The organism is Microbacterium sp. 22215 (assembly GCF_052045655.1).
In the GTDB taxonomy this organism is placed as follows: Bacteria; Actinomycetota; Actinomycetes; order Actinomycetales; family Microbacteriaceae; genus Microbacterium; species Microbacterium phyllosphaerae.
This window is the reverse complement of sequence record NZ_JBQEPC010000005.1, coordinates 112,629-167,898: the sequence shown is the minus strand read 5'-3', so window position 1 is coordinate 167,898 and position 55,270 is coordinate 112,629. Positions and strand designations below refer to the sequence as shown.

The following is a 55,270-nucleotide window of genomic DNA, read 5'->3' as shown; positions in this document are numbered from 1 at the left end:
TCGTCGAAGACCGTGCCGGTCTTCATCGCCACCCAGCTCGGGCAGACCCTGCCGATGCTGCAACAGGCGGGCGCCGCATCCATGCTGCTCACGATCCCGGTGTTCGTGATCGCGTTCATCGCGCAGAAGTACCTCGTCGCCGGTCTCAGCGACGGCGCTGTGAAGGGCTGACGTGTCGGTCGCGGCCGCGCCCCTCGTGCTGCTCGCGGGTATGAACTGCACGGCCGACCTGTGGGCGGATGCGCGATTCGACGGGGCAGGGTTCGAGGGTGCGATCCGGCCCATGCTGGATCGCCCCTCGATCGCCGAGCAGGTCGCGGCGCTGCTCGACGCGCTTCCCGAGAACTTCGTGCTCGTCGGTCACTCGCTCGGCGGCATCGTCGGCATGGCACTCGCCCTCGCCGCGCCCGAGCGTGTGGCGGGGCTCGTGCTCGTCTCCACGAACGCGAAGGCGCCGACGGAGGCGCAGCGATCGGGATGGGGCGACTGGCTGACCCGACTGGACGCCGGCACTGACGCCCGAGCGCTGCAGCAGAGCATCCTGTCCCCGCTTCTCGGGGAGCGCCTCGTGCGAGACCGACCCGATGTGGTGCAGCGGACTCTGCGTATGGGGGAGGAGACGGGCGCTGAACGGCTGAGGGCTCAACTCGCGATGCAGCTCACCCGCACCGACCTGCTCGCCCGCCTGCCCGAGCTGACGATGCCGACGCTCGTCGTGTCGGGGCTCGACGACGTGATCTGCCCACCGCACTTCCACACCGAGATCGTGTCGGCGATGGCCGACGCGCGGCTCGTGAGTCTGGATGCCGGGCACCTTCTGCCGCTCGAGCGGCCGCGGGAGTTCGGGCGTCTCGTGCGGTCGTGGATGTCGCAGCAGCGATTGGCGGGTGCCGTCGCCTGACGGCGCGCGCGCGTGGACGGCGCGCCCAGTTGAGCGGCGTCTCCTCCTGAGGAGACGTGCGGGTCAGCGCTCGGGGGTTGCCAGCCCGCGCAGATGTGCCATGAGCGACGAGGCGAGGTTGTAGACGACGAGGTCGGCGCCGTCGGAGAACGCCGCGCTCGCCGCATCCCGTGTGCCGACGATGTCCATGCGCAGTGAGCCGGCGCGCGCGAGCGCCGAATGCACGGCCGCGATCGCCTCCGGCACCGGCTGATCGTCGGGACCGGAGCTGGCCGCGAGATCGGCGGGCCCCACCATGATGCCGTCGAGCCTCGTCGTCGAGACGATCGAGTCGACGCTCGCGACCCCTCCCGGCGACTCGATCATGCCGAGCACGAGCGTGTTCTCGAGCCACCAGTCGCGGTGGTCTCGCGGCGCGACGAGGCCGAATCGCCCCGCCCGGCTGTAGGTCGCGAAGCCCCGGTTGCCGACGGGCGGGTACATCGCCGCGTCGACCAGCGCCGCTGCATCCGCCGCCGTGTCGAGGTGGGGAGCGAGGATGCCCTCCGCGCCCTGGTCGAGCACCCGAAGGATCTGCCCGCGATCGCCCTCGCCGACCCGCACGATCACCGGCACTCCGTGCACCTGGGCCAGCGTGATGTGCTGGCGCAGGGCGACGAGGTCGGCCGGTCCGTGCTCGCAGTCGATCAGCACGAAGTCGAACTCGGCGACCGCGAGCATCTCGACGAGCTCCTCCGACGGCATCCGCAGCAAGGCGCCGATCAGTTTCTCGCCGGCGAGCGCGCGAGCACGCAGAGAGGGCATCACGCCACCATGCCCGCCGAGAGATCGACGTCGGCTCCGCACATGCCCGGCATCGCCAGCATCGCGATGACCGCGGCGCCGACCTCGTCCTCCGTCACCATGCGCCCGAGCGCCGCGCGAGAGACGAACGCCTGCTCGGCATCGTCGATGCTCGTGCCCGATCTCGCGGCCTCGAGGCGGAAGTTGCGCTCCATGCGCGGACCCTGCACCGGCCCCGGCGAGAGCGAGTTCACCCGGACCCCGGCCGCCCCGACCTCGAACGCGAGGGTCGAGGTGAGCCCGATCACGGCCATCTTCGACGCGCAGTACGGTGTGCGGTGCGCGAGGGGACGCTTGCCCGAGACGGATGCGACGTTGATCACGTCACCGTCGCCACGCTCGACCATGCCCGGCAGCAGCGCCTTGCAGAGCAGGTAGGTGCCTCGCACGTTCACGGCGAACACCTCGTCCCAGTCGGCGACGTCGATGTCGGTGAGGGCCGCGACGGGGCCGGGGATGCCGGCGTTGTTCACGAGGATCGACACCTCGGTGCCGGCGAGCTGCTCGCGCAGCGCATCGACGGATGCCGCGTCAGACACGTCGCACGTGAGCGCGCGGGCCCGTGCACCGAGCTCATCGACGACGCGACCGAGCTTCTCGGCATCCCTCCCGACGACGACCACCTGCGCACCGGCGGCGTGCAGCGCCCGGGCGATGGCCGCCCCGAGTCCGCTGCCGCCGCCGGTGACCACCGCCGTGCGACCGGTGAGGTCGGTCATCGCGCGTCCGCGCCGACCGCCGCGTGGCTCTCGTCGATCCAGGCGAACTCGGTGCCGGCATGCCGCCAGGCGCGGGCGTCACCCGAGCGGGCGTGGCCCTCGAACAGCTCGACACGGGCGGCGCGACCGCACACCGCGCCGAGCTCGGCCGACGACTGGGTGTTCTGCACCTCCTGGTAGGTGACGGTGCGCAGGTACTTGCCCACCCAGAGTCCGCCCGTGTAGCGAGCGGCGCCGAGGGTCGGAAGCACGTGGTTGGTGCCGATGACCTTGTCGCCGTAGGAGACGCAGGTGTTCTCACCGAGGAACAGGGCGCCGTAGTCGTGCATCCGCGTCAGGGCCTCGCGCGGGTTCTGCGTGAAGATCTGCACGTGCTCGAAGGCGAAGTCGTCGGCGATCCGGTAGGCCTCGTCGAGGTCGTCGGCGACGATCACCTGACCCCAGTCGCGCCAGGCGGGCCCGGCGTAGTCGCGCGTGGGCATACCGGGAAGGATCTTCTCGATCCAGTCCATGACCTCCTCGGCGAGAGCCTGCGACGTGGTCACCAGCACCGCGGGGGAGTCGGGACCGTGCTCGGCCTGCGAGAGCAGATCGACCGCGGTGAAGAACGGATCGGCGTGCTCGTCGGCGACGATGAGGATCTCGGTGGGGCCGGCGAAAAGATCGATGCCGACCTCTCCGAACAGCTGGCGCTTGGCCTCGGCGACGTAGGCGTTGCCGGGGCCGGCGATCATGTTGACGGGGTCGATCGAATCGGTGCCGACGGCCATCGCCGCGACGGCCTGCACGCCACCGAGGATGTAGATCTCGTCGGCGCCGGCCATCTTCATCGCCGCGACCGTCGCGGCGGGGATCTCTCCGCGGATGGGAGGGGTGCACGCGACGACGCGGGGCACGCCCGCGACCTTCGCGGTGATGATCGTCATGTGGGCCGAGGCGGTCAGCGGGTACTTGCCGCCGGGGATGTAGGCCCCGGCCGCCTGCACGGGAACGTGCTTCTGTCCGAGGAAGACCCCGGGCAGCGTCTCGACCTCGATGTCGACGAGCGAATCCCGCTGCGCCTGCGCGAAGCGGCGCACCTGGCTCTGCACGAACTCGATGTCGGTGATCACCTGCGGGTCGAGGGTGGCGATGATCTCGCTGATCTCGTCATCGGACAGTCGATAGGAGTCGCGGCTCCAGTTGTCGAACTGTTCCGCGTACCGCCGCACTGCGGTGTCGCCGTTCTCCCGGATGTCGCCGATGATCCCCCTCACGCGCTCGGCGACATCCTGCTGAGCGGTGTCCGCGAACGTCTTCGTCGGCGCGGTCTTCAGATGCAGGGGCATGGCCCTTCCTTTCATTGCATACGTATGTGCTGATTATGACCGCGTATGCATCGGGGCGTCAAGGGCGGTAGAATCCGTGAGATCGAGGGGGAGGCGCCAGATGGTGGTCACAAGTCGCGATGTGGCTCGCTTGGCGGGTGTCTCGCAGCCGACGGTCTCTCGGGCACTGCGCGACGATGCGCGGGTGTCCGAGGCGACCAAGCTCCGGGTGCGAGAGGCCGCGCAGCTGCTGGGCTACGTGCCGAGCGAGGCGGGCAGGGCTCTGTCATCCGGTCGTACCCGCCGCATCGGCCTGCTGCTCACCGATCTCGACAACCAGTTCTATTCGCACATCATCGCCCCGGTGCACCGGGAGCTCGAGGCGCTCGGGTATCAGCTGATGCTGCACACCGAGTCGGCCGACAACGACACGATCGTCGAACGTCTGCTGGCGAACGGCCTCGACGGCGTCATCCTGGCGACCACCACGGTCGAGTCCGTCGCTCCCCTGCGTCTCAAGGATCGCGGCCTGCCGTTCGTCTACTTCAACCGCACCGGATCCTTCGTCGAGGCGGATGCCACGGTGGTCGACCCCGCTCCCGGGTACCGCGAGGTGGTCAGACGTGCGGTCGAGCTGGGGCACGCGAGAGCCGGTGCCGTGCTCGGGCCGAGCAACACCAGCACCGCGCAGAGCCGCGAGGCCGCGCTGCGCGAGGCGCTCGTGGCGGAGGGTGTGGTGCTGCACGAGGCGGATGTCCGGCGCGTCCCGTACGGTGCCGCCGAAGGAGAGGCCGCCGCGACCGAGATCCTCGCGGTGCCGGATCGGCCGACGCTGCTGTTCTGCGGCAACGATGTCGTCGCCTACGGAGCCCTGAACGCCGCGCACCGAGCCGGGCTCCGCGTGCCCGAAGACCTCTCGATCGTGGGCTTCGACGACCTGCCCGAAGCGGCGTGGCCGATCATCGACCTGGCGACCATCGGCTACGACATCGCCGGAATGGCGCGTGCCGCGGCTGGCCTGATCGTGCGCCGCATCGAGGATCCGGACGCCCCCCTCGAGAACACGCGCTTCGAATCCGCCTTCGTGCCGCGGCGCACCCTGGCTGCCGCGCACACCGCCTGACGCCTCCACCGCGGAATGATCACCGTGTGCGCAGGATCTTCTCTTGCGCTGGTTTGTGCATACGCATACACTGACGAAGACGGAGCCAGCGATCACCGATGAACCGCAGCTTCGCATCCTGAAGGAGTGAAAAGCGTGTCTCTCGACCCGGTTGCCTATCTGCCGTACCAAGACCCCGACGACTTCATCCGCGAGGTCACCGATCTGATCTGGGTCGATCGGTCGATCAGCTTCATCCGCGAAAACTACGAACCCGACTCGATCGTGCACGGCGCCTACGGCACCTCCACGACGCGTCAGGAGGTCATCGAGGGCACGCTCATGCGCATCTCGGCGACTCCCGATCGCACCGGCCAGGCCGAGGACGTGATCTGGGAAGCCCGTGGAGACGACGCGTTCCTCAGCTCGCACCTCGTGCTCTCCGGACACCTGCAGACCTCCTCCCACAGCCGTACGATCGCCAACTGCCTCTACCGCAAGGGCCGCATGGTCGAGGAGTGGGTGGTGCGCGACTCGCTCGCCGGTGCGCTCGAGAGCGGCCTCGACCTCGACGAGCTGGCCCGTGCGCAGGCGTTCCGCGGGTACACGGGCTCGTGGACCGAGCCGGCGCCGTCCGATCCGATCGCGAAGGGCGACTCGGGCGTCCGCCCCGACGACTACCGCTCCGAGGTCGAGACCGTGATCGACATGATCCAGACGGTGTGGAACGAGCGCGATCTGCAGAAGGTCGAGAAGTTCTTCCACCGCGACCTCGTGCTGCTGACGGTCGGCAACCGCGTCGTCATCCGACCCGAGGGCTACCGCCGCGCGCTGCTGCGGTTCCTCGAGTCGTTCCCCGGTGGGCAGTTCGAGATCCGCGACATCCAGACCAACTACGACGTGCGGTACGCGGGCCTCCGGGTCGCCGTCACGTGGAAGTTCGTCGGCGACTACAACGGCGTCCCCAACTACGGCAGCCTCACCGGCAAGCCCGTCGACGTGCTCGGCATCTCGCAGTTCACGTTCCACCAGGGAGCGCTCGTCAAAGAGGTGCGGCTGTGGGACGACATCGCCCTGCGCGCCCAGATCGCGGGTCTCCGCGGCGACGAGCCCGCGGCCTTCAGCAACATCTACTGATCAGCGACTGATCGACAGGAGAAGAAGAAATGAGCAACGCCATCGTCGACCAGGTCGACGTCATCGTCGATGCAGACGAGATCGCACGCCGCACCATCCGCCGTTCCGACTGGGTGCCGTGCAACTCGGCCTTCATCGACTGCCGGACCCCGGGTTCTGACCGCAAGGAGAACTACTCCTTCATCGGGGCGGGTGTCTCGCAGAACGCGAGCCAGTACGTGAACCTGGAGATGAACCACGGCTTCAACACCGGCGCCGCCGGCATGCCGAACGGCATCTCGAACAACCTGCACCTGCACTTCACCGCCGAGGTCTTCATCAACCTCGGTGGCGAGTTCCGGCTCCGCTGGGGTGTCGACGGCAAGCAGGGCGAGTACATCAGCCATGACGGCGACATCGTCACGATCCCCACGTGGATCTTCCGCGGCTTCACCAACGAGGGTCCGGATGACGGCATCCTCTACACGGTGCTCGGTCGCGACGACAACGGCGGCATCATCTGGGGTCCTTCGGTGCTGCGTGAGGCGGAGTCGTACGGGCTGCACCTCACGGCCGACAACAAGCTCATCGACACGGTCGCGGGCGATGTGCTGCCCGACGATGTGCCGCTGATCACGCCGATGAAGCAGCACTACATCGACGAGCTGACGACCTACACGGTCGAGGACATGCGTTCGCGCGTGATCCAGCCGGGCGACCGGAAGTACTCGGCGGCGGCGCTGCTGTGCGCCGCGGTCGACGGGGGCCGCGTCGAGCTCGCCACCGCCATCGGCTACGGCATGAGCGAGAACCGTCGCCAGGTGCCGAACGTCACCGAGCCCCACTCGTTCAACCTCGCATGGGTGCGTGCCGAGGCCGGCCAGGGTGTGCTGCGCCACCGCCACGACAAGACGCAGGCGCTGCTGTTCAAGACCGGACGCTGGGAGGTCACCCTCAACGGCGACCCGTCGACCGCGGTCACGCTCGGCGCGGGCGACACGTTCTCGGTGCCCGAGGGCAGCTGGCGCTCGTACGTGTGCGTCGAAGGCGACGAGACCGGCACCGGAACCGTGCTCGTGATCAACGGCGGCGACGACCGCGTCTACCTCGAGTGGGCTCCGGAGGTCATCGAGGCCGCCGCGGTCGCCGACTGGACCATCGACCCCAACGGCTACCTGGCCCCGCTCGGGGTGATGGTCACCGCCACCGAAGATGACTGAGACTGACGGGGCGCGAGGAGCTTCCNTCGCGCCCCGGCGTCTCCGCCGGACAGCCGGATGCTGCGGGGCTGCGCGTCGCGGCGGTGTCGCCCGAGATCGTCATCGGCGATCTCGACGGCAACCTCGACCGCATCCGCTCGGCGATCTCGGCGGCCGCTCGTCGCGGGGCGCAGCTGATCGTGCTGCCGGAGCTCGCCACGAGCGGGTACGTGTTCGCGGATCGAGACGAGGCGCGGGGCGCGGCGATGAGCGCCGATGATCCGCGCTGGGCATCGGTGCAGGGTGCGATTCCCGCGGATGCCGTCGTCGTGGTCGGGTACGCGGAGACCGCCGGCGACCTGCTGTTCAACACGGCCGCTGTGCTCACCCGCGACGCGCGCCTGGCCGACTACCGCAAGGCTCACCTGTGGGGATCCGAGAAGCTGGTCTTCGACAGTGGGGCGGAGGCGGGCCTCGTGATCGATGCGCCGTTCGGCCGACTCGGCGTGGCGCTCTGCTACGACAACGAGTTCCCCGAGGTGCCCCGCCGTCTCGCGCTCGCGGGCGCCGACGTGCTCGCGCTTCCGGTCAACTGGCCGCTCGTGTCTCGTCCTGAGGGCGAGCATGCGCCTGAGCTGATCCAGGCGATGGCGGCGGCCCGATCATCCCGGCTGCCGGTGGTGATCGCCGACCGGTGGGGATCCGAGCGCGGGGTGGACTGGACCGACGGCACGGCGATCATCGACGAGCAGGGCTGGATCGTCGCGTTCCGGGCCGTGATGGGGGCGACCGCCGTGCTGTCGCTCGATGCCGTCCGCAGCAAGGCGCTCCCGCCACACAACGATCTGTTCGCCGACCGTCGGGCCGACCTGTACTGAGCGGCTCCCCGGGGAGTGGTCAGCCGAGAGCCGTGCGCCCCTGGTGCTCGGGCAGGCGTTCGCGCAGCATCCGCTCCGCCAGCTCGGCGAGCTTCTGGGTCGCCGGCGAGAGCAGCACGCCTTGACGCTGCACGAGGGCGATCGTGTCGTGCATCGGTTCGGCGAACGGGAACGTGCAGATGCCGGTGGGAAACGCCTCGGACTCCGCGATGGACCGAGACACGATCGTGTCGGCCGTGCCCGCGGCGACCAGGCTGAGCGCCGTCTCGACGTGCTCGACTTCGACGGCGGGCTCGATCGTGAGGCCCCGCAGTCGGGCCCGTTCGAGAAGCTGGCGCCGCGTCGGGTCGTCCCATCCGGCGAACGCGTCGTAGAGCACGAGCTTGGCGTCGGCGACCTCATCGATCGTGACCGCCGGGGCATCGGGCTCGCGGGTGGTCGAGGCATAGAGCACCTCGTCGCGGAAGAGGGGGCGCACGTCGAGGCCGTCCTCGTCGACGGGCAGCACGAGCAGGCCGGCCTCGAGCTCGCCCGCGGCGATCGAACGTGCGACGTGCGCGGAGTTGATGCCGACCAGGCGCAGCCGCACGTTCGGATGCCGGTGGTGGAAGGTCTCGGCGAGGTCGGCGAGCGCGTAGTATGCCGCGTTGCGCAGCACGCCGAAGGTGCAGGTGCCGCGCTCGAGCGACGCCAGCGCCTGGATCGTGTCGATGCCGTTCTGCACCGCGCTCACCGCCTGTGCGGCGTGCGGTCGCAGTTCGAGCGCCGCCGCCGTCGGCACGAGACGCCTGCTGCCGCGGGCGAAGAGCGTGGTGCCGAGCTCGCGCTCGAGCCGCGCGACCAGCTCGGAGACGGATGCCTGTGTCATGCCGAGGCTCTTCGCCGCCGCCGTGAACGAACCGTCATCGAGTGCGGCGAGGAAGGCGGTCAGCTGCGTGATTGTCACACCCAATGGTAAACCCGATGGTCATCTCAGGATCATCAGGGTTGTCTCGTGGATGCCACGGATCTAGCCTTCCTGCATGCGTTACTCCTCAGCAGTGCTCGCCCGCTTCGACGGCGATTTCCACCACCTCAAGACCCCGCTCATCGATGCACCGGCCGCGCAGCGCGACCCCGCGGTGATCGAGACCGTGACGAGCATGCTCGCCGACATCCGAGAGCGTGGCCTCGATGCCGTGCTCGACTACGCCAGGAAGCTCGACAACTACCAGGGCGCCGACATCGAGCTCACCGCCGAGCAGATCGCGAGCAGTGGAGACCGGCTCGACCCGGATCTGCGTGCGGCGATCGAACTGGGCGCCGAGCGGACGCAGGCGTTCGCTCGCGCCTCCCGCGAGCACCTGACCGACTTCGAGACCGAGTTCGTTCCCGGCATCGTGACCGGCGCCAAGTACATCCCGGTCTCACGCGTCGGTGCGTACCTGCCCGCCGGGCGCTTCCCGCTCACGGCCAGCGCGTTCATGACGGTCGGCGTCGCCAAGGCCGCCGGTGTGCCGACCGTGATCGCCTGCACGCCTCCGCAGCCCGACGGCGGAGCTAATGACGCCGTCGTCTACGCAGCCCACCTCTCTGGCGTCGACCGTGTGTTCGTGATCGGCGGAGTGCAAGCGCTCGCCGCGATGGCCTACGGGCTGCTCGGAGACCTGCCCGTCGACATGCTCGTCGGAGCCGGCAACGCCTTCGTCGCCGAGGCCAAGCGCCAGCTGTTCGGCACGGTCGCGATCGACCTGCTCGCGGGCCCGAGCGAGGTCGCCGTCATCTCGGACGAGACCGCAGACCCGGTGCTCGTCGCCGCCGATCTGCTGGGTCAGGCCGAGCACGGGCCGAACTCTCCTGCGGCGCTCATCACGACCTCCGAAGAGCACGGTCACGCCGTGATCGCCGAGATCGAACGACAGCTCGAGACGCTGGCGACCGTCGACATCGCGGGTGCCGCCTGGCGTGACTACGGCGTCGTCACAGTCGCGAAGGACCGCGAGACCGCCGCGGCGCTCATGGACGATCTCGCGCCCGAGCACCTCGAACTGCTGACAGCCGACGACGATTGGTACCACGAGAATCTGCGCAACTACGGCTCGATCTTCCTCGGGCCCTGGAGCACCGTCGCGTACTCCGACAAGGGCATGGCAGGCACGAACCACGTGCTGCCGACGGCCGGTGGCGCCAAGCACAGCGCGGGCCTCTCGGTCTCGCGCTTCCTCAAGCCGCTCACCTATCAGCGCATCAGCCGCGAGGCGACGCCCGAGCTCGCGAACGCCGTGCAGGTGATCTCCGATTCCGAGGGGATGGCCGCGCACAGCGCGACCGCCACGCTGCGGTTGGATCGCCTCGCCTGACTCCTGGGGGATCCGCCTCCGGGGGCCTGTTCCGACGCCGACGGGTCGGTCGGTGCCGGATGCAGGGCCGAATGACAGATGCAGGGCGAGATCACCGATCTCGCCCTGCATCCGTTCTTTCGCCCTGCAGGTGTTCCGCCCGCTGACAGCTGCGAGCGGCCACCGATCCTCAGAGGGCGGTGTAGCCGCCGTCGACGAGGTGGTAGCTGCCGGTGATGAAGCTGGCGGCGTCGCTGGCGAGGAAGGCGATGAGGTTCGCGACCTCGTCGGCCTGGCCGAGGCGGCCGATCGGGTGCTTGCTGACGAGGAACTCCTTGGCTTCGTCACCCATGGTGGCGAGCAGCGGGGTGTCGATGAAGCCGGGGCCGACGGAGTTCACGCGCACGCCCTGTGCGGAGTACTCGAGGGCGGCCGACTTGGTCATGCCGACGACCGCGTGCTTGGCGGCGACGTATGCGGGGGAGCCGGCGAAGCCGACGCTGCCGAGGATCGATGCGATGTTGACGACAGAGCCGCCGCCGTTCGCGAGGATCGAGGGGATCTGCGCCTTCATGTTGCGGAAGACGGCGTTGAGGTTGATCGAGATGACCTTGTCCCAGGCCTCGTCGTCGTACTCGGCGGTGGGGGCGGATGCTCCGCCGATGCCGGCGTTGTTCACACCGATGCGCAGGGGGGCGAGCGTGTTCGCGAGTTCGATCGAGCTGGCGATCCAGGCGGTGTCGGTCGCATCTCCGACGGATGCCTCGGCGGTGCCGCCGGCGGCGCGGATCTCGTCGACGACCGCGTTCGCGTTGTCCGCGTTGAGGTCGTTGACGACGACGGATGCGCCGTTCTGGGCGAGCAGCAGAGCGGTCGAGCGTCCGATTCCGCTGCCTGCTCCCGTCACGATCGCCGAGCGGTTCGAGACGTCGTACTGAGCCACGAGTGGCTCCTCTCCCGGACGGTCGCGGTGCCGGGAGATCTTCTCGGACGGTCCGTCCTTCTCTCCAGCCTACGCCTGCGAGAGTGAGGTGGATGCGTGTGAATGGAATTTCTCGGTCAGCCCGCGGAGCGTATCGAGGCCCGCTCGATGACCGGCATCGGGATCAGCACCGCGCCGAGCGGGCGCTCGCCGAGCAGCATCTCGACGGCCGTGCGACCCATGACGTCGTAGGGGAGCCGTGCAGTCGTCAGGCCCGGTCGCTGGAAGCTCGCGAGCTCCTCATCGTCGAACGATGCGACCGAGATATCGTCGGGAACCCGCAGCCCGCGCTCCGCGATCGCCTGGTATGTGCCGAATGCCACGCCGTCGTTGCCGGCCAGGATCGCCGTGAGGTCGGGGTGCGCGTCGAGCATCTGCAGCGTCCGCGTGTATCCGATGTCGGGGTTCCACTCGGGGACGTCGATGATGAGCGGGTCGACGCCTGCCTCGGCGAATGCGGCGCGAATGCCGTCGAACCGCGGCCCGATGGTGACCGAGTGCAACGGCGACGAGACCGCGCGGGGGTTGTTGCCGATCACTCCGACACGACGATGTCCGGCTTCCGTGAGCAGGCGCGCCATCGCATGGCCAGCGGTGCGTTCGTCGGGGAGCACGGAGGGGTGCCCCGTCGTCGAGGTGCCGTTGACGATCACGACGGGAACGTCGGCGGGTGTCTCAGGTACCTCGATCATGCGGGCTCCGAGGAGTCCGATCAGGATGCCGTCGACTCGGCGATCGATCATCGCCTGGATCTCGTCCGAGATCGTCGCGTCGTCACCCTCCGTCTCGGCGATGAGGACGGTGTGGCCGTGCTCCTTCGCGGCGGAGAGCAGGCCGCGGATCATCTCGGATGCGTAGCGGGTCACCGTGATCTGGTCGGAGATGAACCCGAGGGTCTTCGTCTTGCCGAGCCGCAGGCTCTGTGCAGCCGGGTTCGGGCGGTAGCCGAGCTCCTCGGCGGCGGCGCGGACCCGGCGCGCGGCATCGGCCGAGAGGCGTGAACCGGGCCGGTCGTTCAGGATCATGCTGACGGCGGTCTTCGACATTCCCGAGAGCGCGGCGACATCGGCGAGCGTCGGCCTGCGATCGACGTTCTTCGGCACCGGCTTCCTCCTGTCGTGACATCTCCAGCTTAGGCAGTGCACGAGATGCCCCGAAACCGCCTGAGTTGAATTGATTTAGCAAAATGCTTGCAGCCCCCAATCCGCGATGCTAATCTCGGCGTGCTGAATCAATTCAGCACCTCCGCGCGGAGACTGCATCCCGCCTGCGGAGTCACTCACTCAGGAGAGAACATCGTGGTTGATCTCACTCGCAGGGCTCTGCTCGGGGCGATCGGACTGGGCATCGTCGGCACTGTCGTCTCGTGGCCGAGACTCACCGGATCCGACATCCCCGGCCGCGGCACAGACACTCTGACCGTCGCCCTCTTCGGCACTGCCCAGGACGCCGTGGCGCGTCAGGCGCTGGTCGACGGCTTCCAGCGCAAGCACCCCGGCATCGAGGTGCGCATCGTCGCCATCCAGGGTCAGGACTGGAGCGAGTACTTCGCGAAGATCCTCACGATGATCGCCGCGGGCACGCCGCCCGACGTCGTCACGGTCGCGACCGAGGGGGCGCAGCTCTTCGCATCGCGCCTCGCGCATCCTCTCGACGATTTCGTGCGCAGAGACGCGGCGGAGATGCAGGAGTACTTCGACGACGTGAATCCGACGCTCATCGAGGCGTTCATGTACCAGGGCAGCCTGTTCCAGATGCCCGACAACTTCAACGCGGCGAACGTCTTCTACAGCACCCAGGCCATGGAGCGCGCAGGGCTCGAACGCCCCGCCGACAACTGGACGCTCGAGGAGTTCCTCGGCACCGCCCGTGCGATGAAGAAGAGCGCGTCGGGTCAGTTCCTGCCCTACTTCTGGAACAACCGGCTGTGGGGCGGGGTCGTCCCCTGGCTGTACGTGAACAACACGAGCTTTCTCCGAGAGGAGAAGTCCGGAGGCGGTGACTGGTTCTGGGACCGCTTCTACCCGGGCCAGCCTGCCCGCAGCGGAGGCTATGTGTGGAAGCAGGCCGACGCGCTCAACGAGCATGCCGTCGAGAGCTTCTCGGTTCTCGAACGCATGGTCTCGGAGGGTCTTGCGGCGAACCCTGCACAGGGAGGCGGAAACGAGCTGGTCTCGCTGTTCTCCACCGGCGCGGTCGGAATGACTCCCGCGGGCGGATTCTGGGTGCGCGGCCTCGAAGAGGCGGGCGTCGCGAACGACGCCTATGACGTCACCTACTTCCCGCGGATGTCGGGGCAGCGGCACCAGTTCGGCGCGGGCGGGTACGCGATCATGGAGACCTCTACGCGCAAGGACGAGGCGTGGGAATGGCTCAAGTACTGCGTCTCGGTCGAGGGCATGAAGATCGCCCACCCGAAGCCGGACTCATCACTTCCTCGCCGCTCGCTCAACGCCGAACTGTACGGAGCCGGAGTCGGCCCCGCGCACTGGGAAGTCTTCTACGACACCCTCGACAAGTTCCCCGACACCGGCCCGATGCCGGCGCCTCCCCAGCAGGCCGCCGTCGAGTCGGCGCTGCTCAAGAACGTGGTGTCGACCATCACCAACGGCCCTTCCGGTGTGCGCCGGGGCCTGGAGACGATGCAGCGAGATCTCGAGATCGCGCTGGGAGGACGATGATGTCGGAGAGCACTCGAACCCTCACGGTCCCGCCGGGAGCACGCGCCGAGACCGGCACCGTCGCCCGCTCGGGCCGGTCCGTCATCTGGGTCTTCCTGGCCCCCACGGTGATCGGCCTCGGGCTGTTCAACCTCGTCCCGATCGTCGGATCGTTCGTCCTGGCGTTCTTCCGCTGGGACATCATCTCGGACCCCGTGTTCGTCGGGCTCGACAACTTCGTCGACCTCGCGACCAATCCCACGGTGCGCGTGTCATTCCTGAACACCATCGGCTTCGTCATCGTGGCGGTCATCCTGCAGCTCACGGTCGCGCTGGTGCTCGCCATCCTCGTCCAATCGAAGATGCCGACGTGGCTGCGCACCTTCTTCCGGTCGTCGCTGTTCTTCCCGCTGATCCTCTCGGCCGCATCCGTCTCGCTCATCATGGCGTACCTGTTCAACCAGGAGTTCGGGCTCGTGAACCAGACGCTCAACCTGATCGGCATCGCCGATGTCGGGTGGCTGACGACCGGGTTCGGGGCGAAGGTCGTGGTGCTGCTGGTCTACGTGTGGCAGAACTTCGGCTTCACGTTCCTGCTCTTCATCGGAGGGCTCGCGGCGATCCCGAGCGAGGTCTACGAGGCATCCTCTCTCGACGGCGCGGCCGGGTGGACGCAGTTCCGCATGATCACGCTGCCCCTCGTGAGCCCGACCCTGCTTGTCGCGTCGGTCATGGCCATCATCAACGCGCTGCAGATCTTCGATCAGCCGTGGGTGCTCACCCGCGGCGGTCCCGGTGATGAGACCCGAACCGCGGTGATGGTGATCTACGAGTCCGCCTTCCGGGAGCTCGACTTCGGGGGCGCCTCCGCCATCGGAATCGTGTTGACGCTTCTCATCATGCTCGTCACGGCCATCCAGTTCCGGCTGAGCCGCCGATTCGTCTTCTACGGGTGAGGTCATCATGACTACGACAATCATCACCAAGCGCTCGTGGGCCCACAGCCTCGGCACAGGCGGAAAGTTCGTCATCCTCGGGCTGGCGGCCTTCCTCACTCTCGGACCGGTCGTCTGGACCCTCGTCACGGCGCTCTCGCCCACCGACAGCGTCACTCAGGAGGTCACCGTCGGCTTCGGAGCGTTCGCCGATGTCTTCACCAAGATCCCGCTCTGGCTGTACGCCTGGAACAGCGCGCTCGTGGTGATGCTCGTCGCGGCGGGGCAGATGCTCTCGGCGGCGATGGCGGGCTACGTCTTCGCCAAGTTCGAGTTCCGCAGCAAGAAGATCCTCTTCGCTCTGATCCTCGCGACCATGATGGTGCCGCTGCAGGTCACGATCGTGCCCGTGTTCATGCTCGTGAGGGGCATGGGGCTCGCCGACACGCTCCTGGCGCTCATCGTGCCCGCCCTGCCCACCGCGTTCGGCACGTTCCTGATGCGGCAGTACTTCATGGGGATCCCGACGGAACTGGGCGAAGCCGCGCAGCTCGACGGCGCAGGGCCCTGGCGCACGTTCTTCGGCGTCTACCTGCCGCTGGCGACGCCGGCACTCGCGATCGTCGGCATCCTCGCCTTCAACTATCACTGGAACGAGTTCTTCCGGCCGCTCATCATGACGATCAGCGACCAGAACTTCACCCTGCCATTGGGACTCGTGACGCTGCAGGGCAACCTCGGCACCGGCAGCATCTCGACGGTGCTCGCCGGAGTGATCCTCTCGATGATCCCTGCGCTCCTGGTGTTCTTCTTCGGGCAGAAGCCGCTGCGCGAAGGACTCACAGCGGGCGTCGGCAAGTGACGCACGCCCCCATCAAGGAGAAAGACGACTGCCCGGTGACCCCCACTGACCTTCCCCCGGTCCGCACCACGAGCCCGCGCATGCACTTCGCCCCGCGGAACAACTGGATGAACGATCCGAACGGTCTCGTCTTCCATGACGGCCTGTACCACCTGTACTTCCAGTACAACCCGCAGGGCGTCGAACACGCCAACCTCAGCTGGGGTCATGCGACGAGCACCGATCTGCTGCGATGGACCGAGCATGACCCGGCGATCCTCTGCGATGACGATGCGCAGATCTATTCGGGCTCCGTCGTGGTCGATCACGGCAATACGTCCGGCTTCGGCACCGACCAGGATCCGGCGCTGGTGGCGCTCTACACGGCCGCGGCGCCGGGGCATCAGGCGCAGGCGCTCGCGTACAGCACCGACGGCGGGTACGTCTGGACGAAGTACTCGGGCAACCCCGTGCTCGACCGCGGCACGAGCGACTTCCGCGACCCGAAGGTGTTCCGCTACGACGACGGAGGAGACGGGTACTGGGTGATGGTCGCGGTCGAGGCCGAAGACCGCCAGGTGCTGTTCCACCGTTCCGACGACCTCAAGACCTGGACCCTCCTGTCGTCCTACGGCCCGGCGGGCCCGGTCGGCGGTGTGTGGGAGTGCCCCGACATGTTCCCGCTCGCGGTCGACGGCGATGACGACGACGTGCGCTGGGTGCTGCTGATCAGCCTCAACCCCGGGGGTATCGCGGGTGGTTCAGGAACGCATTACATCGTGGGCGATTTCGACGGCACGACGTTCCGCGCCTCCGTTCCCCACCCCACTCCGACGCGTGCGCTGCTGAGAGACGGGAGTCAGTCGCGCGACGAGTTGGAACGCTACGGCTGGATCGACTTCGGACCCGACTGCTATGCCGGGGTCACGTTCGACGGCCTCTCGCGCAACGAGCGGACGCTCATCGCCTGGATGGACAACTGGAAGTATGCCGGTCGCATCCCGACCGACGATTCCGATGAACACCGCAGCGCGATGACTCTTCCCCGACGCCTCTCGCTCGTACGCGATCGGGACGGTGACGTGCGACTGCGGCAGCATCCGGTGATTGATCTCGAGGCGCCGGAGACATCGGACCTGGGCTCGCTCACCGAGGGTGCCGCGCTCGTCGCGGACGCGTCGGATGCCGTGCGGATCCGGGTCTCGGCGCTGTTCGGGGAGGCGCAGAGCGTCGAGCTGCGCATCGGATCAGAGGCGGAAGGCGGCGCGGTCGTGATCCGGCAGGACCATGCCGGTTCCCGCATCGAGCTCGACCGTCCGGATGCGGGGATGCCGGACGGATTCCGGAGTTCGACCTCCGCTCCTCTCGCCCGGGGCGACGAGATCGAGTGGGAGATCTGGATCGATGCACTCAACGAGCAGGTGTCATCACTCGAGCTCTTCGCCGAAAACGGGGAGAGGGTGCTCACCGCACTGATCCCCGCGTCGTCGTGCACCTTCGCGCTCGCCGCGGTCGGCGGCCGGCTCCTCCAGGCACGAGCGGACGTCGTGGAGATGCGGTGGTGACCGCTCCGCGCTGTCTCGTGGTCGGCGAGGCTCTCGTCGACGTCGTCGACGGCATGGCGCACCCGGGCGGCTCGCCGCTGAACATCGCCGTCGGCCTCGCCAGACTCGGACTCTCGACGAGCCTTCTCACCCGGATCGGAGACGACGCGCACGGACGGCTGCTCGAAGAGCATCTGGTCCGAGAGGGAGTCGGGGTGCCGCTGGTGAGCATCCGACCAGCGACGAGGACTTCCCGTGCGATCGCCGTGATCGGAGCTGACGGCTCGGCCGCCTACGACTTCGACATCGAGTGGGAGCTGTCCGCGCGCGCCGCGATCGTCGAGGCTGCTGATGCCGAGATAGTTCACGTCGGGTCGATCGGTGCGGCACTCGAGCCGGGAGCCACGGCCGTGCGGGCGATGCTCGCCACTATCCCTCGGGGGATCCTGCGCACATACGACCCGAACATCCGGCCGGCGCTGCTCGGACCGCGAGACGCCGCCGTGTCGCGCATCGAGTCGATCATGGCCGCATCGCACATCGTGAAGCTGAGCGATGAGGATGCCGACTGGCTCTACCCCGGTCGCGCGATCGGTGAGGTGCTCGAGCATGTGCTCGACCTCGGAGCCAGGCTGGCCGTCGTCACGAGAGGAGGCGAGGGCTGCGTCACCGCGGTCGCCGGCGCGGGAGAACCGGTGACGAGGCGGGCGTCGCCTGCGACCGTGGTCGACACGATCGGAGCCGGCGACGCGTTCATGTCGGGTCTCCTCTATGGGATCGTGTCGTCCGGCCTCGTCCCGGCGCTCACGGCCGCGATCTTCGCTCCCGATGCCGATGCTTCGAGCATGCTGGATCAGGCGACGGGAACTGCGCTCGCCAGTGCGGCGATCGCGGTGTCTCGTGCCGGGGCGGCGCCTCCACGCGCCGAGGACCTGGCGCGCTGGCCGAAGTCAGCAGGAAGCGCACCCCGTCTCGACTCTGCGCCCGCATCGGAGCGCATTCGCGTCGGGTGATCGCGATCGCAGGCGACACGCGTCGCTCGACTCCGGGATACTCAGCGAAGTGCGGGGTGCCGTCACGGAGCAGGGGTGCGACAATCGATGCAATCCGGGATGCCGTCGGCGTCGAACAACTCTCGGACATCGAGCCCGTCGACGATGCGGATGCTCACGGAGTCGAGAGGATGCCATGGGACTCGCCACGACACTCAAGCGGATCGAACTCGAGACGCGACCGATACATCCCGAGACCAGACGTGCTCTCGCCATCCGCTGGTCCGAGTTGCCCGAGCACGCGAAGACACCGAATCAGCTGCTCGGTCGTTGTGCGGTGGGATGTGAGGGAACCCATGGTGTCTTCCCGAAGTGCAACCTCACGTGCTCGCCTTGCTACCACTCGGCGGACGCCAACAAGGTGCGCATCGACGGTGACCACACGATCGAGAACGTCGAGCGTCAGATGTCGTATCTGCGTCAGGTGCGGGGGCCGCGAGCGCACGCGCAGCTGATCGGCGGTGAGGTCAGTCTGCTCTCGGCGGAGGATCATGCCCAGGCGCTTCTCGCGATGCGCGCGGTCGGCCGCGAGCCGATGTCGATGACCCACGGCGACTTCGAGTACGACTATCTGCTCGATGTCGTGCTCGACCAGGATCGCAAGCCGAGGTTCGACAAGGTGTCCTTCGCCGCACACTTCGACTCGCTGATGCGAGGTCGCAAGGGTGCGGTCCGCCCACACAGTGAAGCCGAGCTCAATCCGTTCCGCGAGAAGTTCGCGCAGATGTTCATCGACCTCAAGCGCGATCACGGAGTCGACAGCTACCTCGCGCACAACATGACCGTGACGCCGTCCAATGTCGACGAGGTCGAGCAGGTCACCCGCGACGTGCTCGACATGCCGTTCGACATGATGTCCTTCCAGCCGGCCGCGTTCATCGGCGACGACCGGCGCTGGCGCGAGGACTTCGGCGAGGTCACCATCGACGCCGTGTGGGAGCGGATCGAGGCGGGCGCCGGCCACAAGTTGCCCTGGCAGGCGACCCAGTTCGGCGACCCGCGATGCAACCGCTCCACGGTCGGCGTGCGGGTCGGCGGCGGGTTCGCGGCGTTGCTCGACCCCGACGATCCGAAGGACATCGCGGCACGCGACCGGTTCCTCGATCACTTCGGTGGAATGATCTTCGGCGGCATCCCGAAGCCTGTGCTCGTCGTGAAGGTGGTCCGTGCCGTCGCCGGCCACCCGGGTGACATCCCTCCTCTCATCGGCCTCGCCCGACGCGTACTCCGCCGTGCGGGCGGACTGCGTCGCGTGCTGCGCGAAGCGCGTCGGGGCAAGGTGTCCTTCAAGACCTTCGTGGTGCACAACTTCATGGACGCCGAGCAGGTCGACCCGGCGTGGAAGCTCATGGAACAGGGCATCGTCGCCGATGATCCGCTGCTGAAGGAGACTCAGGAGCGCCTCGGTTCGTGCATGTACGCGATGGCGCATCCGGAGGACGGACGCCTGGTTCCGGCGTGCGTGCAGCACTCCGTGCTCGACCCGATCGAGAACGTCGAACTGCGGCGTCTGCTGCCGATCCCCTCCATCCGCGACGGTGTCGAACCCCAGGTCGTCTCACGGCCCTCGGGGCTCACGGGCGTCAGGGAGACCGGCGCAGCCCGCTCCGCCTCTCACTGATCCGTGCGGCTCGTGGTGGCAGATGTGCTGCCTCGGGTGGCCGGATCAGTCGGCGACGACGTGCACGGCGGTCGTCGGCAGCATCACACGTATCCGATCGCCGAGCTGGCACCGCTGCGTCGGCGGCGCCTCCGCGTGCAGCAGGGCGTCGCCGCAGCGGACGGTGATCTCCGAGCGCGCGCCGGTCACCCGGATCGACTCGACCACCCCTGCGATCGAACCGGTATCCGCGGGTCCGACGCCGCCGTCGAGGACCGCCACATCCTCCTGCCGGATCACGAGCGTCCCTGACCCTGTCGGTGTGTCCAGCGGCACCGGAACTGCTCCGAGCGCGCTGTGATGTCTGCCGTCCCGCACCTCGCCCGGAACCGCATTTCGACCGCCCATGATCTGCGATGCCCGCAGGTTCTGGGGGCGTCTGTACGCGTCGAGCACCGTGCCTTCGTGCAGGAGCACGCCGTGCTCGAGAAGGGCGATGCGATCCGAGGCTCGAGCCGCCTCGTCTCGGTCGTGGGTGACGAGCACGATCGTGGGCGAGACCGCCTGCCGCACGGAGTCGAGCAGGTCGTGCATGTCGCTGCGGAGAGCGGGGTCGAGTGCGCTGAACGGTTCGTCGAGCAGGAGCACCGACGGTTCGGCAGCGAGGGCCCTGGCGATCGCGACCCGCTGCTCCTGTCCGCCGGACAGCTCGCCGACCCGCCGATCCCCGAAGCCCTGCAGCTGCACCATCTCGAGGTACTCGCTGGCGCGAGAGCGCGCGGCCCGGCGGTTCATCCCGGAGACCCGGTCGGAGAACGCGACGTTGTCGAGGATCGTGAGGTGGGGGAACAGCAGCGAACGCTGGAAGACCATCCCCACTCCGCGGTGTTCTGCCACGACGTCCGCGACATCCGTTCCGCCGATGCGGACTGCTCCGGCATCCGGCGACTCCAGCCCCGCGATGACCCGCAGCAGGGTGCTCTTTCCCGAGCCGCTGGGGCCGAGAACCGCCGTGCATGTCCCTGCGGCCACGGTGAGCGAGAACCCGCGCAGCGCCGGGGTGGGCGAGCCGGGGAATCTCTTGTCGAGTCCGTCGAGGACGAGGTCGGCGCTCACGCGGATGCTCCTGAGGTCGTGGGGCGGGAAGACGAGGTGGAAGACGCGATGTTCGAGGCGGCGGATGACAGGCGGCGCCTTCCGGCGGTGGCTCGGCCGGATCCGCGCACCGCCAGCACGGCGATGAGCAGCAGCACCGGGGGGACGACCGCTCCGAGCGACATGACGGCGACGGCGGCATCGTTGCCGAGGCCGGCGGCGGCTCCTGCCACGATCAGCGGAAGGGTGACGAGTTCGCCTCCGCCGACGATGACCGTCACGATGTAGTCGCTCCAGGCGACGAGGAACGCGAGGAACGCGGCGCGAGCGAGCGCAGGAGAGATCATCGGCAGATGCACGCGTCTGAGCACCTGCGCGCGGGAGGCGCCGAGCAGTCGCGCCTCCTCTTCGTATGAGAGGTCGTAGGCTCCGTAGGCTGTGCGCATCACGAACGTCGTATAGGGCAGTGCAAGGACCACGAGCACCAGGACCACTCCGATGACGGGAGGGACGTACGCCCTCAAAAGCAGGACGTTGACGCCGAGGACCGCAGCGAACGGCGGAAGGGCGATGGGCGCCAGCAGCAGTGCCGAGATCGTGCGAGGGAAGGGGACGGTGCCGAAGGTCAGCGCCCGCGCGGCGAGGGCGCCCAGCGGTGTGGAGATCGCGGCGACGACCAGCCCGAGCAGCACCGACCGAGCGAATCCCGGAAGCAGCCCGAAGCCCAGCGCATCCTCGATGCCCTGGACTCCCCAGGCTGTGGGCAGCGGCGACGGGAACGACCAGCCGTCGGCGAACGCCCAGAGTGCGAGAGGAAGGAAGGGCAGGGTGAACCAGACGATCAGCAGTGCGGTGACGGCGAGACGGATGACGCGGCCGGGGCCGCGAGGGGTGGTGAGGGTGCTCGATCTCATCCGGTCACCGCCAGACAGCCGTGCGTCGCAGCGCAGCGAAGGTGAGTGCCACGACAGCGAGCGAGATCGCGCAGGTGACGAGCGCGACCGCGGCCGCTTCGGGACGAGACGCCAGCGAGACGCCCTGGAACAGCCGGACGGCCAGCACGGGCAGAGGCTCGGGATAGGTGCGGCCGAGCAGCCAGGTCACTTCGTACGATCCGAGCGCGTAGACGAAGCTGATCGCCGCGCAGATGACGATGGTCGGCGCGGTCAAGGGCAGCAGGACGTGACGGAAGCGGCGCCACCGACCCGCCCCGAGCAGCGCGGCCGTCTCGTCGTAGGTGGCGATGCGGGTCGCGAGGGTGCCGGTGACCACGAGCGCGACGAACGCCGACTCCTTCCAGGCGAACTCGGCGATGGCCGCACCCCACAGGGGGCCGCCGACCCACGGCCCCCACGCTTCGGGTGGGATGCCGAGCAGCCGCGGAAGCACTCCCGCGTCCGCGAGCAGGAGTCCGATGGTCGCGGCTCCGATGAGGTGAGGCACGGTCACGGTCGTCGCACCGAGGGCGGCGAGCAGTCGACTCCCTGCGCGTCCGGAGGCGATGACGACCGCGGCGCCGGTGCCGACGACGACCGCGATGACCGTCGACACCGCCGCGACGGCGAGCGACACCGCGGTCGCGGCCGCGAGGTCGTCGGGATGGGCGAGGAACGCGTCGATGCCGGGAGTCACGGGCCCGGCGACCGGCATCAGGCCGAGTGCCTGGAACACTGTCGCGCCGATCCCGCCGCCCACGACGAGCAGGGTCACGGCGGCCGCAGGGAGCACCAGCAACGCGCCGCTCAGGAGCTGACGAGCGCTCCCGCGGCGGCGCGCCACCGGCGCGAAGCTCATCGGCCGAGCACGCCGGTTCGCCAGCCCTCGTCGAGGGCGGGGACCCACTCTGCGGAGAGTTCTCCGTGCGCGTTCTCCGACAGCACCTCGTACCCGGGAACGACAGGCGATTCCGGGAGCGTGTCGAACAGGGCGCGGTCGGCATCCGAGAGGCCATCGATGTCGAGAACCGTGAACTGCCCCCACACATCGGGCTGCGCCTTCGCCACCTGCTGCTCGACCGAGAGCGCGACGTTCGCGACGACCATCGCGCCCGCGACCGAGTCGGAGTTCGCGGGCAGTCCGAGGAAGCTCGCGTTGCCCACGGTGCCGTCCTCGAGAGGCAGCACAGTGGTTCCCGGCGGGTAGGTGCCATCGGCCACGAGATCGGTGAGCGTCGCCGGCCCGTACGTCATCGTGATGTCGATCTGCCGGTCGGCGAAGAGCTGTCCGAGCTCGGCCTCGTTCGCCGGGTAGGTGTCGCCGCCACGCCACAGACTCGGGGCCAGATCGTCGAGCCGCTTGTAGAGGGCAGGGCTCAGTTCGTCGAATGCCTCGTCCGAGTACGCCGCGGGCACCTCGTCGGCGCCGCCCGAGACGCTCGCCAGCACCTCGCGAACGAACACCGAGCCGGTGAAGTCCGGCGGGGCCGGGTAGGTGAAGCGTCCGGGATGGGCTTCGGCCCAGTCGAGCACCCCGGCGAGAGTCGTCGGCGGGTCGGGGATCGCCTCGGCGTTGTAGGCGAGCGTGAACTGCGCTTTGTGCCACGGGGCCTCGCAACCGTCGACGGGCGTGCCGAAGTCCGACTGCAGCAGCGGGTCTTCGGGATCGGTGGCAGCCATCGACGGCAGCAGGTCGGTCCAGTCGCACAGCCAGGCATCGGCCTCCTTGCCGGTGCGGAAGTTGTCGCCGTTGACCCAGATGAGGTCGACAGTGCCGTCTTCGCGGCCGGCCTGGATCTCGGTGAACACCCTGTTCAGTGCATCTCCCGTATCGGTCACGGGCACGCGCTCGAGCGTCACTCCGTACTCCGCCACGGCCGGGGCGAGGATGTCGTCGACATAGGCGTTGCCCTGGTCGTCGCCGCCGTACATCCACAGCTGCACGGTCTGACCCTCGGCATCCTCGAGCACGGCATCCCAGTCGTCGTAGGTCGTCGACGCGCTGCTCTCGGGTGCCGCGCAGGCCGTGAGGGCGAGCAGCGGCACGGCGAGAGCGAGGGCTGCAGTTCTCCGAGGTGGTCGTGCGATGCTGCTCATCAGGGTTCCTCGCTTCGGAATCGGTGTATCGGCATATCGCGCCGGGCTAGGGTATAGGAGTCGGGGAGGATGCTGTGGACGCTGGTGATTCGCGTGTCAGAGACGCCCCCTCGAAGCGGTCGGCGATCGTCCGCCTCGTGCTTCTCCTCCTGTTCGTCGCCCTCGTCGGAACGGTTGGGTATTTCCTCGCTCCGAGCGATGTCGACGTGGTCAGAGAGTGGGCCGCGGGCCTCGGACCGGGGGGCGCGCTGCTCTTCGTGGCGGGGTACGCCGCGCTCACGCTGACACCGGTGCCGAAGAATCTGCTCACGATCGCGGCGGGTCTCGTGTGGGGTTTCTGGCTCGCGCTCGTGCTCGTCTACGTCGGGGCCCTTCTGGGCGCCGCCGCATCGTTCGTGATCGGTCGAGCGCTCGGCAGGGAAGCCGTCGAGCGGCTCACCGGAGCTCGGGTCGCGCGCCTCGACGCCGTGCTGGCGCACCGCGGATTCCTCGCGGTGCTCGGGGCGCGGCTGGTGCCGATCATCCCGTTCACACTCATCAACTACGGCGCCGGCCTGACGGCGGTGCGACGCCGCGACTACGCGCTGGGCACGGCCATCGGCATCCTGCCCGGGTCTGCCGCCTACGTGGCGCTGGGCGCGTTCGGGCTCGAGCTCGGGCCGCCCTTCTGGGTGGCGGTGGCCGTACTGGGTGTGCTCATCCTCGGCGGCGTCGTGACCGCGGCGATCCTGCGCCGCCGGAACGGCGACCGCTCGTCGTCGGCGCAGAAGGCCGAAGGCGGTCTCGATGCTTGACCGTTCTCTGCGGGCCGTGCTCGTCAGACCGCTGGAGGCGACAGCGGCGGCCCTGGACCGACCCGGGATCACGCCCGATCGGCTGACGGTGCTCGGGCTCGTGCTCGGCGTCGCTTCCGCTGTGACGGCAGGATTCCAGCTGTGGGGGGTCGCTCTCGTGCTGTGGCTCGTCTCGCGCATCGCCGACGGGCTCGACGGGACCCTCGCCCGACGTCGCAGACGGTTGGCGGAGTCGCAGGGGCGGGAGTCCGCGCCCTCGCATGCGGGCGGATTCCTCGACATCACCGCCGACTTCGTCGTCTACGGCGCCACGGTCGTCGGCGTCGCCTTCGGCGCCACGTCGCAGTTCGACGCCCCGTGGTGGCCGTTCCTCGTCGTGCTCCTGGTCTATTACGTGAACGGCACGGCCTTCCTCGCCTTCTCCTCGATCGCCGAGCGCACTGGGCGCACGATCGACGACGGACGCTCCCTGTCGTTCCTCGGCCGGATCGCCGAGGGCACCGAGACCATCGCGGTGCACGCGCTGTGGCTCATCCTGCCGTTCTGGGCATGGCAGATCGCGTTGCTGTGGGCGCTCTTCGTCGCCGTGAGCGCCGTGCAGCGCATCATCGTCGGCTATCGCAGCCTGCGCTGAGTCGGGTCGGGCAGGCTCAGGTGCGGCGGCGGTGGCGACGGGCGAGAAGGCGGATGCCCAATGCGACGAGCCCGCCGCGGAGGCCGCGCTGCGCCTCTTTCACGACGGCGTTCCACCCGGCGTCGGAGTAGCTCGGGTAGGCGTGCATCGTCGTGGCCAGCGTGCGCACGTTCAGGCCGGTCTTCACCGCCACGGTGTACTCCGCGAGCGATTCGCCTGCCCGCGGCCCGACGATCGCGGCGCCGACGACCCGGCCTCGCCGATCGACCGCGATGCTCGTGAAGCCGTCGGTGTGTCTGTCGGCGATCGCCCGATCGAGATGGGCGTGGGAATGCACGATCACACGCATCCCTCGTGCGCGAGCAGCATCCGGCGTGATGCCCACCGCCCCGACCTCGGGCGAGGTGAACGTGATGCGGGGAACGACATCGACGTCGGCCTTGCGGGCGAGCCCGAGCACCGCGTTCGTCGCGGCGACGCTGCCGTACATGCCTGCCGTGTGCGTGAATCTCGGCAGCGGGGTGACGTCGCCGGCGGCACGGATGCGGGGGTTCGACGTGCGCAGAGCGGAGTCGACGTCGACGGCTCCGTGTGTGTCGAGCCGCACAGCCGCTGCCGGCAACCCCAGACCCGCGGCTTCGACGCGACGCCCGAGAGCGGCGAGCGCTCGATCGAATTCGACCTGCGTGCCGTCGCTCAGTGTCGCGGTTCCTGACGGGGAGGGATCATCATCGGAGCCGGGGGACTCGAAGGCGCGCACGGTTGTGCCGAGACGCACGTCGACGCCGTCCGCGCGCAGGGCGGCGAGGATGACAGCGCTCGCCGCGGCATCCTCCTTCGGCAGCAGTCGATCGCCCCGGTGCACCAGCGTGACCGCGCTGCCGAGACGCGCCATCGCCTGCGCGAGCTCGCAGCCGATCGCGCCGCCGCCCTGCACGAGCAGACGCCGGGGCAGCTCGTCGAGGTCCCAGAACGTCTCGTTCGTGAGCACGTCTATTGCAGCCTCGCCCTCGACCGACGTGCGCACCGGCACGCTGCCCGCCGCGATCAGCGCGTCGCGGAAGCCGATGCGCTCGTCGTCGACGACGACCGAGCGGGGGCCGTCGAACCGCGCGCGTCCGGTGAGGGTGTGCACGCCGTCCCGGTTCAGCGTCTCGGGGGAATCCACCGGCTCGATCTCGCGGATCGCGGAGTGCACGTGCCGCATGACCGCCGAGAAGTCGATGTCGACCTCGGTTGAGCACACGCCCAGGTCCGTGCTGCTGCGCGCGGCGTGGGCGGCGGCGGCCGAGGCGATGAGTGCCTTCGACGGGACGCATCCGGTGTGCAGGCACTCTCCGCCGAAGCGGTGGGCCTCGATCAGCAGCACGCTCGCACCGAGCGCGACGGCGGTGCGGGCCCCGACGAGCCCGGCGCTGCCGGCCCCGATGACGACCAGATCCCACGTGCGTGCGCCGGCTTCGCGGGCCGAGAGTGCACGCGCGGGTCTGCGAGAAGGAGTGCTCATGCCTGAAGCCTAGAGTGGACCCGGAGGCGGGAGGCCGGATGGCTGCACTGATGCGGCGGTACAGCGCGGGTGCGCGCTGGTACGACGCGCTCTCGGGTGAGCGCCTGGTGTATCGGGTCGGGCGGCAGGCGGGGATCTCGCTGCTCGCGCCGGGATCCGGCGACGTCGTCATCGATCTCGGATGCGGGACCGGCCTGAACTTCGCACCCCTGCTCGCGGCGACGGGCCCGTCGGGCAGCGTGATCGGCATCGACCGCAGCCCCGAGATGCTCGACATGGCCCAGCGGCGGATCGACCGGGAGGGGTGGGGAGACCGCGTTCGCCTGATCCGGACGGATGCCGCAGAGCTGCGACCGGAGACGGTGGCCCTGGCCGTCGCCGACCTGCGCGGCGCCGGCGACGGACGCGCGGATGCTCTGCTCGCGACGTACTCGCTCAGTGTGATCGCCGAGCGCGAGGAGGCATGGCGTCGTGCGCGGGCGTGTCTGCGCCTCGGCGCGCGTGCGTGCGTCGTCGACATGCAGCCACCGCACGGCTTCTGGAGCGTGCTGTCACCATTGGCGCGGCTCGCGTGTGCGACCGGGGGAGCCGACATCGCGGCGCGACCTTGGCGGATGCTCGAGCGGGATGCCGTCGATTCCTCGCCTGTGCGCCGGGTCGAGCGCAAGGGCGGTCATCTCGTCGCGGTCGCTGCGACGCTCGCGAGCGGTGCGCCGCTCTGACCCGATCGCGGGTCTGTCCGAAGCGCCNGACCGCACGGCGCTCGTCGGTCAGGGAACGATGACCGCGCGGCCGCGGATGCTGTTCGCGGCGAGGTCCTCGTACGCCTTCGGGCCGTCGTCGAGGGAGTAGGTCTCGGTCTGGACGTGGATCTTGCCGGCGCGAGCGAGGTCGAGCACCTCGATCAGCTCGGAGCGTGAGCCCCAGTACGGGATGCGCACGGCGGCGTCGTAGGCGATCGAGCCGAAGCCGAGGCTCATGGTCCCGCCTCCGATGCCGACGATCGTCACGTCGGAGTCGAGAGCGGCGACGCTCTGCGCGAGGGCCATGGTCGGGTTGGCTCCGACGAAGTCGAACACGGCGTTCGCGCCGAGGCCGCCGGTGATCTCACGGATCTTCTCGGCGGCGGACGCGTCGCTGATCAGCACGTGATCGGCGCCGACCTCGGTGGCGAGTGCCAGCTTGGTGTCGTTCACATCGAGCGCGATGACGGTGGCGCCCGAGATCGCCTTCAGGATCTGGATGCCGACATGGCCGAGCCCTCCGGTGCCGATGACGACCGCGAACGTGCCCGCGCCCAGCTTCGGAAGCGAGCGCTTGATGGCGTGATACGGCGTGAGGCCCGCATCCGTCAGCGAGACGTTCTGCACCGGGTCGAGGTCGCCGAGCGGCACGAGATGGCGGGCGTCGTCGACGATCATGTACTCGGCCATCGAGCCCTGGCTGCCGAGGCCGGGAGGGCGGATGCCCTCGGCGGCGGCGTTGGTGCAGTAGTTCTCCATGCCCTGCGAGCAGTTGTGGCAGCGTCCGCAGCCCCACGGTCCGTAGACCGCGACGGCATCCCCGACCTTCAGCGTCGAGTCGACGCCCTCACCGATCTCGTGGACGATCCCGGCGCCTTCGTGGCCGAGCGTCAGCGGCAGCGGGTAACTCTGCTCGAGGTAGTCCTTCTCGGGGAGGCCCATGACGTAGTCGTCGGAGTGGCAGACGCCGCCAGCGGTGACCTTGAGCAGGACCTGACCCGGCCCCGGCTTCGGAATCGGGATGTCGACGACGACGGGCGGCTTGCCGATCTCGACGTAACGGAGAGCTTTCATGGTGTCTTCCTTCCAGCAGATCGAGTGGTCTGCCGCGCGGTGCGGAAGGCGGGAACGCTCGACCCTGCCACGTCAATTATCGAACCTCTTGACATCCACCTCCCCCAGGCATAACGTACAACCAAATGGTTGCACAAAGAGAACTGAGCGAAGCGGAGGTCGACCGTGTGTTCCACGCACTGGCGACGTCGACCCGGCGTGACATCCTGCGTCGGACGATCGAGCGGGAGCAGTCGGTCTCGACCCTCGCCTCCGAATACGAGATGTCGTTCGCCGCGGTGCAGAAGCACGTGGCCGTGCTCGAAGCGGCGGATCTCATCGTCAAGCGCGCCGAGGGACGCGAGCGGCTCGTCCGCGCGAACCCCGAGATGATCGCCCGCGCCAGGGCGCTCCTCGCCCGATACGAAGAGCTGTGGCGGTCGCGCATCGCCCGGCTCGACGAGTTGCTGGCCGAAACGCCGGCATCCACCTCCGACACCACCAGCACCACCGAAGATCCACGAACCGAAGAAGGAGACTGACATGCCCGTCACGGATGTCACCACCGATGCCGACAACCTCACCATGACCGTCGTCGCCGATTTCGCGGCGCCGATCGAGCGGGTCTGGGCCGCGTACAGCGACCCGCGCCAGCTCGAGCGCTTCTGGGGCCCTCCCGGATGGCCGGCCACTTTCACCGCCTGGGACCACACCGTCGGCGGCAAGGCGAACTACACGATGAACGGCCCCCGCGGCGAGAAGGCCTCGGGCACATGGGAGTTCCTGCGCATCGAGGCCCCGCACGGCTTCGAGGTGCTCGACTCGTTCGCCGACGAGCAGGGCACCCCTGACCCGAACCTGCCCTCGATGCGGATGGTCTTCTCGTTCGAGTCGAGCGCCGAGGGCACGCGCATGGTCACCACGAGCCACTTCGCGTCGGCCGATGCACTGGAGCAGGTCGTCTCGATGGGTGCGGTCGAGGGCACGAAGCTCGCGATGAGCCAGATCGACGCCGTGCTGCAGGACCTCCGCGACTACGCGCAGGGCAAGGGCACGCGGGTCGAGCTGTTGGACGACGTGCACGTGCGCATCACGCGCCTCGTCGAGGGACCGCGTGATCTGGTCTGGCGCGCGCACAACGAGCCCGAGCTCATGAAGCAGTGGCTGCTCGGACCCGACGGGTGGGAGATGACCGAGTGCATCGTCGCCACGGAGGTCGGCCAGACCTACCGCAACTCGTGGGCGCCGGTGGGCGACACCGAGGGGCAGCCGTTCGGCTTCGAGGGGGAGGCGCTGCTGATCGACGCGCCTCGCCGGTCGGTCAACACTGAGCGGATGATCGGGATGCCGGTCGAGACGCTGAACGACCTGAACCTCTACGAGGAGGACGGCGCGACGCTGATCACCCTGCTGATCGAATACCCCGACAAGGAGACGCGCGACATGATCCTCGCCACCGGCATGGCCGACGGCATGGAGACGTCGTACGACCGTCTCGAGCGGGAGCTGCTCGCAGTCTGACGTTCACAATTCAGCAAGAGGAGGCGGTTCTCACGAGAACCGCCTCCTCTTCTGCCGTTCTGCTCACGCTCATGCTGAATTGTGAACGAGAGTCCGCTGCTACGAGTCGGAAGAACCGGCGGATGTGCGCCGCCGAGTGCGCGTCGACCAGAGCGCCAGGGCGATCAGCACCGGCTGGAAGAACAGTCGGACGAAGCGCTTGGTGTCGGTGTCGAGCCCGAAGGCGTCGCGGTGCTCGAGCCACTGCGCGATGTTGCCGGGGAAGACGGCGACGAAGAACAGCGCCGCGAGTACACCGACGAGTCCCCGGCGCTTGCGGGCGACGAGGAGAGCTGCGCCCAGACCGACCTCGACGACTCCGGACGCGAGCACGGTCACGTCAGGATCCAGCGGCACCCAGTCCGGCACCTGCGCCTGGAACTCCTCGCGCGCGAACGTCAGATGCGAGACGCCCGCGAAGATGAGGAACGAACCGAGGAAGATCCGACCGACGGTGCGTGCGACATTCTTCTTCGACATGGTGCGAGTGTACGCGGGGTCTCGGGGTGCGCGGCGCGTCAGATCAGGCGGCGGAGCGCCTCTTCGAGCGTGACGCCCTGGGCCTCGGCGCGGTCGCGCAGCCGGGCGTGCTCGTCGCTCGACAGTGCCAGGCTCACGACGATCGGGTCGTCGACCGGAGCATCAAGGCCGTCGAGCAGATCGGATGCCTCGGCCCAGAGCGGCTCGGCGANCCGTCGCCGCAGCGGGGCCGGAAGAGGGAGCGGGGCCGGAAGAGGGCGCAGGCGTGGAAGAGGCCGCGGATGCCGGTGCCGCGGCGGCGATCGGCGCGGAGGCTGCTGCGGCTGCGCCGGCGTCCGTCGCCAGGGTGAATCCGGGCCCTCGGCGCGGCTCCTGCTTCGCCTGGTATGCCTTGGCCGCGGCGTTCGCGCGCTCGTCGGCCGCTTCGTTGAGGGGGTGGCCGGCGTGACCCTTGACCCACGAGAACTCGACGTCGCGCCCGCGGATGGCCTCGTCGATACCCTCGAGCAGGTCGCGGTTGAGCACGGGTCCGCCGTCGGACTTGCGCCAGCCCTTGCGCTTCCACCCCGGCATCCACTTGGTGACCGAGTCGATCACGTAGCGGCTGTCGCACTCGATCATCAGCTTCTCGGAGATGCCCGCCGTCGCCTGCAGCAGCTCGAGCACAGCCCGCAGCTCACCCTGGTTGTTGGTGCCGTGGGGGGATCCGCCCGCAGCCCAGTTGTCGTCGTCGATGTACCAGGCCCAGCCGTTGGGGCCGGGATTGCCCAGGGCGGAGCCGTCTGCGGCGGCGGTGATCGTCATCCCTCAACCGTAGCCGCGACCGGCGACACCGCCCGTCGCGCTGTCAGGCGGCCGCGCGTCAGTCGTCGTTCTCGGGGTCGCGGTCCTCGATCGAGACCGCGGACGGTGCGGGAGGCGCCACGGGGAAGGCGACCGAGCTCACGGAGACGCCGGGGCCCAGCCCCAGACCGATCGACAGCGGGTCGACGGTCGGGGCCTCGTCGAGCACCTCGGACTCCGAGCGCTCGAGGGGCTCGGAGGGCAGAGTCCACTGGTTCTCTTCTTCGTCGGAGCGTTGCTGGAAAAGTCCCATGGGTCCCATTCTGATCCCGCTCATCGGCGGGGTACCGGATTCACACCGGATTGATCGGTTCAGGCAGACGGGGTGATGCGGCGGAAGGTGAAGTACCCCGCGACGTGGCCGTGGTTGACGACGCCGGTTCCGCTGCTCAGCATGCGCGCCGAGGTCGTCGCGCCCGACTCCACGAAGGTGTAGCCGGTGTGCTCGAGGCGCCAGCCGATGCGCTCAACTTCGCTGAGGAAGTACCCGACGTGGTCATCGCTCACGAAGTCGTTCTCGGCGGAGCCCCACGACGACGCCTGGCCGGTGAGTCGGCTGACCTCGGCCTGCAGGTGCAGCACCACATCGCCTCGATCGAACGCCTCGCGTGACAGCTGCATCAGGCGATCGGCCTCTTCGGGTGTCGGCATGGTGTTCCCCCTCGTGTCGTCGTCCCATCATCCGCCGTGGCGGTGAGTCCTCGTGGTCGGCTCGCCCACGGCGTGCGCTCTCAGTCGTGCATGCCTCAGTCGGAGGCCGCGCGCACGGCGTCGACGAGGTCCCGCCACGGACCGTCGAGTTCGGAGTCGGGCAGCTCCCGCTCGCGCTTCTCCGACGGAGTGCGCACCCGGATCAGCCACACGAACCGGTCGGCACCCGTGGTGCCGTCGGCGTCGGCATCCCACGGGCAGCTCTCGATCATCGCGATCCAGTCGTGCGTGTCGGCCGGATCCGGTTCGACCCGCCATTGACGACGGATGCCGCCGATGCCTCCCGTGCGCACCACCGCGATGACGACCTGCGCGTCAGTCGGTGGAGGGGACTCGCTCATCTCCATAGACTCCCACGGTCGTCCACGCACGTCGAGCGGCTGCGCCGGTGGCGGCGTCGATGGCGGATGCCGCGGCGACCGTCGCATCCGCGAACTGAGTGAAGTTCGCGGTGCTCGACAGGCCTCCGGTGAGCGCCCGGTACCAGACGGTGCCCGCGGTCTCCCAGGCGTTGCCGCCCAGGTCGATCGCGAACAGGGCGAACGCGCGGTTCGGGATGCCGGAGTTGATGTGCACCCCGCCGTTGTCTTCGGTCGTGCGCACGAACCCGCTCATGTGGGCGGGCTGCGGATCCTTGCCGAGCTCGTCGTCGTCGTAGGCGGTGCCGGGCTCGATCATCGACCGCAGCGCCGTGCCCTGCACCGCATCCGTGAAGATCTCGGCACCGATCAGCCACGTCGCGTCGGCCGCGCTCTGCCCGAGCAGGTACTGCTCGGTGAGCGCGCCGAAGACATCGGCGATCGACTCGTTCAGCGCGCCGGGCTGGCCTTGATATTCGAGGTTCGCGGTGTACTGCACGACACCGTGCGCGAGCTCGTGCCCGATGACCGTGGTCGACGAGGTGAAGCCCACGAACACCTCGCCGTCGCCGTCGCCGAAGACCATGCGCTCGCCGTCCCAGAAGGCGTTGTCGTAGTCGACCCCGTAGTGCACGGTGGCGTCGAGCGGTGCCCCGGCGTCGTTCAGGGAGTTGCGGCCGAAGGCCGCGAGCAGCATCTCGAACGTGGCCCCGAGTCCGTCGAACGCCTCGTTGACGGAGGTGTCGGCCACCGGTTCGTCGTCTTCACCGCGGACGATCACGCCCGGCAGGTTCTGCGTGTTGCCTGCGTCGCTGATCGTGCGGTTGGGCGCATCGGAGAGCTGCGCCACGAGGTCGCCGTTCTCATCGATCGACAGGTCGATGCGCGCACGAAACGGCGGTCTGCCGGCCGTCAGCGTCTGCCTCGCGGCGGCGGCGGCGCGAGGATAGCGGCCCGACTCGGCGAGGCGGGCGAGCAGATAAGACGGGACGACTCCGGGGGTTTCGGTGTGGCTGCTCATGTTCAGACCCTACGCCGGGGGTCCGACGTCGGGGCAAGCCGCCTGCGAGTTTCGACGACACTGAATGGCCTTGAACTTGAGATTGAGAATCGTTCTCAATAGGGTGATCTCTCGTGACCTCCTCTCCTCGCGCCGGCCGCACAATTCTGCTCGCCTCGCTGCTCGCAGCCGCCCTCGCCGTCACGTCCTGTGCGGCATCCGGCGCTCCCGCCCCTGCATCGAGCCCGAGCCTCCCTCCGAACGACGGGGTCGACGGCGGCGGCGCGGCCGAGGTCGCATCCCCGGCGCTCGCGCTCGTCGTCGCGGGGGAGAACGGCGAGCTCACCCTGCTCGACCTCGAGACCGAAGAGCGGTCCTCTCTCGCGGAAGCGGGAGTGGATGCCGTGGATGCTGCGGTGGCCGGTGGTGGCCGCTTCGTGCATGTCGCCCGCGAGACGGCAGACGGGGTTTCCGTCGACATCATCGACTCCGGACGCTGGACTGTGCCGCACGGCGATCACTCCCACTCCTTCGTCGGTGATGCGGGCGTGCTCGGCGCGGTGGAGGGGGACGGGCCTGCCGACATCCGCATCGGCGACAGCGCCACCGCCATCCGATTCGGCGCCGATGTCACCCTCATCGATCACGAGAGGCTCGCCGAGATCGAGGATGCGCCGCGCCTCACCCTCGCGGACACCCCGAGCGGACCCGTCCTGCCGTTCTCGGGGCACCTGGTCGCCGCCACCGGCGACGCGGTCGAGATCCTCGACTCCGACGGCACCGCGACCGGCGTCACCGCACCCTGTGCCGACGCGACGGATGCCGACATCACCCGCGTCGGCGCTGTGATCGCCTGCGCCGACGGGGCCGTGCTGGTCACGCGGGAGATCGGCGGAGCGCTCGCCGCAGAGGCCATCCCGTACCCCGCCGGGTCGGCACCGGCATCCGACCTCGCCGGCCGCGCCGACCGGCCGGATCTCGCCGGTGTCGCCGGAGACCAGGGTGCCTGGCTGCTCGACTCCCGAGCCCGCGAATGGATGCTGCTCGCCACCGACGCCCCGCTCGTCCGCGCCGCAGCGATCGGCGATGACGACAGCCGCACGGTCGCCATCGCGTCCGACGGCACAGTGCGAGTGCTCGCGGCCGACGGCTCGGAACTCGCCCGCACGGAGCCGCTGCTCGCCGCATCCGTCGCCGACCCCGCGCTGCGCGACCGGGTGCAGCTCCTCGTCGATGCCCAGCACGCCTACGTCTCCGACCCGGCCACCGGGGCCGTGCATGAGATCGACCACCGTGACGGCACCGTCACCCGCACCTTCGACGACCTCGACTCCCGATACGTCCAGCTCGTCGGCTGATCCGCTCTCACGCCCATCGACGGCATCCGCCGTCTCGCGCACCCGCGCACCACCCACAAGAAGGAGAATCCCCATGCACCGACCTGCCCGCAGCCGCCTCGCGGCCGGCGCGCTCGCCACGCTCGCCGTGGTCGCGCTCGCCGGATGCGCGACCGCCGCGCCGTCGGCATCCGGCGAACCCGATGCCTCCGACGCCGCACACGAGGGCGACACCCGCGTCGCGATCGCCTACGACGGCGGCATCGTCGTGCTCGACGGCGAGACCCTCGACACGGTCGACTCGGCCGAACTCGACGGGTTCCTGCGCGTCAACCCGGCCGGCGACCACGACGGACACGTCTTCGTCACCGCCGCCGACGGCTTCCACGTGCTCGACACGGGCCTGGCCTCCGACACGGTCGAGTTCACGGGCGAGGTGTTCGACGCCGTGACTCCCGGGCACGCCACCCCGCACGCCGGGCGCACCGCACTGTTCGACGACGGCACGGGAGACGTGACGCTGTTCGACACCGATGCGGTCGGCACCGGATCGCTGCCCGAGTCCGAGACGCTGACCTCGGAGGAGGCCCACCACGGTGTCGCGATCGAGCTGTCCGACGGCACCGTGCTGTCGACCATCGGCACCGCGGACTCGCGCAGCGGAGTCCGTCTGCTCGCCGAAGACGGCAGCGAGCTCGCCCGCAACGAGCAGTGCCCGGGCGTGCACGGCGAGGGAGCGCTGAAGGGCGAGGCCGTCGTGTTCGGCTGCGAAGACGGCGCGCTGCTGTTCGCCGACGGAGCGTTCACGAAGCTCGACGCCCCCGACGACTTCGGTCGCTCGGGCAACGCCTACGTGACCGAGACCAGCGCGATCGCGGCGATGGACTACAAGACCGACCCCGACCAGGAGGGGTACCTCCTCTCGAAGCTCGCGCTGATCGACACGGATGCTCAGAAGCTCTCGGTCGTCGACCTGCCCGAGGGCGTCGAGTACACGTGGCGCGGAGTGGGCCGCGACGGGCACGACAACATCATCGTGCTCGCCTCCGACGGCACGCTGAACGTGCTCGACGAGACCGGCGAGGTCGTCGACTCGTGGAGCGTCATCGAGCCGTGGGAGAGCCCTGAAGAGTGGCAGCAGCCGCACCCGGGCCTGCGCGTCGTGGGAGACATCGCCTACGTGACGGAGCCCGCGGCCAACCGCATCCTCGCCGTCGATCTGCACACCGGCAAGGTCTCGGCCGAGGCGACGCTCGACGTCGTGCCCGGCGAGTTCGTGGTGGTCGGCGCCGCCGCCGGACACTGACCCGGTCGGAACCACCGGAACCATCGGATGCCGAGGGGCGGGGCCGTGCGCGGTCTCGCCCCGAGGCTCCCAGGAACGCAGCGCGGGATCTCGCGTAAAATCGGCACAATGACCGATGCCTCCTCCGACGCTGCACCCGACCTCGGACCCGGCATCGACCCCGAAGACCTCGCGACGACCCTGCGGGTGCTCTCGGAACTGCACCAGATCGACAACGAGCACCCCGACTTCGTCGCCGTCCGTCACGCGACCGCCGCGATGTTCAAGGCCGTCAAGCGCGTGCGTCGCAAAGAGATCCGCGATGCCATCGCCGAAGCCGACAAGGCCGTCGTCGCCCGCACCGCCACCGGTGCCCCCGACCGCATCGACGACGAGACCCGTGGCCACGACCTCGCGACCAGCGTCGTCGACGCCCCGATCGCGGGCGAGCTGCTCAAGCCGCGCAACTGCTACATCTGCAAGCAGCCGTACACGGTGGTCGACGCGTTCTATCACCAGCTCTGCCCCGACTGCGCGCGATTCAGTCACGGCAAGCGCAATGCCCGCACCGACCTCACCGGCAAGCGCGCGCTGCTCACCGGAGGTCGCGCCAAGATCGGCATGCACATCGCGCTGCGGCTGCTGCGCGACGGCGCCCACACGACGATCACCACCCGCTTCCCGCGCGACGCCGTGCGTCGGTTCTCGGCGCTGCCCGACTCGGCCGACTGGCTGCACCGCCTGCGGGTCGTCGGCATCGACCTGCGCGACCCGGCCCAGGTCATCGGGCTCGCCGACTCCGTCGCGGCGCAGGGCCCACTCGACATCCTGATCAACAATGCCGCGCAGACCGTGCGACGCTCGCCCGGTTCGTACTCGCTGCTGGCGGATGCCGAGCTGCAGCCTCTTCCCGACGGACCGCTGCCCGAGATGGAGACGTTCGGGCACACCGCCGACCCGCATCCGCAGGCGCTGCAGGCATCCGTCGATGCGCACCCGCTGCTCTCGGTCGCAGCCCTCGGCGGCACCGTCGCCGAGCAGGGCGGTCAGGCCCTGACCGCCGAAGACCTCGCCCGGCTCGCGATGGCCCCGGGGTCGTCGTCGTTGGAGAAGCACGCCGACGGCACCGCGATCGACGCCGGCGGACTCGTGCCCGACGTGAACACATCGAACAGCTGGGTGCAGTCGATCGATCAGGTGGATCCGCTCGAGATGCTCGAGGTGCAGCTCGCGAACACGACAGCGCCGTTCCTGCTGATCAGCCGTCTGCGCGCCTCGATGGCCGCGTCGTCGGCGCATCGCAAGTACGTGGTGAACGTCTCGGCGATGGAGGGTCAGTTCTCGCGCCGGTACAAGGGCCCGGGGCATCCGCACACGAACATGGCGAAGGCCGCCCTCAACATGCTGACGCGCACGAGCGCGGGCGAGATGCTCGAGACCGACGGCATTCTGATGACCGCCGTCGACACCGGCTGGATCACCGATGAGCGTCCCCACTTCACGAAGGTGCGCCTCGCCGAGGAGGGCTTCCACGCCCCGCTCGACCTCGTCGACGGAGCGGCCCGCGTGTACGACCCGATCGTCCGCGGCGAGGCCGGCGACGACATCCACGGCGTCTTCCTGAAGGACTACGAGCCCAGCCCCTGGTGAGTCGGGCGCTGCCGCCCCCGGGTTTCGNATTCGCGGTCGAAGAACGGCAAAGTGCGCGATTCGAAACCCTGCATCCGCCGGTGGACTCGACGGATCGGAGACGAGGCGTGACCTACGGGCGCCGTGCCTGCACAGCCCCGACGATCGCGCCGGCGATCACCAGAAGGATGCCGGGGATCGCGAGCAGCACGGCTCCGATGACCGTGAAGAACGTCATCACCGGTCCGACCGTGAACCGACCGTCGGCGACCGGGCCGTCGCACGTGATCGTTCCGGGGGAGGGGATGCCCACGGAGAAGCTCCCCTGCGCATCCCAAGCCTCCGGTATGAGCAGACCCTGCTGCGTCATGTCCGGCCGCAGCTGCAGTACGCCGCCCCCGGGGAACGTGCCGGTGCACTCGATCTCACTCCACTGATCCGACGGGGTGACGTAGATCGCGTGATCGCCCTCGCTGAGGTCGACCGCGAGCTCCTCGCCGAAGGCGGCGGGCGGTGCGAGACGGAAACCGGGGCTGAACGCCAGTGCGGCGGCGCCGGCGAGGATGAGCGCGCCGAGCAGCAGCAGGATCCACCAGGCGCGGCGGGGTCGTCGTGCCTGAGAGATTGTCATCGGGCCCGGATCTCGAGATTCTCGGACGCCCAGGTGCCGAGCTGGTCGAGGATCGGCAGGAGTCCGCGGCCGCTGTCGGTGAGGGCGTAGGAGACGGCGACGGGAGGCCCGGCGTCGACGGCGCGGGAGACGAGCCCGGCTTCGGCGAGTTCGGCGAGCCGGTCGGAGAGCACCGTGTCGCTGATGCCGACGACCGCTCGCCGCAGTGAGACGAAGGTCGACGGGCCGCCGCCGAGGGACGACACGATCATGCCGTTCCACCGTTTGCCGAGCACGCTGAAGGCCAGGGTGACGGCGGCGTCGCACACGTGACGCTCCTCGTCGATCTCGGCCATGCGCCCATCATACCTGTGCTACGTTAACGCGAGTCGCTAAGAAAAACAGAGTGACTACGTAAACGAAAGGCACCCCATGTCCCTGTTCCGTCTCGACGCCAGCATCCTTCCCGCGTCGTCCGCCAGCCGTTCGCTCGCCGACCTCGTCGAGGCCGAGTGGACCGCATCCCACCCCGACTCCACGATCACGCGCCGCGATCTGGCCGCCGACCCCGTGCCTGCGACGGCCTGGGCGGATGCCGTCACCGGCGGATTCGTCGACGAGGCGCAGCGCACCGACGCCCAACGAGCCGCGCGCGCCCTCGGCACCACCTTCGCCGACGAGCTGATCGGCGCCGACGCACTGCTCTTCGCCGTGCCGCTCTACAACTACGGCGTCTCGCAGCACTTCAAGACCTGGTTCGACCTGGCGTACACCGACCCGCGCATCGATCCGCAAGGCACCGCGCTGCGCGGCAAGCCGGCGACCCTCGTCACCGTTCTCGGCGGCAACTACGCCCCCGGAACCCCCAAGGAGGGCTGGGACCACTCCACCGGATGGCTGCGCCGCGTGCTCGAAGACGTCTGGGGTCTCGACCTGCGCATCGTCGAGCGTCCGTTCACCCTCGTGGGAGTGAACCCGGCACTGGATGCCTTCGCCGACACCGCCCGCGAGCTCAAGGAGAACGCCGAGACGGATGCTCGCACCTACGGTCGCGAGCTCGCCGCACTCCGGGGCGACCAGGTCGCCTGACCCGGCATCCGGTGCGGCCCGTCGGTCCCACCCCCGCAGATGCATGCCCAGATCACGGATGCAGGCCGAGAACAGGTTTCCTCGGCCTGCATCTGTGATTCGAGCATGCAGGTGTCCGGCCGGGACCGACCCCGGTGCGGCCTCAAGCCAATGGCCGGGGGAACGGATGCGGCAGCCACACCGTCACGTTCAATCCGCCGCTCTCGCGGGCGGTGAGCACGAGCGAACCGTCGTGTGCCTGGGCGATGCGCTGGACGATCGCGAGTCCGAGCCCGACGCCCACGTGGTCGTCGCCGCGCGTGCGCTCGGCTCCCCGCTGGAAGGGCTCCGCCAGAGTCGCGACGCGATGAGCGGGCAGCACCTCGCCGGTGTTCTCGACCACCAGCGCGACGGCCTCGGGAAGAACGTGGGTGCGCACCGTGACGGTGCCGCCCTCGGCGAGATTGTGCACGATCGCGTTGTGCACGAGGTTGGTGATCAGCTGCTGCAAGAGCGCGGGAGACCCGAGCACGTTCGCGGTGTCGCCGCCGACGTCGATCGTCACGCCACGGCGCTCGGCGAGGGGGAGCAGGGTCTCGGCGGATTCCTCGGTCAGCAGCGAGAGGTCGATCGGCTCGCGCGTGAACGTGCGACGCTCGGCGCGGCTCAGCATCAGCAGCGCCTCGGTCAGTTCGATCGCCCGCGCATTGACCTCGTGCAGTCGGTCGATCAGCGCGTCGACGTCGCGGTCGGGGTCGTTGCGGGCGACCTCGAGCATGGTCTGCGAGATCGCGAGCGGGGTGCGCAGCTCGTGCGAGGCGTTGGCGGCGAACCGCTGCTGCTCGGCGATGTGCGCCTCGAGCTGCTCGAGCATCGAGTCGAAGACGTCGGCGAGGTCTCGGAACTCGTCACGGGGACCCTCGAGGGCGACGCGGTGCGAGAGCGACCCCTGAGCTGCGAGCTGTGCGGCTTTGCCGATGCGGTCGAGGGGCGCCAGCATCCGTCCGGCGATGAGCCATCCGCCGCCGAGTCCGATCGCCAGCAGCACGAGCATCATGACGATCGCGACCGGGACGAATGCGCGGATGAGGTCGGAGCGATTCGGCACGAAACGGTCGGCGATGATCGCCACGTCGGGCACGTACCGCAGCAGGTACAGGGCGACAGCCGCGAGCAGACCGATGCCCGACACGACGACGACGCCCGCATAGCTCAGGGTGAGCTTCCAGCGGGCGCTCATGCCGCGGCGCCGGGGCTTGCGCACCGGATCAGTCATCGGCATCCGTCCCGATGCGGTATCCGACGCCCGGCACCGTGAGGATCAGCCAGGGCTCCCCGAGTCGCTTGCGCAGCGACGAGACGGTGATGCGCACGGCGTTCGTGAACGGGTCGGCGTTCTCATCCCATGCGCGCTCGAGCAGCTGCTCGGCGCTCACGACCCCGCCGCCCGCGTCGATCAGCACCTCGAGCACCGCGAACTGCTTGCGGGTGAGCGCGACGTACCGGCCGTCGCGGAAGACCTCGCGGCGGAACGGATCGAGCCGCAGGCCGGCGACCTCGAGCACCGGCGGGCGCACGCGCTGACGTCGGCGGTCGAGGGCGCGCAGGCGCAGCACGAGCTCGCGCAGCTCGAACGGCTTGGTGAGGTAGTCGTCGGCGCCGATCTCGAAGCCCGACTCCTTGTCGTCGAGACGGTCGGCCGCGGTGAGCATGAGGATCGGGATGCCGCTGCCCGACGCCACGATCGATCGGGCGACGTCGTCGCCCGACGGACCGGGGATGTCGCGGTCGAGCACCGCCAGGTCGTAGGAGTTGACGCTCAGGAGCTCGAGCGCCGTGTCTCCGTCTCCGGCGATGTCGGCGGCGATCGCCTCGAGCCTCAGCCCATCGCGCACGGCCTCGGCGAGATAAGGCTCGTCCTCGACGATCAGCACACGCACGGCACAGCTCCCATGTGCTCAGAGCTTACGCACCCGGGCATATCGGGAGCATATGCAAAAGCGCATACGCCCTCGCAACACGCGCCTGCCTTGACTGAGGACATGAACACACGCACCACCCTCAGGCGGCGACGCCTCACCGCGCTGATCGGCACCGCGCTGCTCGCTGCGGCCATCACCGGATCGGTCGTGCTGATCGGCCAGCAATCGCTGGCGTCGGCATCCGTTCCTCCGACCCTCTCCGCATCGTCGCTCACCGAGGCCGACGGCGTCATCCGTGACGAGGGTGCGGTGTCGGTGTTCGACGAGACACCGGCCGTGACCAACCTCGACTCCGATCTGCTCGCCGCGGTGCGATCCGCGGCCACGGCGGCCGAAGCCGACGGCGTGCGCGTGCACGTGAACAGCGGGTGGCGCTCGGCCGCGTACCAGCAGGTACTGCGGCAGAACGCGGTCGCCGAGTACGGCTCCGAGGAGGAAGCAGCGCGCTGGGTCGCGACTCCCGAGAACTCCGAGCACGTGTCGGGCGACGCCGTCGACCTCGGGCCGGTCGCCGCTCAGGACTGGCTGTCTCGCAACGGCGCCGAGTTCGGGCTCTGCCAGATCTACGCGAACGAGCGCTGGCACTTCGAACTGCGCCCCGCGGCCGTCGCCAACGGCTGCCCCCTCATGTACGACGACCCGACCGCAGATCCGAGGACCCAGCGATGACCACGACACTGAGCGCCCCGCGCCTCACGCTCTCGCGCATGCACGCGCCCACTCTGCACACGATCCCCGGCGCGGTCTCGGCGAACGTCGAGCGGATGCGGTCGGCGACCGACGCACGCATCATGGCGGTCGTGAAGGCCGACGGCTACGGTCTGGGAGCTGTCGCGGTCGCTCGCGCGGCGGTCGATGCGGGCGCGGAATGGCTGGGCGTGACGGATGCGGAGGACGCTGCCGAGCTGCGGTCCGCGGGCATCGACGTGCCGATCCTCGCGTGGCTCAACCCCTCGGGAGTCGACGTCGCGCGGGCTGTCGCCGATCGCGTCGACATCGCCGTCGGATCGATGGAGGAGCTGCGACAGCTCGTCGCTGATGCGACTGCTCTCGCTGCCGGACCGGTCCGCGTGCACCTGCACATGGACACCGGCATGGCGCGGGGTGGAGTGCCACTCGGCGATTGGGCGGAGCTGCTGCGGGTCGCGCGCTCAGGCCGAGGGCGCATCGATGTGGTCGGGGTCATGGGGCACCTGCCGGGCGCCGATGCGGCCGACCCGGCGCTGAACGCGCCCGCCGTGCTGCGGATGCGGCAGGCGCGGGATGCCGTGCTGCGCGCCGGCTTCGGCCCGCTCCTCGTGCACCTCGCCGCGACCTCGGGCACGCTGACCGATCCGGCGACCCACTTCGACCTGGTTCGCGTCGGCGCAGGGCTCGTCGGCATCGATCCGTCCGAGACGGTGGCGCTGCACGGGGCGGCGCGGCTGACGGCATCCGTCGTGCACAGCAGCATCGTGCCCGCCGGGACTCCCGTGGGCTACGGCGGTGCGTTCGTGACCGAGCGCGCGACCCGTCTCAGCGTGGTCGGGGTCGGATACGCCGACGGCATCCCTCGCGAAATCGCCGCGGGCGCGGCGGTGGCGATCGACGGCATCCGCTGCCCGATCGTGGGACGGGTGTCGATGGATCAGATCGTCGTCGACACGGGGGATGCGCTCGTACCGCGGGGCGCGACCGCCGTCGTGTTCGGTCCCGAGGGCGGGGCGGTGCCGAGCGCGCAGGAGTGGGCGCGGTGGGCGGGGAGCATCCCGCACACGATCGTCACAGGTATCGGCGCACGGGTCGAGAGGGCGATCGCGTGAGGGTGCTGGTCGTCGGAGGAGGGCAGAACGCCGAGCACGAGGTCTCGCTCGCGTCGGCGGCGGCGGTCGCCGAGGCGCTGCGTGTCGGGGGACACGAGGTGAGCGCGGTGACCATCTCACGCGAGGGCATCTGGGAGGTGGCGGGCGTCTCGGAGGGTGCCACCGCCGCGGACTCCCTGGCCCTCGCGATGCCGCTCATCGCGCGGGCAGATGTCGTATTCCCCGCGGTGCATGGAGCGCTCGGGGAAGACGGTGCGCTCGCGGCGCTGTGCGCACTGGCGGGCGTGCGGGTGGTCGGGTCAGGGCCTCGCGCGGGGGCGATCGGCATGGACAAGTGGGCGACCAAGCTCGTGGCCGAGGCCGCAGGGTTGCGCACGGCTCGGGGGCGCTTGATCGCATCCGCCGACTGCGGGGATGCCGAGTTCGACGGCCCCGTGGTCGTGAAGCCGGTGTCGGCAGGGTCGAGCTACGGGGTCTCGCTCGTGCGCGACGAGGGCGAGCTCGGGCCGGCGCTGCGCGAGGCGGCGCGCTTCGATCACCGCATCCTCGTCGAGGAGATCGTGCAGGGACGCGAGATCGACGTCGCCGTGATCCGGGAGGCCGGCGGGGTGCGGTGGGCGGCTCCGCCCCTCGAGATCCATGCGGCCGGGCTCTTCGACACCGCCATGAAGTACGACGGCAGTGCACGGTTCACGGTGCCGGCGAAGCTCTCGGACGCCGAGGCGACCGCGCTCAGCCGGGCCGCCCTGACGATGTTCGACGCGCTCGGCTGCGCGGGCGTCGCCCGGATGGACTTCTTCCTCACGGCAGAGGGGCCGGTGCTGAATGAGGTCAACACGATGCCCGGTCTGACTGCGGCCTCGCAGGTGCCGCGGATGTTCGCGGCGGCCGACGTGTCGTACGTCGACCTGGTGTCGCGCCTGGTGCGTGCCGCCGAGGTGCCGGGGCGGTGAGGGCTCGCGTCGGCTGGCCCGATGTCGCGAAGGGCGTCTGCATCATCCTGGTGGTGCTGTGGCATGTGGTCACCAAGCACGCGATCGAGGTCGAGGGGGCGGGGCCGATCACCGACGCGTGGGCGACCCTCAACGCGCAGCTGCTGCCCCTGCGGATGCCCCTGTTCTTCCTCATCTCGGGGATGTTCGCGGGAAGCGCCGTGAATGCGCCGGCCGGGTCGTCGTGGCGGCGTCGCGCAGGGCGCCTTGCCGCGGTCTACATCATCTGGGTCGTGATCCAGACGTTCGTGCTCGCGCTGACGCCGGACTTCGACACGGCGAGGGCCGAGAACGGATGGCAGCTGCTCGCGCAGCTCACCATCAGCCCGACGAACCTCTGGTATCTGCTCGCACTCGCGGTGTATCTGGTCGTCGCTCGTCTGCTGCGTCATGTGTCGACTGCGATGGTGCTGCCGGTCGCCTTCGCGATCGCGGCGGTCGCGGCCGCGGGGCTCATTCCCGACCTGGGCAACCTGTGGCAGCTCGTGCAGAACCTCTTTTTCTTCCTCGCCGGCCTCCGGCTGCGCCCGATGATCGAGCGCTTCGCGACCGCATCCGGGCTCCTGCGCACCCTCATGCTCGGAGCGGCATATGTCGCCGCGATCGGTGCCGTCGGGGTGCTCGGTATGCGGCAGTGGCCCGGGGTCTGGCCGTTGCTTGCGGTCGTCGCTGTCGCGTTCGGCGTCGCGGGGTGCGCGCTGCTCGATCGCCATGTGTCGGTCATCGCCCGTCCGCTGCGGTGGATCGGGCAACGGACGCTGCCGATCTACGTGATCCACATGATCCCGCTCGCTCTGATCGACGGAGCGCTTCGCCGGGCGGGCTGGGTCACGACCCCGGCGCTCGAGGTCGTCTGGCCGATCGCGCTCACGGCCGTCGTCATCGCGATCTGTCTTGCGGTGCACGCGGCGCTCGTGCGGGTGGGGCTCGGGGTGCTCTTCGACCCGCTGCGTCTCGTCGACCGCGTGGCTGCTGCCCGGATGGCTGGCTGAGGCCCGGGCGGCTGACTCCGCAGGCGCCAACGGTCAGCCGGGCGGGCGACGATCAGCCATCCGGCCGCCTCAGAGCCGGTCGACGCCCGTCACGGTGACGACGGCGGCGCCCTCTTCGTCGGAGGCGGCGAGGTCGACCGTGGCCGAGATGCCCCAGTCGTGGTCGCCCGCCGGGTCGTCGAGGATCTGACGCACGGTCCACTCGCCGGAACCTTCAGTGAGGAGCAGCAGCTGGGAGCTGCGGGCGTTCGCGCCGGTGAGGATCTCGTCGTGATCGGCGAAGTAGCCGTCGAGCGCGTCAGACCAGGCATCCGCGCCGAACGACGGGTCGAGCTCGGCGAGCGCTGCGACATCCTCGCGCGCCGCGCGCTGCACCCGGCGGAACAGCTCGTTGCGCACGAGAGTGCGGAACGCCCGCACGTTCGAGGTCAGACGCTTCGGCGCCGGCGGCACGATCGGCTCCTCGTCGGGGTCCTGCAGGACTCCGTTGACGAGTTCCTCCCACTCGTCGAGCAGGCTCGAGTCGACCTGGCGGACGAGCTCGCCGAGCCACTCGATGAGGTCGCGGAGGTCCTCGTCCTTCAGCTCTTCGGGAATCGTCTGCGAGGCCGCGCGATACGCATCGGAGAGGTAGCGCAGCACCACGCCCTCAGAGCGCGCGATCTTGTAGAAGGCGACATACTCTCCGAACGACATCGCGCGTTCGTACATGTCGCGCACGACCGACTTCGGATGCAGTTCGAAGTCGCGGATCCACGGCTGGGCGGCGCTGAAGGTCTCGAACGCCGCGCTCAGGAGCTCGTCGAGCGGCTTCGGGTAGGTGATCTCCTCGAGCAGTTCCATGCGCTCGTCGTACTCGATGCCCTCGCGCTTCATGACGGCGACCGCCTCGCCGCGCGCCTGGAACTCCTGCTGGCCGAGGATGGCGCGCGGGTCGTCGAGCGTCGATTCGACGATCGAGATCATGTCGAGGGCGTACGACCCGGTGCCGGTGCCGGCCGAGGGGTCGGGGTCGAGCAGCTCGAACGCCGCGAGGGCGAACGGCGACAGCGGCTGGTTCAGGGCGAAGTTCGGCTGCAGGTCGACCGTCAGGCGGATCTCGCCGTCTGCGGTCTGTTCGACGACGCCCGACTCGAGCAGAGTCCGGTAGATGCCGATCGCGCGCAGTGCGAGCTCACGCTGCCTCTTGCGGGGCTCGTGGTTGTCGTAGACGAGCGCGCGCATGTTGCCGAAGACGTCGCCACCGCGCCCGATGACGTTGAGCATCATGGCGCTCGTGATCTGCATGTGCGAGGTCAGGGTCTCGGGTTCGGCGTCGATCAGCTTGCGGAACGACGGCTCCCCCCACGAGACGAAGCCATCAGGCGCCTTCTTGCGGACGATCTTGCGCTTCTTCTTCGGATCGTCGCCGGCCTTCTTGATCGCGGCGACGTTCTCGCTCTCGTGTTCCGGAGCCTGCGCGACGACGGTGCCCGCGGTGTCGAAGCCCGCCCGCCCCGCTCGTCCCGCGATCTGGTGGAACTCGCGGGCGCTGAGGTGGCGCATCCGCGTGCCGTCGAACTTCGTCAACGCCGTGAGCAGCACCGTGCGGATCGGCACGTTGATGCCGACGCCGAGGGTGTCGGTGCCGCAGATCACGCGCAGCAGGCCGCGCTGCGCGAGCTGTTCGACCAGCCGGCGGTACTTCGGCAGCATCCCGGCATGGTGAACCCCGATGCCCGCGCGGAGGAACCGTGAGAGGGTCTTGCCGAACGCGGTCGTGAAACGGAATCCGCCGATCAGCGCCGCGATCTCATCGCGCTGCTCCCGCGTGGCGACCTTGGTGCTCGACAGGGCCTGCGCCCGCTCCATCGCCGCCGCCTGCGAGAAGTGCACGACGTAGATCGGCGACTGACCGGTGCCGAGCAGGTCGTCGATCGTCTCGTGGATCGGCGTCGTCTCATAGAAGTAGTGCAACGGCACGGGGCGTTCGACTCCCGTGACGGATGCCGTGTCGCGGCCGGTCCTGCGGGTCAGGTCACTCGACAGCTGCGACACATCGCCGAGGGTCGCCGACATGAGGATGAACTGCGCCTGAGGAAGTTCGAGCAGCGGCACCTGCCACGCCCACCCGCGGTCGGGGTCGGCGTAGAAGTGGAACTCGTCCATCACGACCTGGTGCACCGCGGCATCCGTGCCCTGGCGCAGAGCGAGGTTGGCGAGGATCTCGGCCGTGCAGCAGATGATCGGCGCATCCGGGTTCACCGACGAGTCGCCCGTGATCATGCCGACGTTGGAGGCGCCGAACACGTCGACGAGGGCGAAGAACTTCTCGCTCACCAGGGCCTTGATCGGGGCCGTGTAGTACGAGCGGCGGCCCTCGACGAGTGCGGCGAAGTGCGCGCCGACCGCGACGAGCGACTTTCCGGTGCCGGTGGGCGTCGACAGGATCAGGTTGTTGCCCGAGACGATCTCGATGACCGCCTCGTCCTGCGCGGGGTAGAGGCTGATGCCCGTCGACTCCGCCCACTCGACGAACGCCGTGTAGACGGCATCCGCATCGGATCCGTCGGTCAGTGTGGTCGGGTCGAGGATCGCAGGCATGGTCTGTCGATCATCCCACCTCCGGCACGGACGAACCTCGTGCAGTACTCAGCAGGGAATCGTCCGATGCGGCCGAGATCACCGGATTCGAGCGGTCAGCACGATCTCATGCTGAATTGTGAACGCCTCAGACCGAGGTCGCGGCGCGCAGGGCGATGCGGATCATGTCGCCGAACGTCTGCTCGCGCTCCTGCGCGGTCGTCTCCTCACCGGTGACGATGTGATCCGACACTGTGCAGATGGCCAGGGCGCGGCGCTCGTAGTAGGCGGCCAGGGTGTACAGACCCGCGGCCTCCATCTCGACGCCGAGAACCCCGTGCTTCACGAACGGCTCGGTGAGCTCGGGGCGCGTGCTGTAGAACTGGTCGCTCGAGAAGAGCAGCCCCACGTGCACGGCCGAGTCGAGGGGCTCCGACTCGCTCGCCTCGACCGCCGCACGCAGCAGACCGAAGTCGGCGACAGGGGCGTAGTCGAGACCGTGGAAGCGCACGCGGTTGATGCCCGAGTCGGTGCAGGCGCCGTTGGCGATGATGATGTCTCGGACCTTCAGCTTCTCGGTCAGCGCACCGCACGATCCGACGCGCACGATGGTCTGCACGTCGTACTCCTCGAACAGCTCGTTCGCATAGATCGCCATCGACGGCTGGCCCATGCCCGAGCCCTGCACCGAGACGCGGTGGCCCTCCCAGGTGCCGGTGTATCCCAGCATCCCGCGGGTCTCGGAGTACAGCTCGGCGTCCTCCAGGAACGTCTCCGCGATCCACTTCGCGCGCAGCGGGTCACCGGGGAACAGGACGATGGGGGCGATCTGACCGGGCTCTGCGGCGATGTGCGTGCTCATGGAATCAGCGTAGTGACGACACTGATGAGGATGCTCAGCCCTCGCGTCGCCGCACGATCTCGCCGATCCACGCCGGAGCGAAGGGCGAGGTGCAGCCCGGAGCGGTGGGGTAGTCGGCCAGCACCTGCAGGCGCTCACCGATCTCCAGCGCCCTGGCGCGCAGCTCGGGGTGGAAGATGCCGATGTTCGCGAGGGTCTCGTTCATCGACCACTGCAGGCGCTTCGGTGCATCCTTCAGGTCGCGCTCGATCAGGTCGAGCAGGTGCTCCAGATCGAGGCCCTTCGGGTCCTTGGCGACGCGGACGGTTGTGAGCGACCACGCCGCGGCGGAGACCGTCGGGTCGGAGTCGTCGAACCAGCGCAGACGCAGCTCTTCGGCGAGGGGCGTCTTCTTGGCGACATAGTTCACGAACCAGTCGTTGACCTTCGGGGGCCGCGTCTCGCGGAGCATCGCATCGAGCTCGTCGGCGGTGAACTGCTTCGGCGTGCAGATGAGCAGCGCGAGCAGCCGAGGGCCGGTCTCGCCGGTCGCCCACAGCTCCTTCGCCAGGCGCTGATCCGTCTTGATGCTCTTGGCCACCCCGCGGAGCCGGCTGAGGTTCATGCCATGGTCGTCGCCGCGCTTCTCGTTCGCCGCGCGCATCTTCGGATCCTCGATCGAGGCCAGCTCGGCCAGCGCGTCGGCGACGGTCATGTCAGACATGCCTCCAGGGTAGGCCTCGAGCCGTGCTCAGTCCTCGTCGACGAGCTCTCCGCGGATGCGACGGAGGTCTTCCATCAGCGACCCGATGAGGATCCAGTGCGTCGAGGCGGGGGGACGGATCACGAGTGGTGCCGTGAGCGCGGGGATCGCGGAGGTGAGGGTCTCGGGTTCAGGCGCCACATCCGCGATCTGCACCGCGAGGCGCACATCGTGGCCCGCTCGACGCAGCTGCTCGGCGATCGCCGTGACCGCGGGCTCTTGGCCGATCGAGTCGTCGTAGTGGTCGAAGTAGGCGCGGGTCATGCCGATCGTCTGCGTCACGATGGGCGAGAGCCGTTCGAGCAGCGCGCGCATCTCGACGAGTTCCTCGCGGTGGGTGGAACGGCGCGGGTTGAGCGTGAGCGACTCCTCGCCGGCCTCGATCGACGCCTCCGCGGCATCCTTCATCGGGCGTAGCAGTCGCGCCTCGAGCATGAGCTCCTGCAGCTTCGCTGCGTTCTGCGGCTCGGGCAGGGCGTCGGCCAGGCGGTCGAGGCTCGCGGCGAGCTCGCTGCCGAGCAGGCCGAGGTCGCGCCGAGCGGGGGCGACGAGCACGGGCGGCACGATCAGCGCGTTGACGACGATGCCGATGACGACCCCGATCAGGGTCTCGACGATGCGAGCGAGGGCGTAGTCGGGCGTCGATCCGAGGGCGAGCACGAGCATCGCCGAGATCGCGACCTGGTTGCCGGTGCCCGGCGTCGCCCGCAACGCCCACGCGACGAGCATGGCCACGACGATCGCGAGCAGCACGATCCAGCTCGGCGATCCGAGCAGCAGCCCGAGCAGGACGGCGATGATCACACCGGCGATCACGCCGATGCTGCGCTCGAGCGCCTTCGACAGAGACTGGTTGACGCTGGGCTGGACGACGAGCAGGGCCGCGATCGCGGCGAAGACCGGCAGCTGTCCCGGCACGACCCAGCCCGCGAGCATCCATGCGGCGATCGTCGCGGCCGCGGACTTCACCACCTGCAGCAGGGGTGAGCGCTTGGAGGCGCGGATTGCGGCATGGATGCGCATGCGCCCCACGCTACTCGGGAAGTGCCCCTGCTCGACGGCGATGTCAACCCCGTCGCACATCGGGACCGCATGCAGGTGAATGGGATGACACGAACGACGAGCAGTGAGGAGCATCACATGGTGCAGATCATCGAGACCATCGACGTCCACGTTCCGATCGACGTCGCCTACAACCAGTGGACGCAGTTCGAGAGCTTCCCGAAGTTCCTCGACGAGGTCGAGTCCATCCGCCAGATCGACGACACCCACAACCGGTGGACCGTGAAGGTCGGCGGCGCGACGCGCGAGTTCGACGCCGAGATCACCGAGCAGCACCCTGACGAACGGGTCGCCTGGAAGAGCGTCGGCGGCGACACGGAGCATGCCGGCGTCGTGACGTTCCACAAGATCGAGGACCTCACGACTCGCGTGACGGTGCAGATCGACTGGGAGCCCGAGGGCCTTCTCGAGAAGGTCGGCGCGCTGGTGGGCGCGGGTTCGCACGCGGTGAAGAAGGACCTCAAGAACTTCAAGGAGTTCATGGAGAAGCGCGGCGCCGAAACCGGCGCATGGCGCGGCGACGTCGACGCCTGATCGACCCCGAGACCCGGTGCCCGGGTGGTGATGCCCCCATCGCCACCCGGGCATCGCTCTGTCCCCGGTGGGCGGAGGACTCGCAAAGATAGGGCATCCTCCCGATGTCGGCCGGGCACCTCAGAGCGGAGTGTAGGGACATCCCGACCGAGGAGATGTCATGTACGAGCACCCCTATCTCGCCTACACGGTGACCGAGTACGAGCAGGAGCGGATCCAGAGGGCCGCCGAGCGGCGACGCTTCCTCGCGGAGCACGCCGACCAGATCGTCCCTCGGGCCGCGGGCCCGGTCCGACGATTCGGAGAGCGGATGCTGCGCGCGATCATCGGTGCACGCGCCGCTGCTCCGGATGCCGCCGCACCGGCCGACCGGCGGGCTGACGTGCCTGCCGACCGGCAGGCTGCCGCATCCGCCGACCGTGATGCCACCTTGCGGTGCGAACCCGTCGTGGCGAGGTGAGTTCCACTCTGCCGACGGCAGACGCGCACAGACCCCTGAATGTCGGACGGGGGTGGGACGATGAATCCATGCCCCCATCCGCCCCGAGCGCCACGATGGTCGGCCGCGAGGTCGAGCTGGCGATCGTGCGCGGGTTCTTCGACCAGGTGGTCGAAGGGGTCCCGATCGCGGTGCTCGTCGAGGGCGAGGCGGGCATCGGCAAGTCGCGTCTGCTGCGCGAGTTCGGTGCCGAGGTCGCGAACCGGGCCGACGTCCACGTCGGCTGGTGTCTCGACCTCGGGGCATCGCGCACCCCGTTCGGACCGTTGACCGGCATCCTGCGCTCGATCGTCGCGCGGATGGGCGCTGATCGTGTGCGTGACGAGCTCGGCGTCGGAGTCGAGGCGCTGGGCATGCTGCTGCCCGAGCTCAACCCCACCGAGCGCTCGCAGACCAGTCCCGACCGGTTGCGCGACGCGATCGCATCGCTCATCGAGGCCGCCGCAGAACTGGCTCCGCAGGTGCTGGTGGTCGAAGACCTGCACTGGGCCGACGAGTCGACTCTCGCGCTCCTCTCCTTCCTGCTGCGCACGCTCGCCCGGGGGCGCATCCTGCTCGTGCTCACCTGCCGTACCGACGACGTCCGCCGTGGCGACGCGGTGAGCCGGTTCGTCGGCGAGTCGACCCGCGCGCGCCTCCTCGAGCGCGTCGCCGTCGAGAGGCTCGCGACGGCATCGGTGCGGCAGCTCGCCGAAGCGATCACCGGAGAGCCGCTCAGCGACACCGCGCTCGAGCGAATCCAGGAGCGCGCAGAGGGCGTGCCGTTCTTCGTCGAGGAGATCGCCGGATGCTCGGCCGGCCCGCTTCCCGGCAGCCTGCGCGATCTGCTGCTCGCCCGGTTCGACCGGCTCGGCGACGATGCGAGACGCGTCGTGCAGGTCGTGTCCGGGGCTGAGCGTCCTCTGACGCATCCGTTGGTCACGCAGCTCGCCGGCCTGCCCGAGGCGCGGCTCGATGAGGCGATCCGCGAGGCGACGCTCAGCGGCATCCTCGTCGTGGTCGACGACGACTATCGATTCCGGCACGCGCTGCTGCGCGAGGCCGTGCACGACGACCTGCTCCCCGGTGAGCGGGCACGCCTGCATCGCGCCTACGCCGAGACCCTCGAAGAGAACTGCACAGGCAGCGACACCGGCGATCCCGCCGCGCTCGCGTATCACTGGCAGCTCGCGCAAGACGACCGGCGCGCGCTCGCCGCAGCTGTCACCGCGATGCTCGACGCCAAGTCGCGGTTCGCCTTCGCGAGCGCCGCGCGCTTCGGAGAGCTCGCTCTCGATCTGTGGATCCGGGTTCCCGACGCGGCGAGTGTCGTCGAGGTCGAGCGCTTCGAGCTGCTGCGCACCCTCGGTTCGGTGCTGCGCAATGCCGGCGACGGTGAGCGTGCGCTGGCGGTGGTCAACCTCGCGCTCGATGAGGTCGATCCCGAGACGGTCGACCCGCGCACCCACGCGAGGCTGCTGCGCGACAGGGCCTACTACCTGATGAACCTCGGGCGGGAGGGATCGATCCCGCTGCTGCAGCAGGCGCTCGCGGTCCTCGACCGCAGGGTCGACGACGATCGGCTGCGCGCGTCGATCCTCAATCAGCTGGCGAGCAGATACATGATCGCCGGGCGGCTCGATGAGGCGATCACGCTCGCGATCGAGGCCGGAGAGCGTGCGGAGAGAGCGGGATCCGACGACGAGGCGTCCATCGCGGCGAACGTCCGCGGCGGAGCCCGCGCGCACCTCGGCGATCTCGAGGCCGGGCATCGCGAGTACGCTCTCGCGCTGCGGTTGGCGAAGGGCACGAACGCCGAGATGCGGTACCGGGTCAACTACTCCGATCTCCTGGGGCTGCTCGGGCGCTACCGCGACGCGGTGCAGGTCGCCGAAGACGGCCTCGCTCCGGCGCGCGCATTCGGCGTCGAGCGCACCACCGGCGCCCTGATGACGCAGAACATGGCGGTGCCCCTTCTCGAGATGGGTGAGATCGACCGCGTCGAGGGGATGCTGGCGCGCGAGCTCTCGCAGCGGACGCTGCGCATCTCGCACATGTATTCCACGATGACGCGCGTCCGCGTGCTGTCGTGGCGGGGCAGGCACGAGCAGGCGGCCGAGATCGTGCGCGAATGGCATCCGTCGTTCGAGGAGACCGGACGCGTCGAACGGCAGATCTGGTACGACGAGGTGATGATGCGGGTCGCCGTCGCCGAGGGGCGCAACGATCACGCACGCGCGCTCGCCGAGGTCAGGGCGATGCTCGCCGACGGCGGGCCGGTGTTCCTCCACCAGCGACGGCTTCTCCTTGAGGCGGGATGGATGATCGCCGAACTCCGCGCATCCGGCGTCGATGTCGGTGAGGCCGTCGGTGAGGTGCGAGCAGCCTGGTCGGCGCAGCCGTCCCAGCTGCTCGGCGACACCTGGTGGTCGATCCTCGACGCGCTGCTCACTCCGTCGATCCCCGCACTGCGTGCGGCTGTCGATCTCGCCGACGGCGACGATGTGCCGGTGACGGTCCGGGTGACGACCCGGCTCGAGCTCGCCCGTCTGCTCGTCGACGCGGGAGAGCGCACCGAGGCGGCCGCCGTTCTGGCTCACGCACTCGCCGAAGCGGAGCGGCTCGGGCACGTGCCGCTGACTCAGGCCGTGGGAGCATTCTCGGTCGCGGCCGGCCTCTCTGCAGCATCCGATCCCGCTCGTCAGGGTGAGGAGGCCGATCCCCTCACCGCGCGCGAGGGGCAGGTTCTCGCGCTGATCGCCGAGGGCCTGAGCAACCGGCAGATCGGTGAGCGGCTGTTCATCAGTGCGAAGACGGTGAGCGTGCACGTGTCGGCCGTGCTGCGCAAGCTCGGTGTCAGCACGCGCACAGAAGCGGCGGTTCTGCAGCAGAAGTCGGAGTTCGCGGCATTCGGTCAGCCTGTCGTGATACGTTGAGCGAGCGCGTGTGTCGGACGTTCCGTCACGGCGCAGGCCGCGCAAGCGGCCGTTGAAAACAGAAAGTAGAAAACACATGGCCACTGGCACTGTGAAATGGTTCAACGCGGAAAAGGGCTTCGGCTTCATCGCTCCCGATGACGGCACGGACGACCTTTTCGCCCACTACTCGGCAATCGCCGGCTCCGGTTTCAAGGAGCTCCGCGAGAACCAGAAGGTCGAATTCGACGCTGAGCGTGGCCCCAAGGGCATGCAGGCGGCGAACATCCGCGCTCTCTGAGCGCGCGCTGACTTCCTGAAGCCGGCCGGATCCTCACGGATCCGGCCGGCTTTCTGCGTACCCGGGAGGCACCCGATGAGGCATCTCGAGATGAGGCTTGCCTAACTTTCTGTTAGATTAGGCCAGGCTTACCAAAGCCCAGGCGCCCTCTGCGCCGCACCCCCAATCCCAACCCGAAGGGAATGCCTGTGCGCACCTCTCGTCTCATCGCCGCCGGTGTCGCCGCGGCCCTCGCCATCGGCCTCACCGCCTGCGCGACGCCCGCCGCCGACAACGGATCCGACTCGGCCGGCGGCAACCCGGCCGACG

At 69.1% G+C, this 55,270-nt stretch carries 57 protein-coding genes (2 of these 57 only partly in view); 31 read left to right on the top strand and 26 right to left on the bottom strand.

Features of this window, described 5'->3' with window-relative positions; translation table 11 throughout:
- Both ACTJKH_RS10450 and ACTJKH_RS10445 read left to right on the top strand, forming a co-directional pair.
- On the top strand, positions 1–171 hold the end of the coding sequence (locus tag ACTJKH_RS10450) for a carbohydrate ABC transporter permease (RefSeq protein ID WP_367822134.1). Its footprint begins 738 nt before the window's first position; the window shows 171 of its 909 coding nt (coding positions 739–909); its start codon lies off the left edge, out of view; the stop codon is at positions 169–171.
- Between the two features lies 1 nt (position 172).
- The gene (locus tag ACTJKH_RS10445; RefSeq protein ID WP_440736844.1) at positions 173–901 is read left to right on the top strand and encodes an alpha/beta fold hydrolase; all 729 of its coding nucleotides are present in this window, start codon (positions 173–175) and stop codon (positions 899–901) included.
- A gap of 63 nt (positions 902–964) precedes the next feature.
- Here the strand turns inward: ACTJKH_RS10445 and ACTJKH_RS10440 are convergent, their stop codons facing one another.
- Genes ACTJKH_RS10440 through hisD (ACTJKH_RS10430) form a run of 3 tightly spaced genes read right to left on the bottom strand, consistent with a single transcriptional unit; the run spans position 965 to position 3,791 of the window.
- The gene (locus ACTJKH_RS10440) at positions 965–1,705 is read right to left on the bottom strand and encodes an HpcH/HpaI aldolase family protein (protein WP_440736843.1); all 741 of its coding nucleotides are present in this window, start codon (positions 1,703–1,705) and stop codon (positions 965–967) included.
- Complete coding sequence (locus tag ACTJKH_RS10435) at positions 1,705–2,463, bottom strand: SDR family NAD(P)-dependent oxidoreductase (protein ID WP_440736842.1); 759 nt, start codon at positions 2,461–2,463, stop codon at positions 1,705–1,707. The genes ACTJKH_RS10440 and ACTJKH_RS10435 overlap by 1 nt, the downstream gene beginning before the upstream one ends.
- Positions 2,460–3,791, bottom strand: a complete 1,332-nt coding sequence (gene hisD, locus ACTJKH_RS10430) for a histidinol dehydrogenase (protein WP_440736841.1) — start codon at positions 3,789–3,791, stop codon at positions 2,460–2,462. Before hisD (ACTJKH_RS10430) ends, ACTJKH_RS10435 begins: the two co-directional genes overlap by 4 nt.
- Positions 3,792–3,891: 100 nt before the next feature.
- On the opposite strand from hisD (ACTJKH_RS10430), the gene ACTJKH_RS10425 reads away from it, so the two are divergent.
- From ACTJKH_RS10425 to ACTJKH_RS10410, 4 genes are all read left to right on the top strand, one after another.
- Positions 3,892–4,893: a LacI family DNA-binding transcriptional regulator gene (locus ACTJKH_RS10425; protein WP_440736840.1), complete on the top strand. Its 1,002-nt coding sequence runs from the start codon at positions 3,892–3,894 to the stop codon at positions 4,891–4,893.
- 135 nt (positions 4,894–5,028) lie between these two features.
- Positions 5,029–6,009, top strand: coding sequence for an ester cyclase (locus ACTJKH_RS10420; protein ID WP_440736839.1), 981 nt, complete (start codon positions 5,029–5,031; stop codon positions 6,007–6,009).
- Between the two features lie 29 nt (positions 6,010–6,038).
- Positions 6,039–7,208 carry a hypothetical protein gene (locus ACTJKH_RS10415; RefSeq protein WP_440736838.1) on the top strand — a complete coding sequence of 390 codons (1,170 nt, stop codon included), beginning with the start codon at positions 6,039–6,041 and terminating at the stop codon, positions 7,206–7,208.
- A gap of 83 nt (positions 7,209–7,291) precedes the next feature.
- Complete coding sequence (locus tag ACTJKH_RS10410) at positions 7,292–8,065, top strand: nitrilase-related carbon-nitrogen hydrolase (RefSeq protein WP_440736837.1); 774 nt, start codon at positions 7,292–7,294, stop codon at positions 8,063–8,065.
- Between the two features lie 19 nt (positions 8,066–8,084).
- Here ACTJKH_RS10410 and ACTJKH_RS10405 read toward each other — a convergent pair whose 3' ends face one another.
- Positions 8,085–9,011 (bottom strand): LysR family transcriptional regulator, encoded by a 927-nt coding sequence (locus ACTJKH_RS10405; protein ID WP_440736836.1) that lies wholly within the window; start codon positions 9,009–9,011, stop codon positions 8,085–8,087.
- A 76-nt stretch (positions 9,012–9,087) separates the two neighbouring features.
- On the opposite strand from ACTJKH_RS10405, the gene hisD (ACTJKH_RS10400) reads away from it, so the two are divergent.
- Complete coding sequence (gene hisD / locus ACTJKH_RS10400) at positions 9,088–10,404, top strand: histidinol dehydrogenase (protein WP_440736835.1); 1,317 nt, start codon at positions 9,088–9,090, stop codon at positions 10,402–10,404.
- 169 nt (positions 10,405–10,573) lie between these two features.
- On the opposite strand, the gene ACTJKH_RS10395 is transcribed toward hisD (ACTJKH_RS10400), so the two are convergent.
- Both ACTJKH_RS10395 and ACTJKH_RS10390 read right to left on the bottom strand, forming a co-directional pair.
- Complete coding sequence (locus ACTJKH_RS10395; protein WP_440736834.1) at positions 10,574–11,326, bottom strand: SDR family NAD(P)-dependent oxidoreductase; 753 nt, start codon at positions 11,324–11,326, stop codon at positions 10,574–10,576.
- Positions 11,327–11,442: 116 nt separating this feature from the next.
- Positions 11,443–12,468, bottom strand: coding sequence for a LacI family DNA-binding transcriptional regulator (locus ACTJKH_RS10390; protein WP_210096709.1), 1,026 nt, complete (start codon positions 12,466–12,468; stop codon positions 11,443–11,445).
- A 195-nt stretch (positions 12,469–12,663) separates the two neighbouring features.
- Here ACTJKH_RS10390 and ACTJKH_RS10385 point away from each other — a divergent pair, with 195 nt between their 5' ends.
- The 6 genes from ACTJKH_RS10385 to ACTJKH_RS10360 all read left to right on the top strand — a co-directional run bounded on the left by ACTJKH_RS10385 (position 12,664) and on the right by ACTJKH_RS10360 (position 20,018).
- The gene (locus ACTJKH_RS10385; protein WP_440736833.1) at positions 12,664–14,046 is read left to right on the top strand and encodes an extracellular solute-binding protein; all 1,383 of its coding nucleotides are present in this window, start codon (positions 12,664–12,666) and stop codon (positions 14,044–14,046) included.
- Positions 14,046–14,981: a carbohydrate ABC transporter permease gene (locus ACTJKH_RS10380; protein WP_440736832.1), complete on the top strand. Its 936-nt coding sequence runs from the start codon at positions 14,046–14,048 to the stop codon at positions 14,979–14,981. Before ACTJKH_RS10385 ends, ACTJKH_RS10380 begins: the two co-directional genes overlap by 1 nt.
- Positions 14,982–14,988: 7 nt before the next feature.
- A complete protein-coding gene (locus ACTJKH_RS10375; RefSeq protein WP_055876214.1) occupies positions 14,989–15,822 on the top strand; it encodes a carbohydrate ABC transporter permease in 834 nt (277 codons plus the stop codon).
- A gap of 35 nt (positions 15,823–15,857) precedes the next feature.
- Positions 15,858–17,366 (top strand): GH32 C-terminal domain-containing protein, encoded by a 1,509-nt coding sequence (locus ACTJKH_RS10370; RefSeq protein ID WP_440736831.1) that lies wholly within the window; start codon positions 15,858–15,860, stop codon positions 17,364–17,366.
- Positions 17,363–18,358 (top strand): carbohydrate kinase family protein, encoded by a 996-nt coding sequence (locus ACTJKH_RS10365; protein WP_440736830.1) that lies wholly within the window; start codon positions 17,363–17,365, stop codon positions 18,356–18,358. Before ACTJKH_RS10370 ends, ACTJKH_RS10365 begins: the two co-directional genes overlap by 4 nt.
- 175 nt (positions 18,359–18,533) lie before the next feature.
- Positions 18,534–20,018 carry a hypothetical protein gene (locus tag ACTJKH_RS10360; RefSeq protein ID WP_440736829.1) on the top strand — a complete coding sequence of 495 codons (1,485 nt, stop codon included), beginning with the start codon at positions 18,534–18,536 and terminating at the stop codon, positions 20,016–20,018.
- Positions 20,019–20,063: 45 nt separating this feature from the next.
- Here ACTJKH_RS10360 and ACTJKH_RS10355 read toward each other — a convergent pair whose 3' ends face one another.
- Genes ACTJKH_RS10355 through ACTJKH_RS10340 form a run of 4 tightly spaced genes read right to left on the bottom strand, consistent with a single transcriptional unit; the run spans position 20,064 to position 24,124 of the window.
- The gene (locus ACTJKH_RS10355; protein ID WP_440736828.1) at positions 20,064–21,113 is read right to left on the bottom strand and encodes an ABC transporter ATP-binding protein; all 1,050 of its coding nucleotides are present in this window, start codon (positions 21,111–21,113) and stop codon (positions 20,064–20,066) included.
- On the bottom strand, positions 21,110–22,006 hold the full coding sequence (locus ACTJKH_RS10350) for an ABC transporter permease (protein ID WP_440736827.1): 897 nt from the start codon (positions 22,004–22,006) through the stop codon (positions 21,110–21,112). The genes ACTJKH_RS10355 and ACTJKH_RS10350 overlap by 4 nt, the downstream gene beginning before the upstream one ends.
- A 4-nt stretch (positions 22,007–22,010) precedes the next feature.
- Entirely contained in the window at positions 22,011–22,886 is an 876-nt protein-coding gene (locus tag ACTJKH_RS10345) for an ABC transporter permease (protein ID WP_440736826.1), read from the bottom strand.
- The gene (locus ACTJKH_RS10340) at positions 22,883–24,124 is read right to left on the bottom strand and encodes an ABC transporter substrate-binding protein (RefSeq protein WP_440736825.1); all 1,242 of its coding nucleotides are present in this window, start codon (positions 24,122–24,124) and stop codon (positions 22,883–22,885) included. Before ACTJKH_RS10340 ends, ACTJKH_RS10345 begins: the two co-directional genes overlap by 4 nt.
- 137 nt (positions 24,125–24,261) lie before the next feature.
- On the opposite strand from ACTJKH_RS10340, the gene ACTJKH_RS10335 reads away from it, so the two are divergent.
- Together ACTJKH_RS10335 and ACTJKH_RS10330 are read left to right on the top strand one after the other, a co-directional pair.
- Entirely contained in the window at positions 24,262–24,918 is a 657-nt protein-coding gene (locus ACTJKH_RS10335; RefSeq protein ID WP_440736824.1) for a TVP38/TMEM64 family protein, read from the top strand.
- Positions 24,911–25,552 carry a CDP-alcohol phosphatidyltransferase family protein gene (locus ACTJKH_RS10330; RefSeq protein WP_440736823.1) on the top strand — a complete coding sequence of 214 codons (642 nt, stop codon included), beginning with the start codon at positions 24,911–24,913 and terminating at the stop codon, positions 25,550–25,552. Before ACTJKH_RS10335 ends, ACTJKH_RS10330 begins: the two co-directional genes overlap by 8 nt.
- A 16-nt stretch (positions 25,553–25,568) precedes the next feature.
- On the opposite strand, the gene ACTJKH_RS10325 is transcribed toward ACTJKH_RS10330, so the two are convergent.
- Positions 25,569–27,059 (bottom strand): dihydrolipoyl dehydrogenase family protein, encoded by a 1,491-nt coding sequence (locus ACTJKH_RS10325; RefSeq protein ID WP_440736822.1) that lies wholly within the window; start codon positions 27,057–27,059, stop codon positions 25,569–25,571.
- Between the two features lie 38 nt (positions 27,060–27,097).
- Here ACTJKH_RS10325 and ACTJKH_RS10320 point away from each other — a divergent pair, with 38 nt between their 5' ends.
- Entirely contained in the window at positions 27,098–27,781 is a 684-nt protein-coding gene (locus ACTJKH_RS10320) for a class I SAM-dependent methyltransferase (protein ID WP_440736821.1), read from the top strand.
- A 48-nt stretch (positions 27,782–27,829) separates the two neighbouring features.
- On the opposite strand, the gene ACTJKH_RS10315 is transcribed toward ACTJKH_RS10320, so the two are convergent.
- Entirely contained in the window at positions 27,830–28,876 is a 1,047-nt protein-coding gene (locus ACTJKH_RS10315) for an NAD(P)-dependent alcohol dehydrogenase (RefSeq protein WP_440736820.1), read from the bottom strand.
- A 125-nt stretch (positions 28,877–29,001) separates the two neighbouring features.
- Between ACTJKH_RS10315 and ACTJKH_RS10310 the strand changes: the two genes are divergently transcribed.
- Both ACTJKH_RS10310 and ACTJKH_RS10305 read left to right on the top strand, forming a co-directional pair.
- Positions 29,002–29,397, top strand: a complete 396-nt coding sequence (locus tag ACTJKH_RS10310) for an ArsR/SmtB family transcription factor (RefSeq protein WP_440736819.1) — start codon at positions 29,002–29,004, stop codon at positions 29,395–29,397.
- 1 nt (position 29,398) lies between these two features.
- Positions 29,399–30,376, top strand: coding sequence for an SRPBCC family protein (locus ACTJKH_RS10305; RefSeq protein ID WP_440736818.1), 978 nt, complete (start codon positions 29,399–29,401; stop codon positions 30,374–30,376).
- A 99-nt stretch (positions 30,377–30,475) separates the two neighbouring features.
- Here the strand turns inward: ACTJKH_RS10305 and ACTJKH_RS10300 are convergent, their stop codons facing one another.
- From ACTJKH_RS10300 to ACTJKH_RS10275, 6 genes are all read right to left on the bottom strand, one after another.
- Positions 30,476–30,895 carry a DoxX family protein gene (locus ACTJKH_RS10300; protein ID WP_440736817.1) on the bottom strand — a complete coding sequence of 140 codons (420 nt, stop codon included), beginning with the start codon at positions 30,893–30,895 and terminating at the stop codon, positions 30,476–30,478.
- A gap of 162 nt (positions 30,896–31,057) precedes the next feature.
- Positions 31,058–31,699 carry a ribonuclease H family protein gene (locus ACTJKH_RS10295; RefSeq protein ID WP_440736816.1) on the bottom strand — a complete coding sequence of 214 codons (642 nt, stop codon included), beginning with the start codon at positions 31,697–31,699 and terminating at the stop codon, positions 31,058–31,060.
- A 58-nt stretch (positions 31,700–31,757) separates the two neighbouring features.
- Complete coding sequence (locus ACTJKH_RS10290) at positions 31,758–31,991, bottom strand: hypothetical protein (protein WP_440736815.1); 234 nt, start codon at positions 31,989–31,991, stop codon at positions 31,758–31,760.
- 59 nt (positions 31,992–32,050) lie between these two features.
- Complete coding sequence (locus ACTJKH_RS10285) at positions 32,051–32,389, bottom strand: hypothetical protein (RefSeq protein WP_440736814.1); 339 nt, start codon at positions 32,387–32,389, stop codon at positions 32,051–32,053.
- A gap of 95 nt (positions 32,390–32,484) precedes the next feature.
- Positions 32,485–32,790: a protealysin inhibitor emfourin gene (locus ACTJKH_RS10280; RefSeq protein ID WP_440736813.1), complete on the bottom strand. Its 306-nt coding sequence runs from the start codon at positions 32,788–32,790 to the stop codon at positions 32,485–32,487.
- Entirely contained in the window at positions 32,765–33,829 is a 1,065-nt protein-coding gene (locus ACTJKH_RS10275; RefSeq protein WP_440736812.1) for a M4 family metallopeptidase, read from the bottom strand. The genes ACTJKH_RS10280 and ACTJKH_RS10275 overlap by 26 nt, the downstream gene beginning before the upstream one ends.
- A 113-nt stretch (positions 33,830–33,942) precedes the next feature.
- On the opposite strand from ACTJKH_RS10275, the gene ACTJKH_RS10270 reads away from it, so the two are divergent.
- From ACTJKH_RS10270 to ACTJKH_RS10260, 3 genes are all read left to right on the top strand, one after another.
- On the top strand, positions 33,943–35,166 hold the full coding sequence (locus ACTJKH_RS10270) for a hypothetical protein (protein WP_440736811.1): 1,224 nt from the start codon (positions 33,943–33,945) through the stop codon (positions 35,164–35,166).
- Between the two features lie 73 nt (positions 35,167–35,239).
- Positions 35,240–36,451, top strand: coding sequence for a hypothetical protein (locus tag ACTJKH_RS10265; protein ID WP_440736810.1), 1,212 nt, complete (start codon positions 35,240–35,242; stop codon positions 36,449–36,451).
- 108 nt (positions 36,452–36,559) lie between these two features.
- Complete coding sequence (locus tag ACTJKH_RS10260) at positions 36,560–38,080, top strand: SDR family NAD(P)-dependent oxidoreductase (RefSeq protein WP_210096732.1); 1,521 nt, start codon at positions 36,560–36,562, stop codon at positions 38,078–38,080.
- Positions 38,081–38,192: 112 nt separating this feature from the next.
- Here the strand turns inward: ACTJKH_RS10260 and ACTJKH_RS10255 are convergent, their stop codons facing one another.
- The gene (locus tag ACTJKH_RS10255) at positions 38,193–38,690 is read right to left on the bottom strand and encodes a hypothetical protein (RefSeq protein ID WP_440736809.1); all 498 of its coding nucleotides are present in this window, start codon (positions 38,688–38,690) and stop codon (positions 38,193–38,195) included.
- Entirely contained in the window at positions 38,687–39,025 is a 339-nt protein-coding gene (locus tag ACTJKH_RS10250) for a winged helix-turn-helix transcriptional regulator (RefSeq protein WP_210096734.1), read from the bottom strand. Before ACTJKH_RS10250 ends, ACTJKH_RS10255 begins: the two co-directional genes overlap by 4 nt.
- A 76-nt stretch (positions 39,026–39,101) precedes the next feature.
- Between ACTJKH_RS10250 and ACTJKH_RS10245 the strand changes: the two genes are divergently transcribed.
- Positions 39,102–39,758 carry an FMN-dependent NADH-azoreductase gene (locus tag ACTJKH_RS10245; RefSeq protein ID WP_440736808.1) on the top strand — a complete coding sequence of 219 codons (657 nt, stop codon included), beginning with the start codon at positions 39,102–39,104 and terminating at the stop codon, positions 39,756–39,758.
- 142 nt (positions 39,759–39,900) lie between these two features.
- Here the strand turns inward: ACTJKH_RS10245 and ACTJKH_RS10240 are convergent, their stop codons facing one another.
- Positions 39,901–40,977, bottom strand: a complete 1,077-nt coding sequence (locus ACTJKH_RS10240; protein WP_440736990.1) for a sensor histidine kinase — start codon at positions 40,975–40,977, stop codon at positions 39,901–39,903.
- Positions 40,978–41,005: 28 nt separating this feature from the next.
- Positions 41,006–41,677, bottom strand: coding sequence for a response regulator transcription factor (locus ACTJKH_RS10235; protein WP_440736807.1), 672 nt, complete (start codon positions 41,675–41,677; stop codon positions 41,006–41,008).
- A 102-nt stretch (positions 41,678–41,779) separates the two neighbouring features.
- On the opposite strand from ACTJKH_RS10235, the gene ACTJKH_RS10230 reads away from it, so the two are divergent.
- From ACTJKH_RS10230 to ACTJKH_RS10215, 4 genes are read left to right on the top strand one after another with little or no spacing between them, the layout of a single operon-like run.
- Positions 41,780–42,388 carry a M15 family metallopeptidase gene (locus tag ACTJKH_RS10230; protein ID WP_440736806.1) on the top strand — a complete coding sequence of 203 codons (609 nt, stop codon included), beginning with the start codon at positions 41,780–41,782 and terminating at the stop codon, positions 42,386–42,388.
- Complete coding sequence (gene alr / locus ACTJKH_RS10225; protein ID WP_440736805.1) at positions 42,385–43,521, top strand: alanine racemase; 1,137 nt, start codon at positions 42,385–42,387, stop codon at positions 43,519–43,521. The genes ACTJKH_RS10230 and alr overlap by 4 nt, the downstream gene beginning before the upstream one ends.
- Positions 43,518–44,474 (top strand): D-alanine--D-alanine ligase family protein, encoded by a 957-nt coding sequence (locus ACTJKH_RS10220; protein ID WP_440736804.1) that lies wholly within the window; start codon positions 43,518–43,520, stop codon positions 44,472–44,474. Before alr ends, ACTJKH_RS10220 begins: the two co-directional genes overlap by 4 nt.
- Positions 44,471–45,505 (top strand): acyltransferase family protein, encoded by a 1,035-nt coding sequence (locus ACTJKH_RS10215; protein WP_440736803.1) that lies wholly within the window; start codon positions 44,471–44,473, stop codon positions 45,503–45,505. The genes ACTJKH_RS10220 and ACTJKH_RS10215 overlap by 4 nt, the downstream gene beginning before the upstream one ends.
- Before the next feature lie 69 nt (positions 45,506–45,574).
- Here the strand turns inward: ACTJKH_RS10215 and ACTJKH_RS10210 are convergent, their stop codons facing one another.
- The 4 genes from ACTJKH_RS10210 to ACTJKH_RS10195 form a co-directional block, all read right to left on the bottom strand.
- Positions 45,575–48,088 carry a DEAD/DEAH box helicase gene (locus tag ACTJKH_RS10210; RefSeq protein WP_440736802.1) on the bottom strand — a complete coding sequence of 838 codons (2,514 nt, stop codon included), beginning with the start codon at positions 48,086–48,088 and terminating at the stop codon, positions 45,575–45,577.
- 127 nt (positions 48,089–48,215) lie between these two features.
- The gene (gene deoD, locus ACTJKH_RS10205) at positions 48,216–48,929 is read right to left on the bottom strand and encodes a purine-nucleoside phosphorylase (RefSeq protein ID WP_440736801.1); all 714 of its coding nucleotides are present in this window, start codon (positions 48,927–48,929) and stop codon (positions 48,216–48,218) included.
- A gap of 34 nt (positions 48,930–48,963) precedes the next feature.
- Positions 48,964–49,632, bottom strand: a complete 669-nt coding sequence (locus ACTJKH_RS10200; protein ID WP_440736800.1) for a DNA alkylation repair protein — start codon at positions 49,630–49,632, stop codon at positions 48,964–48,966.
- A gap of 27 nt (positions 49,633–49,659) precedes the next feature.
- On the bottom strand, positions 49,660–50,694 hold the full coding sequence (locus ACTJKH_RS10195) for an FUSC family protein (RefSeq protein ID WP_440736799.1): 1,035 nt from the start codon (positions 50,692–50,694) through the stop codon (positions 49,660–49,662).
- Positions 50,695–50,811: 117 nt separating this feature from the next.
- Here ACTJKH_RS10195 and ACTJKH_RS10190 point away from each other — a divergent pair, with 117 nt between their 5' ends.
- The 5 genes from ACTJKH_RS10190 to ACTJKH_RS10170 all read left to right on the top strand — a co-directional run.
- A complete protein-coding gene (locus ACTJKH_RS10190) occupies positions 50,812–51,267 on the top strand; it encodes an SRPBCC family protein (protein ID WP_259160738.1) in 456 nt (151 codons plus the stop codon).
- Positions 51,268–51,427: 160 nt separating this feature from the next.
- The gene (locus ACTJKH_RS10185) at positions 51,428–51,727 is read left to right on the top strand and encodes a hypothetical protein (protein ID WP_440736798.1); all 300 of its coding nucleotides are present in this window, start codon (positions 51,428–51,430) and stop codon (positions 51,725–51,727) included.
- Positions 51,728–51,795: 68 nt separating this feature from the next.
- Entirely contained in the window at positions 51,796–54,681 is a 2,886-nt protein-coding gene (locus tag ACTJKH_RS10180) for a helix-turn-helix transcriptional regulator (protein WP_440736797.1), read from the top strand.
- Between the two features lie 76 nt (positions 54,682–54,757).
- Positions 54,758–54,961: a cold-shock protein gene (locus tag ACTJKH_RS10175; protein WP_056310329.1), complete on the top strand. Its 204-nt coding sequence runs from the start codon at positions 54,758–54,760 to the stop codon at positions 54,959–54,961.
- 188 nt (positions 54,962–55,149) lie between these two features.
- Positions 55,150–55,270: the start of an iron-siderophore ABC transporter substrate-binding protein gene (locus ACTJKH_RS10170; protein ID WP_440736796.1), read on the top strand. It continues 914 nt past the right edge of the window; the window shows 121 of its 1,035 coding nt (coding positions 1–121); its start codon is at positions 55,150–55,152; the stop codon falls past the right edge of the window.

What these genes read in the sequence shown, in the direction of transcription:
- ACTJKH_RS10440 (WP_440736843.1), bottom strand. Translation starts at nt 1,705, where the DNA reads ATGCCCTCTCTGCGTGCTCGCGCGCTCGCCGGCGAGAAACTGATCGGC.
- ACTJKH_RS10435 (WP_440736842.1), bottom strand. Translation starts at nt 2,463, where the DNA reads ATGACCGACCTCACCGGTCGCACGGCGGTGGTCACCGGCGGCGGCAGC.
- hisD (WP_440736841.1), bottom strand. Translation starts at nt 3,791, where the DNA reads ATGCCCCTGCATCTGAAGACCGCGCCGACGAAGACGTTCGCGGACACC.
- ACTJKH_RS10425 (WP_440736840.1), top strand. Translation starts at nt 3,892, where the DNA reads ATGGTGGTCACAAGTCGCGATGTGGCTCGCTTGGCGGGTGTCTCGCAG.
- ACTJKH_RS10415 (WP_440736838.1), top strand. Translation starts at nt 6,039, where the DNA reads ATGAGCAACGCCATCGTCGACCAGGTCGACGTCATCGTCGATGCAGAC.
- hisD (WP_440736835.1), top strand. Translation starts at nt 9,088, where the DNA reads ATGCGTTACTCCTCAGCAGTGCTCGCCCGCTTCGACGGCGATTTCCAC.
- ACTJKH_RS10380 (WP_440736832.1), top strand. Translation starts at nt 14,046, where the DNA reads ATGTCGGAGAGCACTCGAACCCTCACGGTCCCGCCGGGAGCACGCGCC.
- ACTJKH_RS10375 (WP_055876214.1), top strand. Translation starts at nt 14,989, where the DNA reads ATGACTACGACAATCATCACCAAGCGCTCGTGGGCCCACAGCCTCGGC.
- ACTJKH_RS10360 (WP_440736829.1), top strand. Translation starts at nt 18,534, where the DNA reads ATGGGACTCGCCACGACACTCAAGCGGATCGAACTCGAGACGCGACCG.
- ACTJKH_RS10350 (WP_440736827.1), bottom strand. Translation starts at nt 22,006, where the DNA reads ATGAGATCGAGCACCCTCACCACCCCTCGCGGCCCCGGCCGCGTCATC.
- ACTJKH_RS10345 (WP_440736826.1), bottom strand. Translation starts at nt 22,886, where the DNA reads ATGAGCTTCGCGCCGGTGGCGCGCCGCCGCGGGAGCGCTCGTCAGCTC.
- ACTJKH_RS10340 (WP_440736825.1), bottom strand. Translation starts at nt 24,124, where the DNA reads ATGAGCAGCATCGCACGACCACCTCGGAGAACTGCAGCCCTCGCTCTC.
- ACTJKH_RS10330 (WP_440736823.1), top strand. Translation starts at nt 24,911, where the DNA reads ATGCTTGACCGTTCTCTGCGGGCCGTGCTCGTCAGACCGCTGGAGGCG.
- ACTJKH_RS10325 (WP_440736822.1), bottom strand. Translation starts at nt 27,059, where the DNA reads ATGAGCACTCCTTCTCGCAGACCCGCGCGTGCACTCTCGGCCCGCGAA.
- ACTJKH_RS10320 (WP_440736821.1), top strand. Translation starts at nt 27,098, where the DNA reads ATGGCTGCACTGATGCGGCGGTACAGCGCGGGTGCGCGCTGGTACGAC.
- ACTJKH_RS10315 (WP_440736820.1), bottom strand. Translation starts at nt 28,876, where the DNA reads ATGAAAGCTCTCCGTTACGTCGAGATCGGCAAGCCGCCCGTCGTCGTC.
- ACTJKH_RS10310 (WP_440736819.1), top strand. Translation starts at nt 29,002, where the DNA reads ATGGTTGCACAAAGAGAACTGAGCGAAGCGGAGGTCGACCGTGTGTTC.
- ACTJKH_RS10305 (WP_440736818.1), top strand. Translation starts at nt 29,399, where the DNA reads ATGCCCGTCACGGATGTCACCACCGATGCCGACAACCTCACCATGACC.
- ACTJKH_RS10300 (WP_440736817.1), bottom strand. Translation starts at nt 30,895, where the DNA reads ATGTCGAAGAAGAATGTCGCACGCACCGTCGGTCGGATCTTCCTCGGT.
- ACTJKH_RS10290 (WP_440736815.1), bottom strand. Translation starts at nt 31,991, where the DNA reads ATGGGACTTTTCCAGCAACGCTCCGACGAAGAAGAGAACCAGTGGACT.
- ACTJKH_RS10285 (WP_440736814.1), bottom strand. Translation starts at nt 32,389, where the DNA reads ATGCCGACACCCGAAGAGGCCGATCGCCTGATGCAGCTGTCACGCGAG.
- ACTJKH_RS10280 (WP_440736813.1), bottom strand. Translation starts at nt 32,790, where the DNA reads ATGAGCGAGTCCCCTCCACCGACTGACGCGCAGGTCGTCATCGCGGTG.
- ACTJKH_RS10275 (WP_440736812.1), bottom strand. Translation starts at nt 33,829, where the DNA reads ATGAGCAGCCACACCGAAACCCCCGGAGTCGTCCCGTCTTATCTGCTC.
- ACTJKH_RS10265 (WP_440736810.1), top strand. Translation starts at nt 35,240, where the DNA reads ATGCACCGACCTGCCCGCAGCCGCCTCGCGGCCGGCGCGCTCGCCACG.
- ACTJKH_RS10260 (WP_210096732.1), top strand. Translation starts at nt 36,560, where the DNA reads ATGACCGATGCCTCCTCCGACGCTGCACCCGACCTCGGACCCGGCATC.
- ACTJKH_RS10255 (WP_440736809.1), bottom strand. Translation starts at nt 38,690, where the DNA reads ATGACAATCTCTCAGGCACGACGACCCCGCCGCGCCTGGTGGATCCTG.
- ACTJKH_RS10250 (WP_210096734.1), bottom strand. Translation starts at nt 39,025, where the DNA reads ATGGCCGAGATCGACGAGGAGCGTCACGTGTGCGACGCCGCCGTCACC.
- ACTJKH_RS10245 (WP_440736808.1), top strand. Translation starts at nt 39,102, where the DNA reads ATGTCCCTGTTCCGTCTCGACGCCAGCATCCTTCCCGCGTCGTCCGCC.
- ACTJKH_RS10240 (WP_440736990.1), bottom strand. Translation starts at nt 40,977, where the DNA reads ATGAGCGCCCGCTGGAAGCTCACCCTGAGCTATGCGGGCGTCGTCGTC.
- ACTJKH_RS10230 (WP_440736806.1), top strand. Translation starts at nt 41,780, where the DNA reads ATGAACACACGCACCACCCTCAGGCGGCGACGCCTCACCGCGCTGATC.
- alr (WP_440736805.1), top strand. Translation starts at nt 42,385, where the DNA reads ATGACCACGACACTGAGCGCCCCGCGCCTCACGCTCTCGCGCATGCAC.
- ACTJKH_RS10210 (WP_440736802.1), bottom strand. Translation starts at nt 48,088, where the DNA reads ATGCCTGCGATCCTCGACCCGACCACACTGACCGACGGATCCGATGCG.
- deoD (WP_440736801.1), bottom strand. Translation starts at nt 48,929, where the DNA reads ATGAGCACGCACATCGCCGCAGAGCCCGGTCAGATCGCCCCCATCGTC.
- ACTJKH_RS10200 (WP_440736800.1), bottom strand. Translation starts at nt 49,632, where the DNA reads ATGTCTGACATGACCGTCGCCGACGCGCTGGCCGAGCTGGCCTCGATC.
- ACTJKH_RS10195 (WP_440736799.1), bottom strand. Translation starts at nt 50,694, where the DNA reads ATGCGCATCCATGCCGCAATCCGCGCCTCCAAGCGCTCACCCCTGCTG.
- ACTJKH_RS10190 (WP_259160738.1), top strand. Translation starts at nt 50,812, where the DNA reads ATGGTGCAGATCATCGAGACCATCGACGTCCACGTTCCGATCGACGTC.
- ACTJKH_RS10185 (WP_440736798.1), top strand. Translation starts at nt 51,428, where the DNA reads ATGTACGAGCACCCCTATCTCGCCTACACGGTGACCGAGTACGAGCAG.
- ACTJKH_RS10180 (WP_440736797.1), top strand. Translation starts at nt 51,796, where the DNA reads ATGCCCCCATCCGCCCCGAGCGCCACGATGGTCGGCCGCGAGGTCGAG.
- ACTJKH_RS10175 (WP_056310329.1), top strand. Translation starts at nt 54,758, where the DNA reads ATGGCCACTGGCACTGTGAAATGGTTCAACGCGGAAAAGGGCTTCGGC.